This is a genomic window from Actinoplanes sp. NPDC024001 (assembly GCF_040638955.1).
In the GTDB taxonomy this organism is placed as follows: Bacteria; Actinomycetota; Actinomycetes; order Mycobacteriales; family Micromonosporaceae; genus Actinoplanes.
Genome location: NZ_JBEZZB010000003.1, coordinates 1 through 55,918, shown reverse-complemented (window position 1 = coordinate 55,918; position 55,918 = coordinate 1). Strand labels below are relative to the sequence as shown.

The window sequence follows — 55,918 nt, the reverse complement described above, 5'->3', positions numbered from 1 at the left end:
GCATGACCCAGAAGCACTTCACGTGCGGCACGTTGTCGAACATCAGCCGGGAGACGGCGAAGGTCTTCAGCGACTCGGCCGGCGCCGCCATCGTGGTGCGGGCCTGGATCCGGTTCCGGATCTTGCCGTCCTGCGAGTCGACGAAGTCGTGCTGATAGCGCAGCGGGATGAAGACGGCGAAGCCGCCGGTCTCGTCCTGCAGCTCACGCAGGCGCATGACGTGGTCGACCCGGTGCCGCGGCTCCTCGATGTGCCCGTAGAGCATCGTGGCCGGCGTCTTCATGCCTTTCTCATGGGCGAGCCGGTGGATCCGCGACCAGTCTTCCCAGTGGCAGTTGTGGTCGACGATGTGCTGCCGGACCTCCCAGTCGAAGATCTCGGCGCCGCCGCCGGTCAGCGACTCCAGACCGGCGTCCATCAGCTCGTCCAGCACCTCGCTGGCGGGCAGGCCACTGATCTTCTCGAACCACTGGACCTCGGTGGCGGTGAAGCACTTGAGCTTGACGTTGGGCAGCGCCGCTTTCAGCTCGCGCAGAACCTTCGGGTAGTAGCGCCAGGGCAGCGTGGGGTGCAGGCCGTTGACAATGTGCAACTCGGTGAGCTGCTCGTCCTCCATCTCCTTGGCCTTACGGACGGCCTCGTCGATGCGCATCGTGTAGGCGTCCTTCTCCCCCGGCTTGCGCTGGAAGGAGCAGTAGGCACAGCTGGCGGCGCAGACGTTGGTGAGGTTGAGGTGGCGGTTGACGTTGAACATCACCCGGTCACCGTTCATCTCGGTGCGCTTGTGGTGGGCCAGCCGGCCGAGCCACGCCAGGTCGTCCGACTCGTAGAGCGCGATGCCGTCCTCGCGGGTCAGCCGCTCACCGGCATAGACCTTCGCTTCGAGCTCACGCTTCAGCCCGGCGTCCATGTGCGCCCCTTCCCGTCACCTCGCCGTCGAGAGTACGTCCCGGGTCTGACATCGGACACGCGGCGGGCTCCGGGGTAATCCGCGGCACCCGTAAGTCGAAAAATTCTCAGCGTCCTTTCACCTTCATTCGATCGACACCGGTACTCCGCGTGGGGTATGAACCTTTAGGAACGACAAGCGACGGTCCGGACCGACGCGGACGGGGAGCTCATGTCCAAGGCACTGCGGTACGGTTCACCGAACCACACGCCCCGGGCACGAACGTGGCTACGTCCCTTCACGATCTCGACGGCCACGGCGGTGGCGCTTGCTGCCCTGCTCCAGCCCATTCCGGCGATGGCCACGCCGACCGCTCCGCCCGCCGCCGCCCCGCCTTCGGTCCCCGACGCGGGCGCCCGCCCGGTGCAGACCGGCAACCTCGTTCTCCCCGGTGCGCCGGCCAGCCCCACCTCCACCACGACACCCCTGACGACCGCCGGCGCCATCGTGAGCCCGATCGTCCAGCAGGTCGAGCGGGGCCGTGCCGAGATCGCCGCGCTCGGCGACGAGCTGATCCGGATCGGTCAGGAGCGCGATCTCGCCCAGACCCAGTCGACCACCGCCGCTCAGAAGATCACCCAGGCTGAGGAAGCGATCCGGCTGGCGAAAGAAGACGTGGCCGCGGCCGCGGACGCCGCCGTTCGCCAGGCTGCCGCGCTGCCGCCCGGCGCGCTCTCCTCCGACTCCGGCCTCCTCGACCTCGACGCGCTCTCCCGCCTGCAGCGCGGTGACGTCGCGCCGGACGAGGGCGCCGCCCGCCGGTTGAAGGCCGCCGAGGAGAGCCTGCTGCTCGCCCGCGCCGAGCAGGCCACCGCCAGCCAGCAGTACACGACGATGGCCGCCCGCTGGACCCAGCTCAACACCCAGATGGTCCAGAAGCAGGCCGCCCAGCAGAAACTCGAGCAGAAGCACTCGGCTGAGCTGAGCGCCGCGGAGAGCACCGAGACCGCCGCCGACCAGCAGCTCGGCGCGGAATATCTGCAGGGCGAGGCGGGCGGCCGCAGCGCCGACCCGAAGGCCATCCAGGCCCTCGAATTCGCCCTCGCGCAGCGCGGTGACCCCTACGTCTGGTCCGAGGAAGGCCCGGATCAGTACGACTGCTCCGGCCTGATGTACGCGGCTTACCGCTCGGTCGGGTTCCCCCTGGTCCGGGTGTCCCGCGATCAGTACTACCAGACCCGCAACAAGGTGGTGGACCGCTACTCGCTGCTCCCGGGGGACCTGCTGTTCTTCAGCTCCTCCAACAGCTGGACCGGCATTCACCACGTCGCGATGTACGCGGGTAACGGCATGATGGTCGAGGCCCCGCGGACCGGTCTCAACGTCCGGCTCGTGCCCGTGCGCTGGACCCGCCTGTTCCAGTCCACCCGAGTGTTCGGCTCGGTCGAGGGCGAGGGCGAGCTTCCCGACCTCGGCACCCCCGATCCGGAGGAGCCGGGCACCAACCCCAACCCCACGCGTACGACGCCGGCACCGCCGTCACCGACGCCGAGCCGCACCCCGCCCCGGACCAAGCCGCCGACCTCACCGACGTCACCGACCAGCCCGACCAGCCCCAGCGGCCAGCCGTCGTCCTCGTCGTCGTCCTCGCCGACCTCCCCGAGCGCGAGCCCGAGTTCGTCGTCGGCGAGCCCGAAGCCGTCGGCGTCTGCCACGCCGTCCGCGTCGTCGCCGAGCCCGACGCCGGCGCCGCAGGAGACGTCGGACAAGCCGACCACCAACCCGTCCTCCTCGACGACCTCCAAGGCGCCGAGCGGTACCACGTCCTCCGCGAACGCGGTGGAGTCGTCGACCGCCTCCTCGTCCGCGGCGACGAAGTCACCGGCGGCCTCGAAGTCACCGGCAACGTCCAAGTCGCCCTCGGCGTCCGCTTCGCCCGATCCCCAATCGAGTAACGATTAGTCCCGAAATCGGGTAATAAGACGTCGGGAAAAATTAGCCGAAACGGCCACATGCCCCTCAGGCACCGGTAGGTCACCGGCTGAGCCTGGTGCCGGGTGTGTTCACACCGGCTGATGTGGCACCGTTAATGCAGCGCCCGGCGTCCGAACCGTCGGCAGCGGTGGTCGGGAGGACCCACATGGACGAGCAGCAGGCGACGCGGGACGGCGACTCCGGTACGCCGTCCGCCGCGCGGCCGCCCGCCAACGACGGTGACGGTTACACGCCACCTCCACCGCCTGCCCCCGGCACGCTGTGGGCCGCTCCGAGCGTCACCGATCCGGCCACAACCACGAACGGCTCGACCGCGCACTCCGACGAGCCCGCCACCGATGCGGACGCCGACGGGAAGAGCACCGTCAAGGCAGCCTCCGACGGCAACGCCGGCAAGAACAGCCCCAACGGCAACGCCGACACCGCAACCATCGCCAACAGCCCGAACGGCAGCGCCGACACGGCAAGCACCGCAGACGGCAGCGCCGACACCACAAGCACCGCCAGCAGCCCGAACGGCAGCGCCGACCTGGCAACCGCCAAGAACAGCGCAGACGGCAGTGCCGACAGGATCGGCTCGAACGGCAGCGGCGGCACCGCCACGGTGGACGCGGACAAAATCAGCTTCAACGGCAGTGACAAGACCGACAAGCCCGGCCCGAACGACACGGCCGACCCCGACGCAGCCGAGCCCATCGGCAAGGCCAACGCCGTCGATGCCGAGTTGAACGGCAATGCCAGCGCCGTCGATGCCGAGGCCAACGGCAAGCCCGGCGCGGACAAGACCAACTCTGCCGAGAAGATCAACACCGGCACGGCCGGCAGCTCCGACGAGGCCGATGATGCCGCTGCTAACAACGATGCGGCCGGTAACAGCAGCGTGGCCCGTAACAGCAATGCTGCCAGCAACAGCGCCGCCAGTAACAGCAGCGCGGCCGGTAACAGCGATGCCGTCGATAACAGCAGCGCGGCCCGTAACAGCAATGCTGTCGGCGACAACAGCGCCACCGGTGACAGCAAAGCTGTCGGTAGCAGCGATGCCGATGGCAAGTCGGTGAGCGCGAAGGCGACCGCCTCCGCTCCGGTTTCCAGCGCGCCGGCCGTCGTCGCAGGCAAGGCCACGGTCCCCACCTCGGGTAAAGCTTCGGTCCCGGCATCCAGCAAGGCGGCGGTCTCCGGGGAGATCTCACTGTCGAAGGCGTCCGGCACCAACCACGCCGGCTCCGCCCGGCCGGTTTCCGCCGCCCCCGGTTCCGGTGCGGCGCGCGCGGCGGTGCCCGGGGCTCTCCGCCCTGACGGCGGCGAGGTGCACGCCGCCGGCCGGCCCACCGTCTACGGCGCTCCCCACCAGGCCTCCGACCCGCAGCCGGAACCGGAGAAGCCGTCCCCGACCAAGCCCGAACCGGAACCGACTGAGCCGGAGCCCAGCAAGCCGGAACCGGGTAAGCCCGAACCGGGCAAGCCTGAGCCGGGCAAGCCTGAGCCGGGCAAGCCGGAACCCACAGAGCCCGAGCCATCCGAGCCGAAGCCCCACCCGGCGCCACCGCATCCCGCGCCGACCAGGCCGGGTGAGCCCAAGCCCGGTGAGCCGGAGCCGGGTCACCCCGAGCCGATCAAGCCGCCGCCCTTCCCGGAGCCACCGGGCCCGTTCCCGACCCCGGCTCCGGAGCCCGGCCCGTCCCCGGTGCCACCCGGCCCCGGCCCCAGCCCGACCCCACCGGGTCCCGGCCCCAGCCCGGCGCCACCGGGTCCGGGTCCCAGCCCGACCCCACCGGGTCCGGGCCCCAGCCCGGTTCCGCCCGCCCCGGTGCCACCGGGCCCGGTGCCGCCCGGGCCAGGGCCCAGCCCCAACCCGGTCCCGCCGGGCCCGGTGCCGCCCGGCCCCGGCCCGAGCCCTGTTCCGCCTGGTCCGGGCCCTGACCCCGTGCCGCCCGGCCCCGGTCCCAGCCCAGTTCCGCCCGGCCCCGGGCCGAGCCCGGTGCCCGGACCGCCGAGCCCGAGCCCCGTGCCGGGTCCGGTGCCGCCGATCGTTCCGCCGCCCCCGGTCATCGGAAGTGGCCTGCCCGCCTATACGCTGCCGCCAACTGCCGGTCCGGCCGGCCTGCCGCCGACGACGTATGGCAAACCGAATCCGGGCCACTCCTCCCCGCCGGAGAACATCGACATGACGCAGCCGGTTCACCACGGATCTTCCAACCCGCACGGGGCCCCGTCCTGGGGTTCGCCGACCACCCCGGTGGATCCGGTGGCCGGCGGTGTGCCGCAGCAGCGCGGGCAGGGGACCGTCTACAGCACCGGCGGCTACCCGTCGATCGGCGGCACGCCGAGCATGACGGGCAATCCGAGCGACATGACGATGCCGGTTTCCGACCCGCTGGAGAACTCCGGTTCGCTGACCGGCCACATCCTGGCCCAGGGCTGGTATGACGCCCCGGTCGAGCAGCGCCGCAGCAACTTCAAGGTGGTCGTCGCGATGCTGGCCGTGCTCGGTCTGCTGGTCACGGTGAGCTTGGTGTTCGTGTTCACGGCGGGTGACGCCTTCACCGACATGATCAAGAACCTGAGCAACTGACCGCGGAGTCACTCGATTCGGTGACCTGCGAGGTTTGCTGCTTTTCCCAGCAAGACCTAAGCTGGCGAGGTTGTGCTCCGGGGTGAGCCTGCCCACTACCCGACGGGAATGCAGTCGGCGGTGTAGGCGTTGACCCGTACACTGATGGTAGTTATTGACGCGGCGTGCCAACCCGGTGCACGCCACGGGCGTTCTTGCGGGCATTTCAGCGAGCGGCTGCTTTTGACAGCCGCGGCGGGCCATTCGCGAGCATGCGCCCCCGTAGAGAGGTTCTCTTGACCACTTTCGCTGATCCCAGCACGTTCCCGTCCGTACTCGAGACCCCCGCCACCGCTACTCCGGAGCCGGAGACCGCGGCCGCCCCCGCCGCCCCGGTGCGCAGCTTCGCCGACCTCGGCCTTCCCGTCGAGATCGTCCGAGTCCTCAACCGTGAGGGCATCACCACCCCGTTCGAGATCCAGGCCGCGACCGTTCCGGACGCGCTGGCCGGCCGTGACGTGCTGGGCCGTGGCCAGACCGGCTCCGGCAAGACGCTGGCTTTCGGCCTGCCGGTGCTGGCGCGGACCGCGCAGGGCGGCCGGGCTCGCCCGCACCACCCGAAGGCTCTGATCCTGGTGCCGACCCGCGAGCTGGCGATGCAGGTCGCCGACTCGCTGATGCCGATCGGCCGCTCCGTCGGCGTCTTCCTGAAGACCGCCGTCGGCGGTGTTCCGTACGACCGGCAGATGGACGCCCTGCGCCGCGGCGTCGAGGTGATCGTCGCCACTCCGGGCCGGCTCGCCGACCTGATCGAGCGGGGCGCCTGCAAGCTCGACGACGTCGAGGTGACCGTGCTCGACGAGGCCGACCAGATGGCTGACATGGGCTTCCTGCCCGAGGTCACCGATCTGCTGGCCAAGACCCCGGAGAACGCGCAGCGGCTGCTCTTCTCGGCCACTCTGGACGGTGACGTCGACACCCTGGTCAAGCGCTTCATGCACGACCCGGTGACGCACTCCACCGCGCCGGCCGAGGCCAGCGTGTCCACCATGGATCACCACCTGCTGCTGATCCCGCCGTCGGACAAGTTCCCGATCACCTCCTGGATCGCCAACCGGGAGGGCAAGACGATCGTCTTCGCCCGCACCCAGATGGGCGTGGACCGGCTGGTCGAGCAGCTCGCGGCGGTCGGCGTGCGGGCCGGTGCGCTGCACGGCGGCAAGACTCAGCGGGTGCGTACTCGTACGCTCGCCGAGTTCAAGGAAGGCCGGACGAACGTCCTGGTGGCGACCGATGTCGCGGCCCGGGGCATCCACGTCGACGGCATCTCCCTGGTCGTGCACGTGGACCCGCCGAAGGACCCGAAGGACTACCTGCACCGGGCCGGGCGGACCGCTCGGGCCGGCGAGTCCGGCGCGGTCGTCACGCTGGTGCTGCCGAAGCAGCGCCGCACCACGCAGGCGATGATGGCCAAGGCGGGCGTCGCGCCGGCTGAGGTGCGGGTGCGCCTCGGCGACGACAAGCTGGCCGACATCACCGGTGCTCGTGAGCCGAGTGGCGTCCCGGTCGTCGAGGAGCCGGAGCCGCGCCGGGAGCGCGGCGACCGTCCGCGCCGCTTCGGTGACCGCCCGCGCGGTGGCTTCGGTGACCGTCCGCAGCGTTCCTTCCGGGACCGCGACGGCGACCGCAACGAGCGCAACTTCGGTGACCGTCCGCGCCGCCCGTGGGGTGACCGGCCGTCCGGCGACCGCGCCGGCGGCGAGCGCAGCTTCGGCGACCGCACCGGCGGCGACCGCCAGTTCGGTGACCGGCAGTTCTCGGACCGCCCGCGCGGCGAGCGGCACTTCGGTGACCGTCCGGCCCGTAGCGAGCGGACCGGCGGCGAGCGGCACTTCGGTGACCGCCCGGCCCGCACCGGCGACCGGCCGTCCGGCCAGCGCCGTGACGGGCACCGCACCGACCGGCGTGAGGGCCCGTCGGGCCGGTTCGGCACGTCCCGCCCGGCTCGCAGCTACTGATCGACCCGTTCGAAGCCCCGGCACGCGCTGCGTGCCGGGGCTTCGGCGTCCCAAACCCAGGGCCCGACTGTGTGAAATGCCCATCGGCCAGGAGCCGGCGAGCAAGCCCAAGGGTGGGCGACCGCCCAGCAGCCCGCAGCAACTGCACAGCGGAATGGTCGACCGGCCAGCAAGCCCAAGGGCGGGCGACCGTCCAGCGGCCAGGGGCAACTGCGAAGCGGAAACGGCGACCGGACAGCAAGCCCAAGGGCGGGCGACCGCCCAGCAGCCCGCAGCAACTACAGAGCGGAAGCCGGCCGCGAAGAGCGGATCCCAGAGAGCTTAAGCCCGGCGGTCGCGCTACGACCCGGAGTACGTGCCCACCCCGCGCGGCTGGCCCAGAGCCGTAGAGAACGCGTACGTCAAAAAACGGGTAGGTTACGGACATGCCGCTGCCCACCGCGTTGTTCTGGGAGCGCCGCGACGTTGCCGGCGCCGAGCATGCCCTGCTGGAGGCGCGCTCCGGGCTTTACGCGCACGGCACCGCGCTGGCCGCCGCCCCGGTGCCGTACGCGTGCCATTACGAGTTGCAGACCGATCCTGATTGGGTGACCACCCGGCTGGACGTTCGCGCCGAGGGTGCCGGCTGGGCGCGCAGCGTGCGCCTGGAGCTGGCCGCCGGCCGCTGGCGGATCACCGCGACCGAGTCAGGTGATCTTGATGCGGCGCTGGTCGCGGCGGGGCATGCGCGTGCCGGGCTGCCCGGCAGCGAGGATCCCGATCTGCTCTACGGTGCGTTCGACGCGGACCTGGGCGGCTCGCCGCTCACCAACAGCCTGCCGATCCGCCGGCTCGACCTGCTGAAGGCGGAGACCGGTGTGGCCCACCGGCTGAGCGTCGCCTGGGTGCTGGTGCCGAGCCTGGAGGTGGTGCAGGCGGACCAGATCTACACGCCGCTCGGCGACAACCGGGTGCGGTTCGCGAGTGAGACCTTCAGCGCCGATCTGACCTGCGACGATGACGGTTTCGTGGTGGATTACCCCGGATTGGCGGGACGGGTCACACCCGGCTCTTGATCCAGCTCAGGCAGGCCTTGTCGACGGCCGGGAAGGGCTTGCCGAAGACAGCCCGGGACGCCGCGTCCGGTTTTGATCCCTTGCGGAGCACCAGGTCGGCGAACTTCATCAACTTCGGCTCGCCATATTTGCTGGCTATGCAGCCGCTCGCGTAGTGCCCCATCGCGTAGAGGGCGGCGACCGTCAGGTCGTCGGCGTCGCTGGTCAGTGGCGGCGCTGCGATCGTCCTGGGGCTGCCGTGCCTGCTGAAGGCCGCCTCCAGCACGAACTGGCTGTAGGTGTTCTGCGGCTTCTTCGGGTACGAGCCGATGTATTCGGCGATGCCCTCGACCAGCCACTGGTCGTCGTCGGTGTCCCGGGTGCTGAGCCCACCCAGGGTCACCACGTGGGCGAGTTCGTGCTGGACGATGACGCTGAGGTCCTTTTCCTGCAGCACTTTGCGGGTGCGCAGGACGATGTCGGAGCCGGCCGCGTTGAGCGGGATGGCGTAGCCGATGGCCCATTTCATGTCGTTGCCGCCGTACCAGGATTTCCAGGACTTCTCGTCGGCCAGGTAGATCCGGTAGCGGGCGCCCTGCCGGTTGCCGATCTGGCCGGCGAACCGGTCGGTGACGGCGGCGGCCTTCTCGGCGACCTTGAGGATCCGCTTGAGGTGCTTGCGCTGGCTGCTCGGGCCGGCGACGACGACCCGGGCGCCGCGGGCGAAGTGCAGCGTCTGGCTCTCCCAGGGCGGCGACTTCAGGTTCCGGTCCCTCTTCGCCGGGGTCATCCCGGTGAGCACGTAGCGGCCGTCGCGGAGGGCGAAGGTCACCTCCTGTTCCAGCTTGGGCGGGCCGTGGCCGTCGCCGCTGCGCCATTCCGGGCAGACGGCACCTTTGAAGCAGTAACCGAGGCTGGCCAGGACGACGGTCGAGTCCTCCTGCGGGTCCGCGTGGTACTCGACGTGGCCGACGTCGAGGCCCCGCAGGTTGCGGAAGATCGTGCGGTACTTGGCGATCAGCTTCGGCTGTGCCGTGTCGACCGGCGCGAGCCAGCCTTTCTCGTCGCCCTTCTCCAGGGCGGCGGCCTGGGCCTGGAGCACGCCGAGCGCCGCCTCGAACGGGGTGAGCGGGCGGCGGGGCGGCAGGTCCGCGGCGGCCGGCTCCTCGGCCTCCGGCCAGAAGACCACCGCGCCGGCGCCGGCGGCCACGGTGAGGACCACCGCCAGCCCGGCAACGATCGTTTTCCAGGGACGCGCCACGATCGTGGATCTAATCACGGCCCGTCGATGGCTGCTATCCCGTCCAGCTGCCGTCCTGCAGGAACCGCTCGACCACGGCCGCGTGCGGTCGCAGGTCCAGCCCCTGGCCGGCGACCCACTCGTCGGAGTAGTAGGTGTCGGCGTACCGCTCGCCGCCGTCGCAGATCAGCGTGACCACGGACCCGGTCAGCCCGGCCGCGAGCATCTCGGCGATCAGCCCGAACGCGCCCCACAGGTTGGTGCCGGTGGAACCACCGAGCCGCCGGCCCAGCACCGCCGACCCGGCCCGCATCGCGGCCAGCGACGCGGCGTCCGGCACGTGCACCATCCGGTCCACGACGGCCGGCTGGAACGACGCTTCCACGCGGGGCCGGCCGATGCCTTCGATGCGGGAACCCCGGCCGGTCACGACACTCCAGTCGCCGGCGAGATAAGCCTGCCAGAACGCTGACCCCTCGGGGTCGACAACGCAGAGCTTCGTCGGGAACCGGCGGTACCGGGCGTACCGGCCGATGGTCGCGCTGGTGCCGCCGGTGCCGGCGCCGACGACGATCCACGCCGGTACGGGATGCCGCTCCAGCCCCAGCTGGCTGTAGATCGACTCGGCGATGTTGTTGTTGCCCCGCCAGTCGGTGGCCCGCTCGGCGTGCGTGAACTGGTCCATGAAGTGCCCGCCCAGTTCGGCCGTGAGCCGCCGGGCCTCGGCCACCACCTGGGTCGGGTCGGGCACCAGGTGACACTTGCCGCCCTGGAACTCGATCAGCGAGATCTTCTCCGGCGAGGTGGCCGCCGGCATCACCGCGATGAACGGCAGACCGAGCATTCGCGCGAAATACGCCTCACTCACCGCGGTCGATCCGGACGATGCTTCCACGATCGTGGTCCGCGGGCCGATCCAGCCATTGCAGAGGGCGTAGAGGAAAAGCGAACGTGCCAGACGATGCTTGAGTGAACCAGTGGGATGTGACGACTCGTCCTTGAGGTAGAGATCGATCCCCCAGGACTGCGGCAGCGGGAAGGGCAACAGGTGGGTGTCGGCGGACCGGTTGGCGTCCGCCTCGACCAGGGCGATCGCCTCGCGGGCCCAGTCGCGGGCGGCGGTGTCGCAGCGATCGAACGCGGTCATCCGAGACCCGGCTGGGGGCGGTGCTCCCACTTGGTGGAGAGCGCGATCGCGGTCCGCGTCGATGCGACGCCCGGCGTCCGGTTGATCCGGACGATCAGTTGCTCCAGCTCCGCGATCGTGCCGACCCGCACGATGAGCTGGTAAGACTCCACCCCGGCCATGAAATAGCAGCTCTCCACCTCGGGCATGGCCCGCACGGCGGCGAGCACGTCGTCGGTGTCCGCCCCGGAGTCCTCGATGATGCCGATCAGCGCGGTGACGCCGAGCCCGATCGCCTCGTGATCGATGTCGGCCCGGTAGCCGCGGATGGTTCCGGCGGTCTCGAGCTTACCCACTCGCTCGTGCACGGCGGGTGCGGAGAGCCCGACCTTGCGGGCGAGTTCGGCGTACGACGAGCGCGCGTTCTCTCGTAGCAGGTCGATCAGCCGGAGGTCGATGGAGTCCATGGTTCAAACCCTAATCGGGTGGCGCTCCGGCCTTCACGCCCGGTAGCGGCGAATGGGCGGCAGGATAATGACCACTGTCGCAATCGGGGCTTTTTCCGCATTTCACGGACTTGGTTCAGGGGCGGTGCTCTAATGGCTTTACGTCCAGATCGAGCACGCCGACACTCACCGTGACCACCGGCCGCTCCAGATACCAAACCGGAGGAGGGGGTTGTGGACACTGGAGATCGTCTGCTGACACCGGGTGAGGTGGCCGCGTTGTTCCGCGTCGACCCCAAGACGGTAACGCGCTGGGCCGCGGCCGGGCGCATCGGCAGCATCCGCACTCCGGGTGGACACCGCCGATTCCGCGAGTCCGAGGTTCGCGCTCTCCTCGAGGGCGACGGCGTGATCGAGGAAATGCGCGAGGACGACGCTGCCAACAAGCCCCGTAACAGCGGGCCCAGCAATCCCGGCGCGGGTTACGGCCCGCCCAACGGGTTGCGCTGAGCACGTCCCTCACCCAGCTCCCCGGTCCATCTCCGGAAGAGCGTGTGAGGTACGCCCAAGGCGTCCACCACCTTGCCCGCCACGAAATCGATCAGCTGTTGTGCTGTCGCGTCCGCCCCGGACCCGTAGAACCCGGGGCTGGCCGGCAGCACCACCGCCCCGGCATCGTGCAGGGCAATCAGGTGCTCCAGGTGACTGCGCGTGACCGGAGTCTCCCGGGGAACGATGACGGTGCGTCGTCGTTCCTTCAGGGTGACCTCGGCCGCGCGCTGCAACAGATCCTTGGAGAGCCCGATCGCGATCCCGGCACACGCCGCGGTACTCGCCGGCACCACCACCATGCCGCGCGCCGGGTACGAGCCACTGCTCGGCCCGGCCGCCAGGTCCCCGGCCGGCCAGTAGGCCAGGTCGCCGAGGTCGCGGCCGAGCCAGGCCGCCACATCGTCCTTCCAGTGCGCGTCGCGGACGGTCGCACCGGTCTCGTCCAGCAGGGTGAGCCGGGCGGCCCGGGAGACGATCAGGTCGACGGACTCGCCGGCGTCCAGCAGGGCGGTGAGCACCGCTTTGGCATAAGGGGTGCCGGACGCTCCGGAGACGCCGACGATCCAGGGTTCGCGCATGCCTTCCAGTGTGCCGTCAGCGCCGGGGAAGTCGCGCGGACACCGGCACCGCGTCGTCCACCGGGAACCAGGTTCCGCGGTCGTCCAGGTCAGCCGCGGGTGACACCGAGCCCAGCACCTGCCGCAGATCGGCCACGCTGTCACCGTGTGCCTTGAACAGCACCCCGGCACTCTTGTCCCAGCGGTAGCAATCCAGGTCAGCGCATCGGACCTTGCCGTCCGGATACTTCGACTCGCCGGCCCGGGTCAGCGACACGGTGATGCTCTTGCCGGGACGCTCGGTCGCCGACCCGAACACCTGCGCGTCCCGCAGCCGCGCCTCGGCAGCCTGGCTGGTGAGGAAGGTCAGCCGCATCGGCTCTACCCGGCCGATGACCGTGCCCGCCGTGATCAGCCGGTAGTCGCCGGGCAGGTCGTCGACCCGGAACCCGATCAGTGCCGGCTGCGCGGGGGCCGGGACGAAGGCTTCGGCGACCGCCTGGGCCTGGGCCCGGCTCAGTTCCCGTCCCGGCCACACCACGGCGGTGGCCCCGTCGGCGTACTCCCACTGCAGATACTCGGGGCCGTCGTCGCCGCTGGTGGCCCGTACCCACTTCGCCGGACGGCCGTTGATCGTCGCGGTGTCCACGGTCGTGCCGGTGCCCCACGGGAACTTGATGATCTCCGGCCGCAGGATCCAGAGCCGCCCGACCTCCGTCCCGGATCGCCGGATCTCCGCCATCGAGCCGTCCAGGCCGACCGTGTCGGGTCTCTCGATGCGCAGGTCGCCGACGGTGTAAGGCTGCGACAGCGCGGACAACGACAGAAGATCCGGGGTGGCGGCGGTCGGGCTCGGCACGGCCGGCAGGATCGACGGTCGCGTCTGCGGCCGGGCCAGGATCTGCGGCACCCCGATCGAGGCTGCCACCGCGACCACGGCGGCGAGCGCCCATCCGGAGTTGCGGCGACGACGACGGGAGCGCCCGGCCGCAACCACGTCGTCGACGTCGTACCTCAGCGGCGGGCCCTCCACCTTCGCCTCCCGCAGCAGGTCAGACAGTTGCCTCATGGTGCACCTCCCACTCGGTGCCGAGAATCCGGCGGAGCGCGTCGAGCCCGCGGGACGTATACGCCTTGACCGTCCCTTCCGGGCAGCCCAGCGCTGCGGCGGTCTGCTGCACGCTGAGCCCTTCCAGGAACCGCAGCACCAACACGGCCCGCTGCCGGGGCGGCAGGGTGGCCAGCGCAGCGCGGATCTGCAGCCGGTCCTCGACCGCATGCGTGGCGTCCGGCTCGGGGCGGTCCGGCATCGCGTGGCTGTGCGACTTCTCCCGCCGCCACCACGGGCGGCGGGTCTCGTCAATCGCCGCCCGGACCACGGCGCTGCGCGCGTACGCCTCCGGGTTGTCGATCCGGCTCCACTTCACGTAGAGCCGGGACAGCGCCGCCAGCACCGCGTCCTCGGCCACCTGCCAGTCACCGCAGGTGAGGTACGCCAGCCCGCGCAGCGACTCCATCCGCGCGCCGACGAACTCGCGGAACTCGGCCTCTCTATCGCTCACACCGATTAGACGGAGGGCTATGCCTGTCGGGTTACAGCAGGATCAGATCGAGCAGGGCGAAGACGAACAGCGCGATCGCGATGAAGCCGTTCGCCGTGAAGAAAGCCCGGTTGACCTTGGAAAGGTCGTCCGCGGTCACCACGACGTGCTGGTAGACCAGCCCGGCGCCGGTCACCAGCAGGCTCAGCCACCAGAGCCAGCTCAGGCCGGCGAGCTGGCCGAACCAGACGAAGAGCGCGAACGCCACGACGTGCGTGACCGTGGAGATGTGCAGGGCGGTCCGCACACCCCACCGGGCCGGGGTGGAGTGCACGCCGATCCGGCGGTCCACCTCGACGTCCTGGCAGGCGTAGATGATGTCGAAGCCGCCGATCCACAGACCCACCGCGACGCCGAGCACCCAGGCCGGGAACGAGCCGTCGAACGTGCCGGTGATCGCCAGCCAGGCGCCGACCGGGGCGACCGCCTGGGCCAGCGCCAGCACGTAGTGCGGGTAGTTGGTGAACCGCTTCGCGTACGGGTAGATGACCAGCGGGATCACCGCGAGCGGAGACAGCGCCAGGCAGAGCGGGTTGAGCAGGCCGGCCGCGACGATCAGGACCACCAACGACACCAGGGCGCCGGTCCAGGCGGTCCGGACGCTCACCGCGCCGGTGACCAGCTCCCGGTTCTGGGTACGCGGGTTCAGCGCGTCGATCTTGCGATCCAGGATCCGGTTGGCCGCCATGGCGAAGGTCCGCCCGGACACCATGGCGATCGTGACCAGCACGAGGTCGCCCCAGTGCCGTCCGGTCCCGTCCCGGTCGATGGCGACCAGCGCGGAGAGGTAGGCGAACGGCAGGGCGAAGATCGAGTGCTCGATCATGACCAGCCGCAGAAAGGACTTGACCCTTCCGGGCTGTTCCTCGACCGCCGTCATATCCCGTATTCCTTCCACCGCTTGTCGACCAGCGAGACCACCTCGGGCGACATGGTCATCTCTTCCGGCCAGCCCCGGGTGTAACCCTCGGTGGGCAGCTTACGGGTGGCGTCGACACCGGCCTTGCCGCCCCAGAACTGCTGGTAGGACGCGTGGTCCAGGTGGTCCACCGGCCCCTCGGTCAGCAGCAGGTCGCGGGCGTAGTCGACGTTGCCGAAGGCCCGGAACGCGACCTCCTGGTAGTCGTGCACGTCGCAGTCCTCGTCGACGACCACGATCAGCTTGCAGAGCGACAGCAGGTGGGCGCCCCAGATCGCGTTCATCACCTTCTGCGCGTGCTTCGGGTAGCGCTTGCGGATCGACACGATCAGGCAGTTGTGGAAGACGCCGGCGGCCGGCATGTCGTAGTCGACGATGTCCGGGATCAGGATCTTCGCCAGCGGCAGGAAGATCCGCTCGGTGGCCTTGCCGAGGCCGTGGTCCTCCTGCGGCGGCTTCGACGTGATGATCGAGTGGTAGATCGGCTTCTTGCGCATGGTCATGGTCTCGACGTGCAGCACCGGGAACGGCTCGACCGGCGTGTAGTAGCCGGTGTGGTCGCCGAACGGGCCCTCCGGCAGGCGCTCGCCGGGCTCGAGGTAGCCCTCCAGCACGATCTGCGCCTCGGCCGGCACCTGGAGCGGCACGCTCACGCAGTCGACCATCTCGATCCGCTCGCCCTTGAGGAAGCCGGCGAACAGGTACTCGTCGATGTCGCCGGGCAGGGGCGCGCTGGACGCGTACGAAACCACCGGGTCGCAACCGATCGCCACCGCGACCGGAAGTCGCTGGCCGAGTCGCTCGGCCACCGCGTGATGCGCGGTGGAGTCCTTGTGGATCTGCCAGTGCATGCCGAGGGTGTTCTTCGAGTGCTGCTGGAGCCGGTAGAGGCCCAGGTTGCGCTTGCCGGTCTCCGGGTGCTTGGTGTGGGTCAGCCCGAAGTTGTGGAAGATCCCGCCGTCACCGGGCCAGACCTGCAGGCCGGGCAGCAGATCGAGGTCGACGTCGTCGCCCTTGAGCACGACCTCCTGGCAGGGCGCGGTCTTGACCTTCTTCGGCGGCAACGACTTGAGCTGCAGCACCTTGCCGAGCCCTTCGCGGATGCCGGACCAGCCGACCGGTAGCTCCGGCTTGGTCAGCGCCGCGATCCGCTCGCCGACCTCGTCCAGCCGGTCGACGCCGAGGGCCATCGCCATCCGCTTCTCGGTGCCGAACAGGTTGATCACCACCGGCATCTCGCCGCGGGTGGGCCGCTCGAAGAGCAGCGCCGGGCCGTCGGCCCGCACGGTACGCGTGACGATCTCGCTGATCTCCAGGGTCGGATCCACCGGAACTTTGATCCGGCGCAGCTCACCCGCCTTTTCCAGGGCGGCGATGAAGCTCTGCAGATCGGCATAGGGGAATCCACGAGGCGCCATGGCAACCAGTCTGGCACCGGAGTGCGCCCAGGCCCCGGGCAGCCCCGTCACTCGTGATCGGTTACTCGCGTTGAGCGGAGCGTGAAGCTCCGCAACGTAGCCCGGTGGTGTGCCCTGACCGGTCTCGTCGCCGGGCTCGCGATCGCCGCACCGGCGGTCTCGGCCCGGACGGCGCGGCTGCCGGAGTGTGCGCCGGGACCGAAGTCGACCCGGCCGCCGGCCACGGCCGCCGGGCCGAAGACCCCGGGCGCCTGCCGCGCCTCCGGCCGCATTCTGGAGTCCGGGGTACGCCTGAAGCGCCTCGGCAACGGTTTCACCCCGAGTGGCTACCACCACCTGGGGGCGGGCACCAGCGGCGAGTGGAGCGGCGTCTCCGGCCGGTTCTCGATCGTCGACGGTTCGATCCGGCCGCACACCTACGACTTCGTGGCCGGGCGGTTCATGGCGAAACGCGACATGGGCCGGGGCCAGATCCGGTGGCTGGAGGCGGGCTGGGCGGAGACCGGCTGGGCCACCCCGGGCCGCCAGCACATCTACACGTTCAACACCAACACCAACGTCTGGCAGTTCTACGACCAGTACGCGGTGCGCCCCGGCGACCAGATCTGGCTGGACATCAACTCCGACGCGAGCGGCGTCTGGCGGGCCTGGCTCTGGTGGAACAACCGCTGGAACCTGCTGACCACGCAGAAGCTGCCGATCGGCGCCACCGCGCACATGGAGCAGTACGTCGAGGTGCACGTCGACGCCAGCCGCCCGGCCCGGATCGACGTGCCGAAGGTGACCGTCGACAACGTCCGGCTACGCCCGGCCGACCGCGGCCCGGCCCGCTACTGGCGGGAGGACGTGGGCACGCTGACCGGCGCCGAGATCAATCAGCAACAGCGCCGGGGCGGCTTCTGCCTGGACTGGGTCACCCGTTACGACACCTGGACGGCCGGCGGCTGCTGATCAGCCGGCTGATTCTCAGCCGGCGTCGGCGTAGGAGTGCAGGCCCTCGAAGAACAGGTTCACACCGAACAGGTTCATCAGCATCGTCACGAAGCCGAGCAGCGCGATCCAGGTGGCGACCGTCCGCTTCACGCTCGGCGTGGCCCGGGCGTGCAGGTAGGCGGCGTAGACGATCCAGGAGATGAACGCCCAGACCTCCTTGGGGTCCCAGCCCCAGTAGCGGCCCCAGGACGCCTCGGCCCACAGCGGGCCGGCGATCAGCGCGCCGAAGGTGAACAGCGGGAAGGCGAAGGCGTGCAGCCGGAAGGTGAGCCGCTCCAGGCCGGCCGCGTCCGACACGCGCTTGCCCAGCGTGTACGGGAACGTGCGCTTGCCCTCGTCGTACCCGTTCTTGATCAGGAACATGGTGGCCGGCACCGCCCCGATCAGGAAGATGCCGGAGGAGACGATGATCGTCGACACGTGCACGATGAACCAGTACGAGTTCAGCGCCGGGACCAGCGGGCCGACCGGGGTGTAGGCGATCAGGTTGGCCGCGCCGAGGAGCACGACCAGGCTCAGCGAGGCGAACAGCCCGAGGTGCCGGACCGCCGGCTTGCGGATCAGCACACCCGCCCAGACCACGGCGCCGACCAGCGTCGCGGAGAGGATGTACTCGTACATGTTGCCCCAGGGCATCCGCTCGGCGGCGATGCCGCGGGTGGCGGTGGAGCCCAGGTGCAGCGCCAGGCCGAGGAAGGTGAAGGCCACCGCGATGCGGCCGGACCACTCGCCGCGGCTCAGCTTCGCCCTCTCGACCGGCTGCTCGGCGACCGGCGGGACGGGCGCGCCCGCGCCCACCAGCTGCCGGGTCGCCGCTTTGCCGATGTGGCTGCGCTTGCCGAACGCGTACTCACCCGCGTAGCAGATCATGGCGACCAGGTAGGCCAGCACGGTGAACGCCATGAGCTGGTCGGACAGCTCCGCCATCAGGACTTTCCTTCCTTGACAACGTGGTGGGTGAGCGCCGCGAACTCGTCGGCGAACCCGGAATAGTCGGTGCGGGGCAGACCACCGGCCTCGATCACGCTACTCCCCGTGCCGTCGCCGGCCTCGGACACCCGGAACCAGACCCGGCGCCGGTGCACGGCGAGCGAGAGCATCAGGCCGATCAGGCCGAGCACCGAGCCGATCAGCAGCATGAACTGCGTCGGGTCGTAACGGATGGAGAGCGTGGCGAACTGCCGGATGCCGACGAACTCCAGCTTGGTGCCGTCGTCCAGGGTCCAGGTCTCGCCGGGGCGCAGCACGTACGGCCGCTCGCCGCTGACCTTGGTGAGCTTGCCGTTCGCGATCTGCCCGCGGTCGAGCGCGTAGACCGACCCCGGGATGCCCACGTCCAGCCCCAGGTCCCCGCGGTAGGCGGCCAGGTAGAGCACCGGGTTGTTCGCGGCCGGGAACTGCGAGCGGGCGCTGCCGTCGGTCCCGCCGGTCGGCAGGAAGACGCCTTCGAAGCCCATCTGCAGCTTGTCGTCGCGCTCGTTGGTCTTCGGGTCGATGTTGACGTCCGGGAACTGGGCGACACCCTCGCTGGTCAGCATCCCGTCGGTGGGCAGGAACGGCACGATCTTGGTCTGCTGCTCGCCGTACCGGTCGGTGAAGCGCAGCACCGGCGCGTAACCCTGGCCGAGCAGGTAGACGTTCGCCCCGTCGAGGCGCAGCGGGTCGTTCACCGTGAACGACCGGACCTGGTCGGGCCCGCCGTCCTCGCTGACCGCGACCGTCGCCAGGAACGACTTCGGCACGCCGTTCGCCTGGTAGGTGGCGTCGAACTTGTTGAGCTTCATGCAGATGTCCGGCAGCTTCTCGGCGGAGACCCGCGGGCCCAGCGACGAGTCGTCGAACTGCGTAAGCGTGTTGCAGAAGCCCTGGTCCGGGCCGGCCACCAGCAGGCGGTTGGCGTGCCAGCCGTACCAGTGCCCGAAACCGACACCGACCAGCACCGCCAGCATGGCGAAGTGGAAGAGCAGGTTGCCGGTCTCCTTGAGGAAACCCTTCTCCCCCGAGATCGTCCAGGTCCCGTCCGGCAGCTCCCGCAGCCGCGTCCGGAAGCGCCGGCCGCGCAGCATCCGCGCGATGCCTTCGGCAGTCGCGGCGGCCTTCTCCGGGCTCGCGGTGGGCGCCAGATGCTGCGGCAGCCGGTCCATCCGCTTCGGAGCATCCGGGGGTACGGTGCGCAGCGCCCGAACGTGGTCGCGCAGGCGGGGCAGGACGCAGCCGATCAGCGACGTGAACAGCAGCAGGTAGATCGCCGCGAACCAGGGCGAGGAGTAGACGTCGAAGGCGAAGAACCGGTCGATGACCGGGGCCAGCTTCGGGTGCTCGGCGAAGTACTCCTGCACGTTCTCCCGGTTCACCGTCCGCTGCGGGAAGATCGAACCGGGTACCGCCGCCACCGCCAGCAGGAAGAGCAGGATCAGCGCCGTACGCATGCTGGTCAGCTGGCGCCAGGAGTTGCGCAGCAGCGCCCACAGCGGGTTGACGCGCCGCGGCGGCGGCGCCTCGGCCGCGGCGGGGCGGTCCTCGACCACGGTCACAGGTACAGCTCCCCGCCGAAGTTCAGGGTGGTCATCAGCCAGGCCAGGAAGTAGTTCCACTGGCCGCTGATCAGCGTCACCCCGATGACCAGCAGCAGCACGCCGCCGACCCGGGTCACCCACCGGCTGTGCCGGCGAACCGCGGTGAAGACGCCGAGCAGCCGGCGGAAGAAGAGCCCGAACAGGATGAACGGGACACCCAGACCGAGGCTGAAGGCGAGCGCGAGAATCACCGCACGGTCGGTCTGCCCGCTGGTGGCCGCCAGTGCGCCCACCGCGGCCAGCGTCGGGCCGATGCAGGGAATCCAGGAGACCGCGAAGATCGCCCCGAAGACCGGCGCGCCGAGCAGCCCCGCGGCCGGCAGTCGGTTGATCCGGGCCTCCCGCTGGAAGCCGGGGATCCAGCCCAGGTAGCCCAGGCCGAGCACGATGACCAGCCCGCCGAGGATGACGTTCAGGGTGTCCCGGTGCGTGATCAGTGTGGCGCCGATATTCGCCACCATGGTCATGAGCAGCGTGAACACGACGGCGAAGCCGAGCACGAAGAGGCTGCTGCCGAGCAGGACCCGGCTCTTGAGCGCCATCGTCCGGGTTCGGGTCACGGTCGCCACGGCGCCCTTGTCGCCGGTGCCGATCGCGGCGTCCAGGTCGGAGCCGGCCAGGCCGGTGACATACGACAGATAGCCCGGCACCAGGGGCAGAACACACGGGGAGAGGATGCTGACCAGGCCGGCGATGAGGGCAGCGCCGATCGCCAGGAGCAGCGGGCCGCTCATGGCCGTGTTCTGGAACGCGTCTCCCATCAGGGATTGCCTTCAGTCCGTTTTTGGGTGGCGGGTGGGGCGGTTGGATGGTCCTCCGCCGCCACCCGTTCCACCAAGGGCTGGAGTTCACCGGCCGTGGTCGCCTTGCGCAGCGCGACCGCGATCCGGCCCTGCCGGTCCAGAATCAGTGTCGCCGGTGTGCTCGTCTGGGTCACGTCGAACTTCAGCGCGACCTTCGCGTCGAAGTCGTAGATGCTCGGGTAGGTCACCCGGCCACGCTCGAACGCGATCGCCGCGTCCCGGTCGTCACGCGAGTTGATGCCGATGAACGAGACGCCCTTGTCCTTGGTGGCCTGGTAGGTGCTCTCCAGGTCGTCCGCCTCGGCCCGGCACGGCGCGCACCACGAACCCCAGAAGTTGACCACGACGACCTTGCCGCGATCCGCCTCGATGTCGTAGGTACCGCCGTCGAGCAGCTCACCGGTGACCCCGGAAACCTGCGGCCGGTTTGCCACGGCGCACTCGGTCACCAGGTTCTTGCCGGTCTCGCACTTCTGCGCCCAGTTCTCCTCGCCGCCACAGCCGGCCAGGACACCGGCGGCGGCGACCGCAGCGACCGTGACGGCGACGAGGCGGCGCATGATCACGCCCCCTTGGCGGTCTTGGCCGTCGCGGAGAGGGCGACGAGATGGGCGGCGGGCTCCGAGTAGTCGATACCGACCACCTTGGAGCCCTCGAACCGGAACGAGGTGAGACTGGCCAGCCCGCACTCCCGGCGGCGCGGGTCGTGCCAGAGACGCTTGCCCTCCACGTAACGGCGCAGCGTCCAGATCGGAAGCTGATGCGAGACGCAGACCGCCTCGTGCCCCTCGGCGGCGACCCGGGCCGCCTGCACCGCGGCGAACATCCGCTGAGCGATGACCAGGTAGGCCTCGCCCCAGGACGGGGTGATCGGGTCGCGCAGCACCCACCAGTGCCGGGGGTTGCTGAACGCGCCGTCGCCGACCGAGACCTTCTTGCCCTCGAAGTAGTTCGCGCTCTCGATCAGCCGGACGTCGGTCGCCGTCTCCAGCTTGAACTCGGCGGAGATCGGCGCCGCCGTCTCCTGGGCGCGCTCCAGCGGGCTCGCGACCACGTAGGTGATGTCCCGGCCGGCCAGCGTCTCGGCGGCGGCCTTGGCCATCTGGTGCCCCAGCTCGGACAGGTGGAAGTCGGGCAACCGGCCGTAGAGAATCTTGTCCGGGTTGTAGACCTCACCGTGCCGGAACACGTGCACCGTGGTCTTGGTCGGCTCTGACATCAAACCCCCGCTGCCGCTCGCGCCGCGTGCGGCACCGCAGCGGCGATCTGCTCCAGAGCCGCGTCGTCGATCGCGGTGGAGACGAACCAGGACTCGAAGGCGCTCGGCGGCAGGTAGACGCCGTGCGACAGCATCGAGTGGAAGAAGGCCTTGAACGCCGCGGCGTTCTGGGTCTTCGCGGAGTCGTAGTCGACGACCTCCGCGTCGGTGAAGAAGATCGAGAACATGTTGCCCGCGTAGGACAGCCGGTGCGTGACGCCCGCCGCGCTCAGCGCCTCGGAGCAGAGCGAGCCGATCGTGCTCGCCAGGTCGTCGAGCCGCTTGTAGACCGCGTCGTCGGCGAGCCGCAGCGAGGCCAGGCCGGCCGCGCAGGCCAGCGGGTTCCCGGAGAGCGTGCCGGCCTGGTAGACCGGGCCGGCCGGGGCGAGCCGCGACATGATCTCGCGGCGGCCGCCGAACGCCGCGGCGGGCAGGCCACCGCCCATCACCTTGCCGAAGGTGAACAGGTCCGCGTCGACCGGGTGCAACCCGGCCCAGCCGCCGGCCGAGATCCGGAAGCCGGTCATCACCTCGTCGACGATGAGCAGCGCGCCGTGCCGGTGCGCGATCTCGGCGAGCTTGCCGTTGAAGTCGTCACGCGGGGCGACCACGCCCATATTGCCGGGCGCCGCCTCGGTGATGATCGCGGCGATCTCGCCGCCGTCCGCCGCGAAAGCGGCCTCGACCGCCGCGACGTCGTTGTACGGCAGCACGATGGTCTCGCTGGCCGCCGCGCCGGTGACGCCGGGTGAATCGGGCAGGCCGAGCGTGGCCACGCCGGAGCCGGCCGCGGCCAGCAGCGCGTCCACGTGGCCGTGGTAGCAGCCGGCGAACTTCACCACCTTCGACCGGCCGGTGTAGCCGCGGGCCAGCCGGATCGCGGTCATGGTCGCCTCGGTGCCGGAGTTGACCAGCCGCACCTCGTCGATCGAGGTCCGCCGGACGATCTCCTCGGCCAGGTCCACCTCACCCGCGGTGGGGGTGCCGAAGCTGGTGCCGAGCGCGGCCGCCCGCTGCACCGCCTCCACGATCTCCGGGTGGGCGTGCCCGTGGATCAGCGGGCCCCAGGAGCAGACCAGGTCGACGTAACGCCGCCCGTCCGCGTCGGTCAGCCAGGCGCCGCTGCCGGAAGCCATGAACCGGGGCGTGCCGCCGACCGCCCGGAACGCACGCACAGGTGAATTGACCCCACCCGGCACGATGGCCTGGGCGCGGTCGAACAGGGCCTGGGAGACCGGGGCATCCTCCGGGTACGGAAGCTCCGCGGTGGGATATGTCGTGGTCACAGCGATTCCCATTCTGTCAGCGGCGTACTTCGAGTATTCCTAGAGGGTTGTTCACATCACCGGATGATGTCCGGAAGGACCTGGTCCGACCGCGCCCAACAGGCCGTTTCGCCCTGAAGAGGATAGGCTGAGCCGCGTGGAGCGACCCGAACTGTCGATCGCGGTTCAGCGCGCCCCCGACGAGGTGGTGATCCAACTCGCCGGGGAGATCGACGTGCTCACGGTCACCGAGCTGTCCATGGTCGTCAACGAACTGCTGCCCGAGCCGCCCGCGCGGATCGTGCTCGACATGGCCGGTGTGACGTTCTGCGACTCGCAGGGGCTGGGCACGCTCGTCGTGCTCAGCCGCAAGGCACAGCACGCTCAGTCCGTGCTCTCCCTGACCAATGTCGGCGAGTTCCTGATGCGGGTGCTGGACATCACCGGGCTGCGCAGCGCGCTGATGATCAGCAGCACCGCCTGAACGACCTGGCATACCGCGATGCTTGCACACCGCGGGTGAGCGCTTCCTGTGGGCGGCGTCGCCAGTGGAGTGAGGCTCAGTCGCAGGGTTGATCAAACGTAGGGTTTGATCAACTGAAGTCGCCGGAGGCGGTGGCCGCAGGGCGGGAACCGCTCGCGGCGGCCACGGCGTAGGTGTCCTGGCCGGCATCGCGGCCGCCCTCGGCGTGGGTGTACCGCGCGAAGAAGGTGTAGGTCCCGGGCGCCATCGTGTCCCCGGACGACAGCACGAACCGGTAGACCAGCGCGTCCGCTTCCTCGGTGACCGTGCTGGTGACGCTCGCGCCGGGCACCTGCTGGCTGCCGCCGCGGGAGACCAGCTCCGGGGTACGCGCCACCCGGATCGTCACCTCCAGCGCGGTGAGCTGCTCGGTCGTCGTGACCGTCACGACGCTGCTGCCCTGCGAGTCGCCACCGGGGTCGACCGATCCGTCCGCCCGCAGCGGGGAGCCCGCCACCGCCGGCGCCGACTTCGAGGTGCGCTGGGGCCGGACCGACCGGGAACTGGCCGGGCTCGACGAGGGTGGCGCGGAGGGGGTGGCCGACGGTGCCGGTGCGCTCGGTGACGGGGTCACCGGCACGCTGATCGTCGGTGTCGGCATCGGCGCCGGGCCGGGCTCGCCGTCGCCGGCGAGCGCCCACTGGGCGAAGCCGCCACCGCCGAGCAGGGCGGCCACCGCGACGGCCGCGCCGGTGATCCGGACCCGCGACGCCGGCTCGGTGCGGGCCCGGTGGCTGCGCATCGCGGTGCGGGTGATCCGGTCGAGCATGACCTCCCGGTCGGGCCGGTGCGCCGCCGCCTCGGCGCGCAGTGCCGCGCGCAGCTCTGATTCGATGAGCGTCATCGCGCCGCCTCCCAACCGTTGTTCCGTGCCGTGGCCGCCGGGGTCCCGCCCGGCGGCCACGGGGCGATCACTTGAAGGTGATGTCGGACGCGCTGTACCTGCAGTGCGTGCCGTCCGGGCCGGTGCCGATCTTGGTCGGCTCCTTGCCGCTGCTGTTGCCGGTGAACTTGACGCAGATGTCCAGGCTCTTCTTGCCGACCACGGTGATCTTGGACAGCGTGGCGGTGTCGCCGTAGTTCTGGTTGATGCCGACCAGGCTGCCGGCCGGGGCGGTGGCGGTCACGTTCTGCACCACGACCGCGCGCTTGTGCTGGGTGGAGCAGTTGCCGCAGGACCGGTAGAGCTTGCCGAAGTCGGAGACCTGGAAGTTCTTGATGGTCAGCGTGCCACCGCCGTTGTGCTGGAACACCTTGTCGTCCGCACCCTTGGCGCCGCCGCCGTCGACGGTGTAGGTCGCCGAGGCGCCGCCCTTGAAGGTGGCCGCGTCCTCGCCGACGTTCTCCCACCACACGTTGATCAGCGTGCAGGAGCCGGAGCAGTGGATGCCGTCCGCGGCCGGGGCGCCGAGGATGACGTTCTTCAGCACCGCGCCGTCGTTCAGCTTGAACAGCGGGTCCTGGCCCTCGTCCTGCCCGTCGCCGCCCAGCTCACCGCTGCCGAAGTAGCGGGCGTTGCCGCCGTCGAGCGTGCCGGAGACGGTGATGGTCGCGGTGACCGGCTTGCTGCCGATCGCGGTCGGCCAGGCCGCCGAGGTCGCCGTCGGCACAGCGGTCGCCGTCGGGGAGGCCGTCGCGGTCTTGCTCGGCGTCGGCGAGGCGGTCGCGGTCTTGGTGGCCGTCGCGGTCTTGCTCGGCGTCGGCGAGGCGGTCGCGGTCTTGGTGGCCGTCGCGGTCTTGGTGGCCGTCGGGGAGGCGGTCGCGGTCTTGGTGGCCGTCGGGGAGGCGGTCGCGGTCGGGGCCGCGCCGACCGGGTTCACCGAGACATCGTCGAACGAGGCCGACGCGTAGCTGGTGACCAGGCCGATCCGGCCGGTGCCGGCCAGGGTGCCGGTGCCCGAGGCCACCCGCGCACCGTCGACGAAGCCGGTCACGGTGCTGCCGGACGCGTCGATGCGCAGCGTGTGCCACGAGGTGAGGTTGCTGATCGCCGCCGAGCCCAGGGTGGTCACCACGCTGCCCTTGACCGCCTGCAGCTCCGCCTTGCCCGCGCCGGTCAGCGCCAGGCGGTACATGGTCGACGAGCCGCTGGCCCGGGCCGCGATGCCGGCCAGGCCGGAGCCGAGCTTGACCGGCTTGACCCTGGCCTGCACCGAGTAGTCGGTCCAGGACGTCTCGCCGGCGAACACCCGCGCCAGCTCGCTCTCCGCCTTGGACTGCTGGTAGACCTTCGAGCCGTCGGAGACCACCGCCCAGGTGCCGCCGGACTTGGACCAGCCGCTCGCGCCGCTCTCGAAGCTGTCGTCGAAGAGGGTGGCCGCGGAGGCCGAGGGGACGAGGACGGCGACCAGCGCGGTGACGGCGCCGGCCGCGCCCGCCGCACCGAGGCCGGCCACCAGGCGACGGCGCCGCCGGCTCGGGGCTGCGCTAGGCATTGCGTGCCGCATGTTGCTCCTACTCAGGGGACGAAGATCGCATGATCAAGCGATCACGTCCCGGTAGTGGCACGGCTGCCCAGCAAGGTTGTTCGGCGTGACCCAGGTCACACCTGCGGTCAGTTGCCCCAGCGGGCCTTCTCCAGCAGGTCCAGCGCCTCGGTGGCGGCGTCGTCCCCACCACCGCGCAGCACCCGCGCGGCCTCGTCCACCGTCTCGGTGAGCCGCTGCCACTGCGCCTCGCGCTCCCGGGACGCCTCGGCCTGCGCCTTGAGCTGCTGATTCTTCGTCCACAACTCGACGAAGATGGAGACCTTGGCGCGCAGCACCCACGGGTCGAACGGCTTGGTGAGGTAGTCGACGGCGCCCACCGCGTACCCCCGCAGGGCCAGCTGGGCGTCCCGGTCGGCCGCGGTGAGGAACAGGATCGGCACGTGCCGGGTCCGCTCCCGCCGCTTGATGTGGCTGGCCGTCTCGAAGCCGTCCATGTTGGGCATGTGGGCGTCCAGCAGGATCACCGCGAAGTCGTCGGTGAGCAGCTGCTTGAGGGCCGCCTCGCCGCTCTCCACGGCCACCGGTGTGACCGGCAGGCCCTGGAGGATCGCCTCCAGGGCCAGCAGGTTGTCCCGCCGGTCGTCGACCAGTAGCGCCTTGGCGCGCTCACCCACGCGTGCTCACCTCACCCTTCAGCCGCGTTCCGGCTCGGTCCTGTCGTCCGCGTTCACCCAGCGCGCCATCAGCTCGATCAGTTCGTCCAGGTCGACCGGCTTGGTGATGTAGTCACTGGCACCGGCAGCGAGCGCCGATTCCCGGTCGCCCGGCATCGCCTTCGCCGTCAGGAAGACTACCGGGAGGTCACGGAAACGCTGATTTCGCCGAATTCCCCGGGTGGTCTCGTAGCCGTCCTGATCCGGCATCATCGCGTCCATCAGCACGATGTCCACCTCGGGATGCTCGGCCAGGATCCGCACGCCGTCCACCCCGTTGTCGGAGTAGAGGACGTTCAGGCCGTGCATCTCCAGGGCGCTGGTCAGCGCGAAGACGTTCCGGACGTCGTCGTCGATGATCAGCACGGTGGCGCCGTCCAGCTGCCGGCCGGCCGGGACCACGGCGGTCTCCTCCGGCCGCGGAGTGACCAGCGGTGACATCTCCATCAGCGGCATGTCCAGCGAGGCGGTCGGGCGCACCGACACCGCCTTGGCCGGGACCGCCGGCAGCGCGGGCATCGGAATCGCGTCCGGCACCAGGGCTTCCGGCATGTAGAGGGTGAACGTCGACCCACCGCCCGGCACCGACGAGACGGTGATCGTTCCGCCGAGCAGCGCGGCGAACTCCCGGCTGATCGACAGGCCCAGGCCGGTGCCGCCGTACTTGCGGGTGGTGGTGCCGTCGGCCTGCTGGAACGGCTCGAAGATGATCGCCAGCTTCTCGTCCGAGATGCCGATGCCGGTGTCGGTGACCGCGAACCCGATCACCTGGCGGCCGGTGACCACCGAGGGCATGTCCAGGTCCGGGTCCGGGGTGGCCGGGAAGATGCTGAGCGTCACCGAACCGCTGTCGGTGAACTTGACCGCGTTCGACAGCAGGTTGCGCAGGATCTGCTGCAGGCGCTGCGGGTCGGTGACGATCGAGTCGGGCAGCTCGGGCGCCACGTCCACCCGGAACGCCAGGCCCTTGTCCTCGGCCTGCGGCACGAACGCCTGCTCGACGTAACTGCGGATGCCGTCGAAGTCGACCACGTCCGGTTCGACGTCCATCCGGCCCGCCTCGATCTTCGACAGGTCGAGGATGTCGTCGATCAGCGAGAGCAGGTCGGAGCCGGCGCTGTGGATCGTCCGGGCGAACTCGATCTGCTTGCTGGTGAGGTTCTGCTCGGTGTTGTCGGCGAGCAGCCGGGCCAGCAGCAGCAGCGAGTTCAGCGGGGTCCGCAGCTCGTGGCTCATGTTCGCCAGGAACTCGGACTTGTACGTGTTGGCCCGCGACAGCTGCTGGGCCTTCTCCTCCAGGCCGAGCCGGGCGAGCTCGATCTCCCGGTTCTTCAGCTCGATGTTGGCCTTCTGCTCGCTGAGCAGCTTGGCCTTGTCCTCCAGCTCGGCGTTGGTGCGCTGCAGCTCGGCCGACTGGTCCTGCATCTCCCGGGCCAGGCGCTGCGACTGGGCCAGCAGCTCCTCGGTACGCCGGTTCGCCTGAATCGTGTTGAGCGCGACCCCGATCGTGGCGACCAGCCGCTCCAGGAAGGTGAGGTGGAGTCCGGAGAAGGCCGCCACCGACGCGAACTCGATCACGCCGAGCATCTCGCCCTCGAACAGCACCGGCAGCACCACCAGGTCGTTCGGCGCCATGGTGAGCAGCCCCGAGCGCATGGTCAGGATGCCGTCGTGGGTGGCCCGGACCCGGATCGTGCGGCGCGACACCGCGGCCTGGCCGACCAGCCCCTCACCCGGCCCGAAGGTCACCTCGTGGTCCCGGGCGACGTAGCCGTACGCCGCGGCCAGCCGCAGGCGCATCACCGCTTCCTCGTTGTCCACCAGGAAGAACGCGCCGAGCTGGGCGTCGACCAGCGGCGTCACCTCGGTCATGATCATGCGGCAGACCTCGCCGACGTCCCGCTGACCCTGCAGCAGGCCACCGATGCGGGCCAGGTTGGAGTCGAGCCAGCCCTGCTCCGCGTTGGTCTTGGTGGTGTCGCGGAGCGTGACGATCATCTGGTTGATGTTGTCCTTGAGCTCGGCCACCTCGCCCTGCGCCTCGACCGCGACGCTCTGGGTCAGGTCACCGCGGGTCACGGCGGTGGACACCTCGGCGATGGCACGCAGCTGGATGGTCAGCGTGGAGGCCAGCTGGTTCACGTTGTCGGTGAGGTCGCGCCACGTACCGGAAACGCCCTTGACCTGGGCCTGACCGCCCAGCTTGCCCTCCGAGCCGACCTCACGCGCAACGCGCGTGACCTCGTCGGCGAAGGACGAGAGCTGGTCCACCATGGTGTTGACGGTGTTCTTCAGCTCCAGGATCTCGCCCCGGGCGTCGACCGTGATCTTCTGGCCGAGGTCGCCCTTGGCGACCGCGGTGGTCACCGAGGCGATGTTCCGCACCTGGGCGGTCAGGTTCGACGCCATGTAGTTCACGTTGTCGGTCAGGTCGCGCCAGGTGCCGGCGACGCCCCGCACCTGGGCCTGACCGCCGAGCTTGCCTTCCGAACCCACCTCGCGGGCCACTCGGGTGACCTCGTCGGCGAACGACGACAGCTGGTCCACCATGGTGTTCACGGTGTTCTTCAGCTCCAGGATCTCGCCCTGCGCATCGACGGTGATCTTCTGCGACAGGTCGCCCTTCGCCACCGCGGTGGAGACCTGGGCGATGTTCCGCACCTGGCTGGTCAGGTTCGACGCCATCGAGTTGACGTTGTCGGTGAGGTCGCGCCAGGTGCCGGCCACGCCCCGCACCTGCGCCTGACCACCCAGCTTGCCTTCGGTGCCCACTTCGCGGGCCACCCGGGTCACCTCGTCGGCGAACGACGACAGCTGATCGACCATGGTGTTGACGGTGGACTTGAGCTCCAGGATCTCGCCCCGGGCGTCGACCGTGATCTTCTGGCCCAGGTCACCCTTCGCCACCGCGGTGGTCACCGAGGCGATGTTCCGCACCTGGCTGGTCAGGTTCGACGCCATGTAGTTCACGTTGTCGGTGAGGTCGCGCCACGTACCAGAAACGCCCTTGACCTGAGCCTGACCGCCCAGCTTGCCCTCCGAGCCGACCTCACGCGCAACGCGCGTGACCTCGTCGGCGAACGACGAGAGCTGGTCCACCATCGTGTTGACGGTGTTCTTCAGCTCCAGGATCTCGCCCCGCGCGTCGACGGTGATCTTCTGCGACAGGTCGCCCTTGGCGACCGCGGTGGAGACCTGGGAGATGTTCCGGACCTGCGCGGTCAGGTTCGCGGCGAGCTGGTTCACGTTCTCGGTGAGGTCGCGCCAGGTGCCGGAGACGCCGCGGACCTGGGCCTGACCGCCCAGCCGGCCCTCGGTGCCGACCTCGCGCGCCACACGCGTGACCTCGTCGGCGAACGACGACAGCTGGTCCACCATGGTGTTCACGGTGTCCTTGAGCTCCAGGATCTCGCCCTGCGCGGCCACCGTGATCTTCTGCGACAGGTCGCCCTTCGCCACCGCGGTGGAGACCTGAGCGATGTTCCGCACCTGGCTGGTCAGGTTCGACGCCATCGAGTTCACCGAGTCGGTGAGGTCCTTCCAGGTGCCGGCCACGTTCGGCACCTCGGCCTGACCGCCCAGCTTGCCCTCGGTGCCCACCTCGCGCGCCACCCGGGTCACCTGCTCGGCGAAGAGCCGCAGGGTGTCGGTCAGGCCGTTCATCGTGTCGGCCAGCTCGGCGACCTCGCCACGCGCCGACACGGTGATCTTCTGGGACAGGTCGCCGCGGGCCATCGCGGTCGCCACCTGCGAGATCGAGCGGACCTGGTGGGTCAGGTTCGACGCCATCGTGTTCACCGAGTCGGTGAGGTCCTTCCAGGTGCCGGCGACGCCGCGGACGTCGGCCTGACCGCCCAGCTCACCCTCGGTGCCCACCTCGCGAGCCACCCGGGTCACCTCGTCGGCGAACGACGACAGCTGGTCGACCATGGTGTTCACCGTGCGGCCGATCCGGAGGAACTCACCGCGCAGCGGCCGCCCGTCCATCTCCAGCGCCATGTGCTGCGAGAGGTCACCCTCGGCGACCGCCACGATGACCCGGGAGATCTCCGTGGTGGGCCGGGCCAGGTCGTCGATCAGCGAGTTCACCGAGCGGACACTGTCCGCCCAGGCGCCGTCGAGACCCTCCTCGTCGAGGCGCTCGGTCAGCCGGCCGTCCCGCCCGACGATGCGGCTGATCCGCCGCAGGTCCAGGTTCTGCCGCTCCTGCAGGGAGATGACCTCGTTGAACGCCTCCGCCACCGCCCCGGCCATACCGCCCCGGCGGGGCAGCCGGACCTTGAGGTCGCCGCGGCGCACGCGGCGCAGGGCCTCGGCGAGCTCTTCGAGCAGAACGGTCTCGTCGGGCACGCCGACGCTGGCTTCTTTCGCCGCTGTCATGCTGTCCTCACTCGCTGTCCAACTGAGGCCTGTTCCGCACCGTGGATCTCCACGGTCCTGAACAAGCCTCACCGCCGGGGGGTTCCCTATCCTCTCTCGCCCAACCGGGTCAATGCGAGAGACGACTTTGTGCATACACCCATCCCCGGGAGAGGATGCATGGGTGCCAGCCGAGGTCGGAACCAGGACGAGCATCCCATCAGGGGCCCCGTCCGAGGCCCTGGTGCGCCGGACCAGGTTGCCCAACGACCGGCGGACTCCCGCGGCAGCCCGTGCGCTGGTCCGCTCGGTGCTCGAGGAGACCGGCATGGTCGGCCTGCTCAACGAGGCGCTGCTGCTCACCACCGAGCTGTCCACCAACGCCGTGGTGCACGCCAACACCGAGCTGGACATCGAGGTCACGGCCGATCCGAGCGGGCTGACCGTGACCGTCACCGACTTCGCGCCCGGCCCGGTCGAGCAGCTCGCCGTCGGGCCCCGCAACGAGACCGCCGACATCGGCGAGGTCGCCGAGCGCGGCCGCGGCCTGCTGCTGGTCGACCACTTCGCCAGCCGCTGGGGCACCGTGCACGAGGGCGACGGCAAGGGCGTGTGGTTCCGCCTCGACCAGCGTGCGGACGGCGCCGCGGGATCACCGGTGCGGGTTCCGGCCCAGTCCGAGATGCCCAGCCTCGGCGCGCTCACCGGCCTGCTGCGCAGCGGCTCCGACCGGCAGTCCGAGGAGGGCCTCGCCGACCTCGCCACCGATCTGCTCTCCCGGCTCGCCCGGCTGACCGGCGCGGCCGGCGGCGTGGTGCGGCTGGACCGCGGCGACGGGATGGGCCGCCAGCTGCTGGCCCGGTACGGCCGGGCACCCCGCGACAACGCCGACATCATCCGGGTGCCGCTGACCACCCACCGGCCGTACTCGGGGGAGCTGGAACTCGACGCCTCCCCGGTCGGTTACGCCCAGGCGCTGGCCGGGATGGTCGCCGAGCGGTTCTCCCTGCACCTGGAGAACGACCGGCTACGCCGCGCCGACATCCGCCGGCAGACCTGGATCACCTTCCTCGCCGAGGCCAGCGAGCTGCTCGCCCAGTCCCTCGACGTCAACCTGACGATGGCGCTGATCCCGCAGCTGGTGGTGCCGCGGCTGGGCCAGTGGTGCGCGGTGCACACCACCGACGCGTGGGGCCGGCTGCAGCTCGCGGCCGCCACCCACGCCGAGGAGGCCGCGCTGGCCCAGCTGCACGGGTCGCTCGCCGAGTCCGGTCCGGAGTCGATCCTGGCCCGGCTGGAGGAGGCGTCCCGGCTCGGCACCCAGGTGATGTTCGGCGCGCCGCTGGAGGGCTATGCGGTGCCGCTGGTGGCCCGGGGCGCCCGGCTCGGCACGCTCGCCGTCGGCCGGCACCCCAAGCACCGGCACGACGCCGACGAGGTGGCCGTCCTGGAGGACGTGGCCCGGCGTGCGGCGCTCGCCATCGACAACGCGCGGATCCACGACGAGCGGCGTACGGTCGCGCGCACCCTGCAGGCCTCGCTGCTCCCGCCCGCGCTGCCGCACGTCGAGGGCATCGGCTTCGCCGCGGAATACGTGCCGACCGGCTCCGAGGTGGGCGGCGACTTCTACGACGTCGTCCCGTTCGGCGAGCAACAGTGGCTGGTCGTGGTCGGCGACGTCTCCGGCAAAGGCGTCCAGGCGGCCACCGTGACCGGCCTGGTCCGCGACGTGATCCGGATCCTGGTCGACGACGGCAAGACGCTCAGCGAGATCCTCTGGCGGGTCAACCGCACGCTCGTGCAGCGCGGCGGCGGCCGGTACTGCACGCTCGCGATGGCCTCGGTCACCCGCAAGGGTGACGATCAACTGGGCGTCTGCCTGCACCTGGCCGGCCACGACCGCGCCGTCCTGGTCCGCTCGGACGGCAAGACGGGCTTCGTCGGCGAGGGCGGCACCGCCCTCGGCCTGCTGGAGACGATCACCAGCCCGGACGTCGCGATCACCCTCGGCCCGGGCGACTCGCTGATCTTCTACACCGACGGCGTGACCGAGCGCCGCCGCGGCCGGGAGCTCTTCGGGTCGAGCCGGCTGCGCGAGGCCGCCGCCCCACTGGCCGGCTATCCCGCCGACGTGATGGCCGCCCGCCTGCGCTCCACCACCATCAATTTCTCCGTCGAGGAACCTCGCGACGACATCGCCATCCTGGTCCTGCGCAACGACGCCTGAGGTGACCGGTATGAAGACGCAGTACTACACCGCAACCACGATCGACGGCTTCATCGCCGACGAGCACAACTCGCTGGACTGGCTCTTCGAGGTCGATCAGGGCGGGGTGGACCCGTTCTCCGGCTTCTTCTCCGGCGTGGGCGCGATGGCCATGGGTTCCACCACCTACGAGTGGATCCTCGGCCACGAGAAGGCGCTCGATCATCCGGAGGCGTGGCTGGAGCCGTACGGCGACACTCCCGCCTGGATCTTCACGCACCGCGACCTGCCGGTCATCCCGGGCGCCAACCTGCACTTCGTGCGAGGCGACGTGGCGCCGGTGCACCGCGAGATGGCCGAGGCCGCCGGGGAGCGCAACATCTGGATCATCGGCGGTGGCGATCTGGCCGGCCAGTTCGCCGATCAGGGGCTGCTCGACGAGCTGATCCTGGGCGTGACACCGGTGACCCTGGGCGGCGGCTCCCCGGTTCTGCCGCGGCGGCTCACGTCCGCTCGCCTGACCCTGACCGATGCCCGCCCGCTCGGCCAGTTCGCCTATCTGACGTACTCCTTGAAAGCTCCGTCGCCATGATCTATCGCATGGCATGGTGTTGGCATGGCGAAGACGCAGTACTACACCGCCACCAGCATCGACGGCTTCACCGCCGACACGAGGAACTCGCTGGACTGGCTCTTCGAGGTTGACGAAGGCACCGAGAACCCGTTCGGCGAGTTCTTCGAGGGTGTCGGCGCGTTCGCCATGGGCGCGAGGACCTACGAGTGGGTCCTGGAGAACGACAATCTCCTCGAGGAACCGCAGAACTGGCACGACATGTACGGCGACGTCCCCTGCTGGGTCTTCACCCACCGGGACCTGCCTCCGGTGGAGGACGCCAACATCTTCATGATCAGTGGCGACGTCCGGCGGGTGCACGAGGCGATGCTGGTCGCCGCCCAGGGCAAGAACGTGTGGCTGGCCGGCGGCGGCGATCTGGTCAGCCAGTTCGTGGCCGAGGGCCTGCTCGACGAGATCATCCTCGGCATCGCGCCGGTCATCCTCGGCGAGGGCATCCCGCTGCTGCGCCGCCGGGTGCCGGTCGACGACCTGATCCTCACCGGCGTGCACGAGGTCGGCCAGTTCGCCTATCTCACCTACGCCGTCGGCGACGTCGCCCGCCTGGGCCGCCACCTGGCCGCCGAGGTGGTCACCAGGATCCCGTCGCTGCGCTGACCCGCGCTCTCAGAACCACTCGTGCGGCCCGGCCATCGGCAGCTCCGCGGCCATCGCCGGCGGCGCCGCGATGATCGCCAGCTTGCCGCGGCGGGCCAGGAGCACCTGCTCCATGGCGTCGGCGATCTCGGTGACCCGGGCCGCGGTGAGCCCGCGCGGCAGCACGGCGTGCACCGTGCCGATCCCGGCCGATCCGCGCAGCGGCACCGCTGAGCCGGCGCTGTCGCGCAACGCGTAGGCCACCGCCTGGAGGTCGCGGGGGCGCGCCGCGATGCGCAGCACCACGTCGCCGGCGCCGAACGGGTAGCGCCCCCACCACGGTGGCGCGACCGGGGCGATCACCGTCTCGCCGCCCCAGCCCTGCACGATCTCGTCGGCCACCTGGTTGACCGAGCCGGCCGAGCCCTCCAGCAGCAGCGCGAGCATGCCGCCGTCGCGGCCGGGCAGGTCCACCTCGACCGCGCTCGGCTCCAGCTCGCGGGCCACCACCTGGGCGACCAGCTCGCTGACCTCGGCCGGCGTGGACACCGCCCGCCCGACCCAGCGGCGCGCCTCGGGAATCGGCTCGAGCCGCAGCACGGCTGACGTGATCACACCGTCGATCTCGGCGATGCCGGGCCGCCCGTCCTCCCCGTCGGACTCGGCCTCGACGCCGGTGGCGTCCACATATGCCACCCGCAGGGTCTGCGTGGCCGGGCTGCCGAAGCGGTGCCGCAGCGGGCCGGACTCGTTGACCGCGAGCATGCCGCCGATGGTCGCCGTCGGCGACGGCGGGTCGAGCGCGAGACGCTGCCCGCGCAGTGCGAGAGCCGCCTGCACCGCGGGGAACGGGGTGCCGGCGGCGATGACCGCGGTGGCCCCGTCGTGGTCCCACATCCCGTTGAGCCGCCCGCTGTCGACGACCAGCTCGACGGACTCGCGCGGCGGACCCCAGTTGATCTTGCTGCCGGAACCGCGTGGCAGGAAGCCCATCGACCGGTCGGCGGCGAGGCGCAGGATCTCGGCGACCGACCGGGCGGTGGCCGGCACCGCCACCAGACCGGCTCGCCGGCCGGACACCTGGTCGGTGGAGCGCGCCGGGCGCGCGAATCCGGGGCCGCAGATGTCCTCGAGCGCGTCGAGAAGGGAATCACCCACGTCCGAAGCCTCCCCACCTGATCATCGAAGATCGTCCACTCTGGCATATCGTACACATGTTCGAATCGGGGAGGTCGACGTGTGTAAGAAACTCATCGCGGACCAATCGGCCGGTAACGTGTCTCCGGTGACGATTGAAGGCCCACCCACCGCTCGTCAGGTCCCCTCCACGCGCGCCTTCCACGGCGACACGGTCACCGACGAGTTCGCCTGGTTGACGAAGAAAGACGATCCGGCGACCATCGCCCATCTCGAGGCGGAGAACGCCTGGACCGAGCAGGCGACCGCGCACCTGAGCGGGTTGCGCGAGACGGCCTTCCAGGAGATCAGGCGCCGGACCCAGGAGACCGACCTGTCGGTGCCCAGCCGCAAGGGCGGGTATTGGTATTACACGCGCACCGTCGAGGGCAAGCAGTACGGGATTCATTGCCGCGTCCCGGTCCGCCCGGGCGAGACCGCCCCGCCGATGGACGAGGAGAAACCCGGCGAGCAGATCCTGCTGGACGGCAACGAGCTGGCCGCGGGCAAGGAGTTCTTCGCGCTCGGCACGTTCGACGTCAGCCCGGACGGCGACTGGCTGGCCTACTCGACCGACTTCGCCGGCGACGAGCGCTTCACGCTGCGGGTGAAGAACCTGCGCACCGGCGAGGTGCTCGCCGACGAGGTGCCGGGCACGTTCTACGGCAGCGCCTGGTCCGCCGACGCGAGCACGCTGTTCTACATCACCGTCGACGAGGCCTGGCGGCCCTACCGGGTGTGGCGGCACACCATCGGCGCCACCGAGGACGTGCTGATCTACGAGGAGCCGGACGAGCGGTTCTGGGTCGGCGTCGACCTGAGCCGCAGCGAGAAGTTCATCGTGATCGACGCGCAGAGCAAGATTACGTCCGAGGTCCGGGTGATCCCAGCCGACCAGCCCGCCGCCGAGCCGTTCGTGATCGCCGAGCGCCGCCAGGGCGTGGAATATTCGGTGGAGCATCACGGCCACCGCTTCCTGATCCTGCACAACCTCGACGCCGAGGACTTCGCTCTGGCCTGCACCTCGGTGGACAACCCGGGCGAGTGGGTGGAGCTGATCGCGCACGAGCCGGGCACCCGGCTGGAGTCGGTCGACGCGTTCGCCCGGCACGTCGTGGTGTCGCTGCGCCGCGACGGCCTGACCGGCCTGCGGGTGATGACCGACGGCAGCACCGACACCTACGACATGACCTTCCCGGAGCCGCTCTACAGCGTGCACCTGGCCGGCAACCCGGAATACGACACCGCCTCGGTGCGGATCAGCTACACCTCGCTGGTCACCCCCGAGTCGGTGTTCGACGTCGACCTGGTCACCCGGGCCATGACCCTGCGCAAGCAGAAGCCGGTGCTCGGCGGTTACGACCCGGCCGACTACGAGCAGTTCCGCGAGTGGGCGACCGCTCCCGACGGGGTCCGGGTGCCGATCTCGATCGTGGCGCGCAAGGGCACTCCGCGGGACGGTTCGGCGCCCGCGGTGCTCTACGGATACGGGTCCTATGAGCACTCCGTCGACCCGTACTTCTCGATCGCCCGGCTGAGCCTGCTCGACCGCGGCGTGGTCTTCGCGATCGCGCACGTGCGCGGCGGCGGCGAGATGGGCCGCCGGTGGTATGAGACCGGCAAGATGCTGGCCAAGAAGAACACCTTCACCGACTTCGTCGCCTGCGCGCAGGCGCTGGTCCGCAACCGGTGGACCTCGGCGTCGCGGCTGGTGGCCCGCGGCGGCTCGGCCGGCGGCATGCTGATGGGCGCGGTCGCCAACCTGGCGCCGGAAGCGTTCGCCGGCATCCTCGCCGAGGTCCCGTTCGTGGACCCGCTCACCTCGATCCTCGACCCGAGCCTGCCGCTCACGATCACCGAGTGGGAGGAGTGGGGCAACCCGCTCGAGTCCGCCGAGGTGTACTCCTACATGAAGTCCTACAGCCCCTATGAGAACGTGACGAAACAGGCGTACCCCCGAATCCTCGCGGTGACCAGCCTGAACGACACGCGCGTGCTCTATCACGAGCCGACCAAGTGGATCGCTCGCCTGCGCTCCGTCGCGCCCGGCGGCGACTACCTGCTCAAGACCGAGATGGGCGCCGGCCACGGCGGCCCGAGCGGCCGCTACGACGCCTGGCGGGAAGAGGCCTTCAACATCGCCTGGATCCTGGACGTGCTCAAGGCCGCATAAAGATCAAAACCGGTCTCGGTACGACAAGGCGGCGGCCTCCGCGCGACCCGAGGCCCCAGCGCCCGCATCCGGGCTGATGCGGGCGCTGGGCCTCACCCCACTCGCAGCTCCTCCAGGTCGGTACTGGAACGCAGAGTCAGCATGCCGACGCCGGCCACGAGCGCCATGACGACGACGGCCCCCGCGCCGAGCACGACGAGTTCAGCGAACGGAATCGGCACGTCCAGGGTGACGCTCGCGTTGCGCCAGCTCGCGGAGGCCTCGTCGGCGCATTCCGCACCGCTGCAGACGCCGCCCCGGGCGGTGACCGTGGAGTTGACTGTCCGAACCAGTCCGGTGCCGACGATCAGCGCCACGGTCGTCGCCGGAATCAGCGGTGCGAACGTCTGCCAGGCGATCGCCTCACCGAGCGTCCGGCGCGGCACCCCGGTCGCCACCAGCGCGGAATAGGTGCGGCGGCGGGTCACGATGCCCTCCGCCAGCGCAATCATGATGCCGGCAGCGGCGAGCACCAGACCGACACCGACCGCGACGTTGATGAGGTTGATCGCGTTGAAGTAGAAGGCGGTGTCCTGCTCGTACGTGCCGTCGAGCTGCTGCCAGACCTGCTCGTCCGCGACGAACTGGGTGGCCAGCCCACTGCGGTAGGCCTGCACACCGGCACCGATCACGACTGCGGCGAGCAGCGCGGCCAGCAGGCGGCTGCCGCTCCAGGGATCAGCCATCAGCTGCCTGCCGGCGAGCAGGGCACCGGGCCTGCGCCCGTACCGGTGCAGCACCCGGCCCGCGGTGTAGGTGACCCAGCCGGTGCCGAGGACGACTCCGAAGATCGCCGTGAGCACGATCAGGGCAATGCCCGCCATGACCCAGTCGGCGGAGACGGTGTACCCGGAGGACCGCTCGAGGATCCACTCACCGACCGGCCGGATCACCAGCGGGATGAAGACGCCCAGGAGGATCAGCACACCCGGCAGGGCCGACGGCCGCCGGTCGCGGTTACGCCCGGAGCACACCGAGCGGTGTGATGACCACGTGGCGCAGGAGAAAAGCGGCGGAGAGCGCAGCCAGCACCGGCACGGCAAGCAGAGTCAGCGCGATCATCCAGGCCGGCGGGATCACGTCGGTGGGCAACGGCAGGCGGCCGTCCGGCGCGGGCCGGTGCAGGGTCTCGCGCAGCAGAAGGTGCACGCCGAAGCCCAGGACCGAGCCGACCAGCGCGGCGAGCCCGGTTTCGGTCACTGCGATCAGCACGACCTGCCGGCGCGTGCCACCGGCCAGGCGCACGGCGGCCAGCCGCCGGTCCCGCGACGGCGAGCCGAACCGGACGCTGTGCCCGGTCAGCACCAGGACCGGCACGGCCAGGAGCAGCAGCGTCAGAACCACGCCCGGACGCAGCCCGGGCTCGGCGAGCAGGCTGCTGGTGTAGTGGTTCCAGCCATCGGATCCGTCGCGCGACGTGCCGAGCTCCGGAACGGCCACCACGGTCGCCGCGGCGAGCAGCACCAGCGCGGCCAGTGCCGAGCTCACCACGGTGAACACCAGGCGCAAACGGTCGGTGCGGCTGCCGGCCAGCGCGAGACGCGCCACCGTTGCTGGTTTCACCGGTCCACCCCGATGCCCAGACCGGTCAGATCCACCACACCGTCGCGCAGGACGACCTCGCGATCCGCGTAGGCCGCCACCCGCGCCTCGTGGGTCACCAGCACCACCGCGGTGTTCTGCTCCCGCGAGGCCCGGACGATCTGGTCGAGAACCTGCTCGCCGGCGAGCTGGTCGAGCGCGCCGGTCGGCTCGTCGGCGAAGAGCACCCGGGGCTCGGTCACCAGGGCCCGGGCCACGGCGCAGCGCTGCTGCTGGCCGCCGGACATCGCACCGGGCCGGTTGTCGGCCAGGTCCGCGACGTCGAACCGGTCAAGCCAGGTGAGCGCCGCCTCCCGCGCTTCTCGCCGCCCCGAACCGGCGAGCAGCAACGGGAGGGCGACGTTCTCGGCCGCTGTCAGTTCGGGCACCAGCTGCCCGAACTGGAACAGCACGCCGAACTCCGTGCGGCGCAGCCGCGACCGCGCGGAGTCGGACCAGAGCCCCAGGTCCTGCTCGCGGTACTCGACCTGGCCCTGGTCGGCGCGAAGGATGCCGGCGAGGCAGTGCAGCAGCGTGGATTTGCCGCAGCCGCTGGGACCCGTGACGGCGACGATCTCGCCTTCGCCGACCGCGATGTCCACGCCGCGCAAGGCCGGCGTCGGGCCGTAGCTCTTCGCGATTCCGGTGCCGCTCAGCAGTGGGGTGCTCACGCTGTCACTTCCTTCTGTAGGTCGGCGACCCTCGTGAGGGTCGTCCGCAACCAGCGCAGATCCGCATCGAGATGCCCGAGGGCGTAGTCGGCGGCCACGACGTCACCGACCGTCGCGTCCACGGCCGACTTGGCTGCGGTCAACTCCCGCATCCGGGACATGTGCGCGTCGCGCTGGGCGATCAGGTAGTCACGGGCCCGGTCGACGCCGGCAGCGAGCAGGGCGACCACCACCTTGTTGAACAACGTGCTGGTCACATAGGGCGCGGGCGGCTCGGTGCTGGCGAGCCACTCGTCGAGCTTCTCCCGGCCGAGGTCGGTCAGCTCATACGACCGGCGCTCGGGACCGCCGTCCTGATCCTGCCCGGACTCGATGACGAGGCCGTCCCGCTCCAGCCGGCCGAGAGTGGCATAGACCTGCCCGAACGCGAGCGGTTTCGCCTGTGGCAGGCGTTCGTCGTGCTCCCGTTTCAAGTCGTAGCCGTGTCGTGGGCCGGCAGCGAGCAGCCCGAGCAGAACATGCGCCGTGGACATGCCCGCTACTATTCACTGAGTGAATAGCTGCCGTCAAGGAGGCCCGGCGATGAGGGAGGAAGGTTCAGGCCGTGCGGCGCAGCGCGACGACCGCGATGTCGTCCGCCTGCTCGCCGGCCCCGGCGAGCTGGGTGAGCAGCCGGCGGCAGAAGGCGTCCAGGTCCGCCTCCACCTCGCCGGCACAGGCGGCCAGCGCGGCCAGCCCCACGTCGATGTCGGCGTCGCGGCGCTCGATCAGCCCGTCGGTGTAGAGCACGAGGGTGCCACCCGGCGGCAGGATCAGCTCCAGTTCGTCACGGCGCGGCGCGTCGAGACCGAGCAGCGGCCCGCGCGGCTGGAGGAACTGAACCTTGCCGTCGACGTGCATCAGCGGCGGCAGGTGCCCGGCGCCGGCCATCCGCACCCGTCCGGTGGCCGGGTCGAGGGTGAGCAGGCAGAGCGTCGCCGAGTCGGACGGCAGCACGGTCCGCATGAACCGGTTGACCAGCTCCAGGACCGCGCCCGGCGGATGGCCCTCGACGGCGTAGGCGCGAACCGCGTGCCGCAGCTCGGCCATCACGGTGGCCGCGTGCAGCGAGTGCCCGGCCACGTCCCCGATCGCCACGAGCAGCTGATCGTTCAGCACGGTGAGCTCGTAGAAGTCGCCGCCCACCTCGGTCTGCGCGCCGGCCGGCTCGTAAAGGACGGCCCGCTCCACCCCGGGGACGTCGGGCAGCCGGGACTGCAGCAGGCTGCGCTGCAGCGTCACCGCGATCCGGTGCTCCTCGTCGAACGAGCGCTGCGCCTCCACCGCTGCCGCGACCGCCTGGGAGAGCTGCCGCAGCACCGGGAATCCGGGGGTTTGCGAGCTGCTCGGCGCCACCACGTAGACCGGGGGCCGGTCCACCCGCAACCGGGCCGCCGCCACCACGACCTTCTCACCCTCCGGCCACCGGGCCACGTCCCAGTCCGCCGCCTCGTCGGTGCGCACCAGCGAGCCCACCGCCACCCGATCCCCGGGGACCGTCCACGGGCGTACGATCGCGGGTTTGCCGACCGCCGCCAGGCTCTCGCCGTCGGAAGCCTCCGCAACCACCGCGACCTGCCCGCCGAAGATGTCGCAGGCGCCCTCGGCGGCCGCCGCGAGCAGGGCGGTCAGGGTGGACGCCGAGTTGATCGCCAGGGTGGTCTCGGCCAGCCGGACCATCCGCTCGGCGAGCAGCTCGGCCCGCTGCCGGGCCCGGTAATAGCGGAGCACGGCCTGCACGGTCGCGATCAGCTCGTCCGGCTCGATCGGCTCGACCAGATAGGCGTCCGCTCCCCGGTTCAGCCCCTGGGCGCGGTCACCCACGTCCACGGCGTGGGCGGAGACGTGGATGACGGGCAGCACGCCGTACCGTTGGTCGGTTTTGATCCGCTCGCAGACCTCGAAGCCGCTCATGTCGGGCAGCTTCACGTCCAGCACGACCAGATCCGCGTCCGAGTCGAGCAGCTTGTTCAGGGCCTCGCCGCCGGTCTCCGCCTCCAGCACCGTGAAGCCGGCCCGGGTCAGCCAGCTGACCAGCAGGTACCGCTTGGTGGCGCTGTCGTCCACAACCAGGACGGTGGCGGGATTTCTCATGACGCGACCGGGAGGCGAAGTGTGAACGTGCTGCCCTCGCCCGGCGTGGAGTCGACCCGCAGGCCCCCGCCGAGGACGCCGGCCAGGCGCCGGGCATAGGGCAGGCCCAGGCCGGTGCCCTTGCCGCTCACCGGCCTGCTGCCGGGCACCTGGTAGAACTCCTCGAAGATCCGTTCGTGCAGCTCCGGCGGGATGCCCGTGCCGGTGTCGGCCACCACGAACTCGACGTCGTCGCCGACCGGGTGCGCGCTCAGCCGCACCGAGCCGGACTCGGTGAACTTGATGGCGTTGGTGAGCAGATTGCGCAGCACCTGGGCGAGCAGCACCTCGTCGGAACGCATGGTCGTCACCGTCGGCTCCTCGACCACGAACTCCACCCCGGGCCGGGTCGCCAGCGGACGCAGCGTGCCGCGCAACTGCCCGAACATCGCCTTCAGGTCCACGTCGGACCAGTTCGGCTCGATCCGGCCGGCCTCCGCCTTGGCCAGGTCGAGCAGGCCGTTCACCAGGGTCAGCAGGTCGCTCGCCGAGGTACGGATCAGCTCCACCTGACGGCTCTGCTCGTCGGTGAGCTCGTCCGAGGCGGAGTCGGTCAGCAGACGCCCCAACCCGATGATCGCGGTGACCGGCGCGCGCAGCTCGTGGCTGACGTTCGCCAGGAACCGGCTCTTCGCCTCGCTCGCCGCCCGCAACTGCACCGACTTCTCGTCCAGTTCGGCGTAGAGCGCGACCACCCCGCGATTCGTCTCCTCCAGCTCCTCGGAGAGCTGGTGGTAGAGGGCCATCACCCCGCGGTTGGTCTCCTCCAGCTCGGCGTTGAGCCGCGCCAAGTCATCGCGCTGTGCCCGTACCTCGTCCAGCGCGGCGATGAGCTGCTGGTTCTGCACAGCCAGCTCGTCCAGCGGGCTGCCGGGCACGTGCCGGGCCAGCCCTGCACGGATCTCCTCCATGCGACCGGGGGTCAGCCCGGGTGCACCCGGCGGCAACCGCCGAGCCATCCGGACAACCGTTCCGGTACCACCATCGTCGTCGACCTCCATCGTGTCGACCAGGCGGCCGACCTGCTGCAGCTGCTCAGCCAGCCGGACTGCCTCGCCGGGCGCCGGGTGCGCCAAAGACACCTGCAGTGTTGGTACCCCGTGCGGCTCAAGGGTGAACGCCACGTCGGTGTCGCGCCCCGCGGCCAGCAGCACCCGGCCCACCTCGCTGAGTGCGGTGGCCATCCTGGTCTGGTCCTGTGACTCCAGTCCTACCGCGCGAGCGACCTCCCGGCCCAGCTGCCGCACCACGAAGATGTCCTGCGCCACCCGTAGGCGCATGCTCATCAACGGCAGAGCGGTCATGAGGCTCGGGCCACCAGGACGCCGGCGTCGTCGCGGCGGATGCCGGCGTCGCGCAGCACGGTCGCGGCGATCACCTCGGGCGAGCGGGCGAACAGGCCCGGGTAATCAGCCGGGTTCCAGCGGTCCACCACACCGTCGGAGTGCATCAACACGACCGCTCCGGGGGCGAGCGGGTAGTCGTACTCGCGGATCTGACGCCGTTGATGCCCGGCGATGCCGGGCATCGAAACCATGCCGCGCCGGCCGCCGTCCGGGCCGAACACCGTGCCGGAGATGTTGCCCAGGCCCGCATAGCGGACCAGGCCGGCCGCAAGGTCCAGCTCGGCGACCGCGAGCGCGGCGCCACGCGTGTGCCCGAGGGTACGGTGCAGCGCCTCCACCATCATGGCGGGCGGGACAGCGGCTTCCTTCCGGAACACCCGCACCGCCTCGTGCGCGGCGGCCGCGGCCAGGCCACCGTGCCCCAGCCCGTCACAGACCAGGACCTGCCGGCGGCCGTCGACCTCACGGATCGCGTACGCGTCGCCGCTGACCGTCTCGCCGGTCAACGGCCGGGTGAGCCCGGCGGCCCACGGGTTCTCCGGTGCGCCGAGCGGCCAGACCTGCACGACCAGCACGGTGCCCTTGCCCGGCACCGAGTGCAGATCCCACCAGCTGGCCTGCCGCAGGATCGCGCCGAGCCCGATCCCGAGGGTGCCCGCGGTGGAGTGCCCGTCGCCGAGCGCGCGCGGGACGTCGGCCATCCCCGGCCCGCTGTCGATCACGACCAGCTCGACGCCGGCCTGTTCCTCGGTCCGCACCGAACGGACCAGGATGGCGCCCTGATCGGCGTGCTTGACCAGGTTGCCGGCCGCCTCCGCGGCGACGATCGAGAGGTCCGCCACCCGTCGTTCCGGCATGGCCAGCTCAGCGGCGAGGCGCTCGGCCGCACGGCGGACAGCGGAAGCCGTCCCGGCGGCTTCCACCCGGAACCAGACTCCTCCGTCCAGGAGTCCTTCGGGCAGCGACGCCACCGTGCCTCCGCTCATCGGCACCACTTGACAACGGTAATGGTCGTGCCCTTACCCGGTTCGGTGTCGATGTCGAACTCGTCCACCAGCCGGCGCGCGCCACTGAGGCCCAGGCCGAGCCCGCCTCCGGTGGTGTAGCCGTCGGTCAGTGCGAGGTCCAGATCGGCGATCCCGGGGCCCTGGTCGGCGAAGACGATCCGGATGCCACCCCGGCGCTCGTTCTGGATCCGGCTCACCTCCACCGTGCCGCCCCCGCCGTAGACCAGCGTGTTGCGGGCGAGCTCACTCGCGGCGGTGACCAGCTTGGTCTGATCCACCAGGGACAGTTTCACGGCGACCGCCACCGTACGCACCAGCTGCCGTACCCGGACGACGTCCTGGTCGGTCGCAACCGGAAGCCGCTGGCTCTCCTCGTTCACGGCGTGGTTACCGCTGCCGGGTCGTCCTCGTCCTCGTCGTCCTCCAGATTCTCGTCCTCGCGGTTGCGGGCGAGCATCTCGATGCCCAACTCGACGTTGAGCGCCGTCCGGATGCCGGGCAGCGAGAGCCCCAGCTCAACCAGGGTGATCGCCACCGCCGGGCGCATGCCGACCACGACGGTCTCGGCATCCAGCACCCGGGAGACCGAGGCGATGGTGGCCAGGGTGCGGCCGACGAAGGAGTCGACGATGTCGAGCGCGCTGATGTCGATGATCACACCGTGGCAACCGGTCGCCACGATCCGCTCGGCCAGGTCCTCCTGCAGCTGGAGCGCGACCTGGTCCTCCATGTCGATCTGGATCGAGACCAGGAGGATGTCACCGATCTTCAGGACCGGTACACGCTCCACCTCAGCGCTCCGAACGCTTCGGCGCGACGGCCTTGGCGCCGTTCTTGGCGAGCACGAACCGCAGCGCGTCGGCGAGCGAGGACTTGGTCGCGATGTCGCCGAACTCGATGCCGAGCGCCACGATGGTCTGCGCGATCTGTGGCCGGATGCCGGAGATGATGCAGTCGGCGCCCATCAGCCGGGCGGCCACCACGGTCTTCAGGATGTGCTGCGCCACCTGGGTGTCGACGGCCGGCACACCGGTGATGTCGATGATCGCGTAGGGCGAGCCGGTGTCCACCAGGGTCTGCAGCAGCCGCTCCATCACCACCTGTGCGCGCGCCGAGTCGAGCGTGCCGACCAGCGGCACCGCCACCACGCCCTCCCACAGCTTCACCACCGGGGTGGAGAGCTCCAGCAGCTGCTCGGCCTGGTCGGCGATGAGCGTCTCGCGGATCCGCACATAGGCGTCGAAGGTGAAGAGGGCGGCCCGGTCCACGAAAGTGGAGAAGGCCACGTAGTCCCGGAGGGTGGCGGCGTCGTTCTGATCACCGAGGACCTCGAGCGCGGCTTCCTTCAGCGCATACACACTGACCGCGGTCTCGGTGGCACTGAACCCCTGCCGGGCCCGAGTGTTGGACAGCTCGGTGAGCTGAGCGCGCAGCTCGGCCGCCGCCTCGTCGGTCAAATCCACCGCCCCGGCGGCCAAGGCCTGCTGAAATGCCTTCTGCAGGTCGCCGGTCTGCCGTTCGAGCTCGGCACCACTCAGCCGACCCCGTAGGCTCGTGGCGACCAGTTCCGTCCAGCGGGCCGCAAGCGGCTCCGCGTGACCCTTCAGTAGGTCTGCGAAGCGACTTGCCTCGTCCGGACTCAGCGGCATCGCTGCCTCCCCACCACGCGATCCGTGCGCAACGGCCGGACTTTACCATCAGGACGTTCGTTACTTGCTGTAGACCAACTAATGGACACGGTCAAGCTTCGTTCCTGTTCTGCGCATCCCCCGGTACTTGGAGTACCGTTCAGCAATAACTGGAGGTCGGCGAATGTCCCTGACGGTACAAACGGAACAGCGCGGCGACATGGTGGTCGTGTCGGTCGCCGGCGAGCTCGACATGGCCACCGCCCCCCAGCTTCAGGATCAGATCAGCGATCTCCTGGAGAAGGGGCGGACGCGGCTGATCTTCGACCTCGCCGAGGTGTCGTTCTGCGACTCCACCGGGCTGTCGGTCTTCGTCCGGGCGAAGAACAGCACCGACGACGCCGGCGGGACCGTCCGGCTGGCCGCACCGCAGCGCGGGGTGCTCCGCATCCTCGAGGTGAGCGGTCTGGTCGAGGTGCTGCACACCTACCCCACGGTGGACGAGGCGGTCACCGCCGAGGAGCCCGCACTCGACTGAGGTTTCGTGAGCCGCCCGGTCGGCGTAGTTTGTCGCCGACCGGCGGCGGGCACCCCCGTTGCCGGATTGACTTTCGGCCCCCGGGGAGAGTGCCCGTGAACAAGATGTTCCAAGGCTTCAAAGACTTCATCATGCGCGGCAACGTCGTCGACCTGGCGGTCGGCGTCGTGATCGGCACCGCCTTCACCGCGGTCGTCTCGAGCTTCACCAAGTCGTTCCTCGAGCCGCTGATCAAGTGGATGTCCGGTGGCCAGGGCGAGCTCAAGGGCTCGTTCTCGCCCGCCAAGGGTGTCGACTTCACCTACGCCGCCTTCATCAACTCCCTCATCACCTTCCTGCTGACCGCCGCGGTCCTCTACTTCCTGGTGGTCCTCCCGCTGAACAAGCTGGCCGAGCGCCGCCGCCGCGGCGAGGAGCCGCCGCCGAAGGCGCCCAGCGAGGAGGTCAAGCTGCTCACCGAGATCCGCGACGCGCTGCTGCGCGGTCAGGGCCACCAGGTCGCCAACAGCGCCCTCGACGAGGTGCTGGGGCGCCGCCCGGAGCCCCCGCGCTGACAACTTCCGTCACTCGCGCCCACTTCTTCCGCCCTCCCGGCACCTCTCGAACAAATGTTCGATACAGTGCCGGGATGGAGCAGCGTAAGCACTGGTGGAACGGCAAGTGGGGACGCCTCGTCCGCAAGGACGTGTACCTGCGGACCAACGGCGACCAGTGGTATGTCGAGCAGCGGGCGGGCGGCTCCGACGGCGTCTCGCACTTCTTCGAGTACGACAGTGAGGACGCCGCCCTCGACATGGTCCGTGCCCTGCTGGCCGGCCCGGAGGAGTGGCGCGAGCTGTCGGTCCGGCCGCCGCGCTGATCAGGCCGCGCGGCGGTCCTCGTGCGCGGCGGTCAGCGGGCCCGGCGAGGGCGGCAGCAACCGCAGGCCCGGGCGCGGAGCCTCGTCGGCGACCTCGGCCGCCGCGTCGAAACGTGCCCGCCAGCCGGCGCCGACCCGCGAGCCGGGCGGCTGTTCCGTCCCGCCGACACCCCGGGACAACGCCACCACCAGCAGATATCCCAGGATCACGAAGCCGTGGCCGACCAGCCGGGTGACGTCCACCCGGCCGCCGGTGAGGTCGTTGACCGAGAGCAGCAGGAGCATCGCGACGAAAGCGGTCAGCATCGGCACCAGACCGGTGGGCCGGGTCCGGCGCAACGCGATGAAGAGGTAACCGGCGCCCACCGCGACGTTCCAGGCGGCCGACTCGTGCCACAGGTGCCCCGGCGTCGCGCTCAGCCCGATGTGCGCGTGCGCGGCGCTCGCCCCGCCGCCCACCTGCGTCAGGCCCAGGATGAGCTGCACCGTTCCGACCAGCGCCAACGCCACGTAAAGGACGGCCGCGACCGGCAGCCGCCGGATCCGGGCGAACCTGCGGCGGCGCGGCTGCTCGGCGGGGAGCGCGGCCAGGATCGCCGCGCTGAGGTCCGGCACCGCGGCCACCGGCCCCGTGCGGGTCAGCCGGTTGACCGCCGCCGCCCGGTCCAGCCACTCCCGGCAGCCGGCGCATCCGGCCAGGTGCTCGTCGACCAGCGGCCGCAGGGCCGGGTCGTCCTCGCCGTCCAACTGCGCGGACAGCATCTCGCGCCACCGCTCACATGCCATGTCCCCATAGTCGTCCAGGGAGGCCCGCGAGTTCCCGGCGGATCAGTGCTGTTCCGGTGCTGGGACCAGACCGATCGGCTGGCTGCCGGAGTGCCCCGAAAGCCGGCGCCGCTCCCGGAAAGCCCGCAGGTTGGCCGTGTTACCGCAGGTGCTGACGTCGTGCCAGACCCCGCTGTTGTTCCGTGAGGTGTCGAAGAATGCAGCCCGGCAGGTCGCGTTGTGGCAGAGCTTGAGCCGCAGCCAGAGGCCGGCCTGCTGCGCCAGCAGCGCCTCGGCCCACAACGCCGAGGCCAGCCAGCGGATCCCCCGGCCGGTCGGCACCACCCGCACCCAGCCGTTCACATCCGGCGCCAGGCTGACCTGCACGTCGGCGGGCGGCAGCGCACCGGCCGGCCCGGCGTTGGCGGCGGCCAGCACGACGTTCTCGAAAGCCGTCCGCAGCCGGCGCAGCGAGCGCAGATCGGTGGCGGAGAGCAGCAGCGTCGGCGCCGGCAGGCCGGACACCCGCGACCAGGTCCCCAGCGCCTCGGTCACCCACCACTGGGCGTCGTCGGTCACGGTCAGCAGATCCGGACTGTACGACATCACGGCGCGCGTGTTCAGCAACTCCTGAACGAGCGCGAATCCGCCGGGCGCCTCCCGCACGCCGTGCCGGGCGCTGGCCTTCCAGGACATAGCCAAAGGGTACTCGGCTCTTTTTGCCACCGTTTTTCACGTCCACCGGCCGGGTGGTCGATCGCCAATCAGCCGTGGACCGTTGTGAATGGGTCCCTACAATGACCCGACCACCAGCGAGGGGGGATTCGTGCGGAGAATCCTGGCGATCACGATCGCCGCAGCGACGGCGTTGACTCTCGCCGCCGGTTGTGACACGGCCGATCCGGTCGCCGACGGGCCGGCGACGCCTTCGCCCAGCGTCTCAGCGGCGGAGTCTTCCGCGCCCGCCGCCTCGCCCTCGGTGTCGCCTTCGGTGTCGCCCACCCCCACCCTGCCGGCGAAGCCGAAGAAGCTGAAGTCCGGTGCCAAGGGCCCCGAGGTGCTGGCCCTGCAGAACCGGCTCACCGAGCTCGGCTACTGGAACGGCAAGGCCGACGGCAAGTTCGGCGGGACCACCCAGCAGGCGGTGTTCGCCCTGCAGAAGGCGGCCGGCCTGGGCCGCGACGGCACGGTCGGGCCGAAGACCTGGAAGGCCCTGGAGGACGGCGTCCGCCCGGAGGCGAAATCCACCAGCGGCAAGGTCGTCGAGATCAATCTGAAGCGCCAGCTGCTGATGCTCGTCGACGACGGCCGGATCACGCAGATCTTCAACACGTCGACCGGCTCGATGGAGTACTACGAGCAGGAAGGCCAGACCTATCTGGCGGACACACCGCGCGGCAAGTTCCGGGTGAGCCGGCAGATCGACGGCTGGCGCAACGCCCCGCTCGGCCTGCTGTGGCGTCCGAAATACTTCAACGGCGGCATCGCGGTGCATGGCGCCCCGAGCGTCCCGCCGTACCCGGCGTCGCACGGCTGCGCGCGTGTCTCGATCTCCGCGATGAACTGGATGTGGAAGAACGACGCGCTGCCGATCAAGACGCGCGTCTGGGTCTACTGAGCCAGTTCCAGCCGGCGGCTCTGCTGCCGCGGCGCCGGGATCACCGGGGCGTAACCCGGCGGCCAGGCCGCACCGTAAAGCTCGGCGCAGAGCACCACACCCAGCCACGGCACCCACGGCCCGCGGATCTCGACCGGCCCGCGCCCCCGCACGTCCAGCGTCAGCGCCCACTCGTCCGGCTGCGGCCGCAGACCCGCCACCGACCGCAACGAGAACTCCTCGCCGCCCAGGATCAGCCGGCAACTGGTGATCACCGCGAGCCGTCGCCCCGCTCCCGTGACGTCCACCGGAAACCAACCGAACTGCTTCTCACCGGCCCGCAGCGGAATCGTCGGGCTCACCGACGCCGGCCGCCCGCCCCGCGCCACCAGACCGGCCAACATGCTCATCGACCGGAAGCCGGCCTCGAGCTGCTCAGGGTCATAAGCGGACAACACACTCTCCGATCTAGACGGCCGCCCCGTCGCGGCTCACCCAGACCCTGGCATGCCGAAGCCGCCACGACCAGCGAATACACACCCCAGCATGAGGTTTTACCGGTTCGCCGCCGGCAAGCCACCCGCCGTCTGCCGAAGTCCGACGTTCCCGGCTAACCCATCAGAGTGCACAAACCACCCAGGCGTGATCTCACCGACTTGGGTCGCTCCCCGGTGAAGACAGCCAGGCACTCGAACCCACAGCCCGCGCCCACGCCGGCCTATTCCTCGGCGGCCGGCCGGCCGGTGTCTCCCAGCGTGTCCAGAAGACGTTCACGAGCGGCGTCCAAGCGCGTGGCGTAGTCAGGCATGAAGATCTCGACGAGAGACGTGTCCAGCGCTCCGGAGATCGCGTATATCGGCGACCACACGGAGCGTTCCCTGTTCACGAGCTCGTTGAACTCGGCGCTGTCCATCATCATGCGGTGGAGCCAGTCCGACAGGACGAACGCCTGATCTCTGCTGAGCTTGATCGTGAATTCGTCGTCGGCCACGCGCTCAGGCTACCGACGCACAACCGCAACTGGTCAGCGCTAGAACCCCAGCGCTGACCAGTTGCGGTTGTGGGCCGCCAGGGACTCGAACCCTGAACCTATGGATTAAAAGTCCACAGCTCTGCCATTGAGCTAGCAGCCCGCGCAAGCCAGGGTACCCACCCCGGTTCACCTGTTAATCATCGCATCCGCCGTGCCCCGCCCGCCTCTCAGATACCCCTCACAGACCGGCCAGCAGATATTCGCGCACCCGCCCCCGTGCCTGGTGGATCCGCGACTTCACGGTGCCTTCCGGAATGCCCAGGTGGCCGGCGATCTCCTGGTAGTCCAGCTGGCAGATGTCCCGCAGCACCATCGGCGCCACCAGCTCGGGTCGGTTCGCTTCCAGGCGTTCCAGCGCGTCCAGCAGGTCGAGCCGCGAGCCGGCGATGACGCTCGTCGTACGCGCGTCCACCACCTCGACCGGCATCTCCGCATACCCCTGTTCCGCCGCCCGCCGCTTCAACCCCCGGTACGTCTGCCGCGCCCCGTTAGCCACAATCACGTACAGCCAGGTGCTGAACCGGGACCGCCCCTCGAACCCGCCGATGTTCCGCGCCACCTGCAGCAGCACGTCCTGGCAGGCCTCTTCCGCGTCCTGATAGCAGGGCAGGAACCGCGCACACCGGCGCAACACCCCGGGCCTGATCGCGGCCAGCAGCGCCTCCAGTGCCGCCTGGTCGCCACGGGCCGCCCGCCGCGCCAGTTCCTCCTGGTCGTCGTCCCGCACACCTGCTCCTGTCCCCGTTTCGATGGCGCTCATAATACGAACGTGTCAGTGCCCATCAAGATCGGCCGATACCGGGTGCTCAGGCGCCTGGGCTCGGGTGCGTTCGCCACCGTGTGGCTCGCCGAGGACGACGTGCTGGAGTCCTCGGTCGCGATCAAGGTGCTGGCCGAGAACTGGGCGCACCACCCGGACGTTCGGGCCCGCTTCGAGCAGGAGGCTCAGGTGCTGCGCCGGGCCGATTCGGAGCGGCTGGTCCGGGTGCACGACTTCGGCGAGCTGCCCGACGGCCGCCCCTACCAGGTGATGACGTACGCGGCCGGCGGCACCCTGGCCGACCGCCTGGAGCAGGGCCCGATGCCGGTCCGTACCGCGCTGCGCACCGCGACCGACATCGCCCACGCCGTGACCGTGCTGCACGAGTCCGGGGTGCTGCACCGGGATCTGAAGCCGTCGAACATCCTTTTCGAAACGGTCCGCGGCACCGAGCGGGTCCTGGTCGCCGATCTGGGTCTGGCGAAGGCGATCGCGCACGCGTCGGGTTTCACCGTGGTCGCCGGCACGCCCGGTTACATGGCGCCGGAGCAGAGCCGGCCCGGCGGCGGCTTGGACGTCCGCGCTGACGTGCACGCCATCGGCGCAATGACCTATCAGATGCTCACCGGCCACACCCCGAGACCGGGTCGTTCGGCGCCGTCGAAGCTGCGGTCGGGTGTGCCGAGGCAGCTCGACCGGGTGGTGATGCGGGCTCTCGACGCCGACCGGAGCCGGCGCTGGGCTTCCCCGGCCGCGTTCGCCTCCGCGCTGAACGCCACCACCGCCTCCAGCCAGGTGAAACGAAAAGTACTGCGCACTGCCGGTTCCGCGGTGGCGCTGGCCGCGCTGGCCCTGACCGCCGGGGCGACCGTTCCGAGCGGCACCCCGCACGGCTGGGTCCGGGTAGCCGATCGCACCGGCGCCCTCTCGCTCGCAGTGCCGCCCGGTTGGGCACAGCAGCTGCGGGATTCCGGGTGGGATGCCGCTTCGCTCGGGTTTCCGGCAGGCAATGAGCCGGGCCTGCAGGTCGGCGCGGCGCTCGCCGATCCGGGGTCGCCGAGCCTGTTCGCCGGTGTCAGCCGCTGGCTCGTCCCGGGTGCGCGGGCCACCTGGCCCACGCACGACGGCTGCACCCGCCGGCCGGATCGCCGCGGGTCGTTCGCCGGCCTGAGCGGTGAGGTGCGCACCTGGACGAATTGCGGCGGCGCCCCGATCGCGTACACCGACGCCCTTCTCACCGACGGCGGCCGCCGGCCCGGCGTCTATCTGCAGCTCAAGCAGGTGGACGGGGTGGATCGCACGGACGAGGTTCTCCGCACCGTCCGTCTGGCCCACTCCTAGTGGTCAACAACTATCCATCAAACTGTCAGCTACATACGGCATCCTCTGTGTTCATGCAACGGACCTCCGGTATCGCCGCTCTCGTCGCTCTGACCACGCTCGCCGCCGGCGCCCCGGCGTACGCGACCGAGCGCCCGCCCCGCGAGATCACCGCCACCGTCGAGACGCCGGCGCTCTTCGACGACGAGGCGGGCGGCGACGCGGACGCGGACGACCCCGCGATCTGGATCAACTCGGCGGACCGGGCCCGCAGCCTGGTCATCGGCACCGCGAAAAACGGCGGCCTGCGCGTCTACGACCTGGCCGGGCGCCAGATCCAGTCGATCGCCACGCCGGAGGGCGGCCGGTTCAACAACGTCGACATCATGACCGGTTTCCGGCTCGGCAAGCGCAAGGTCGACGTCGCCGTGGTCACCGACCGTGGCCTGGACAAGCTGCGCATCTACCGGATCGAGGCGTCCGGCCTCACCGACATCACCGCGGCCGACGTCCCGCTGCTGTTCTCCAAGGACGAGGCCGAGGTCGAGGAGCAGGCCACCGGTTACGGTGTCGCCGTCTACGACCGCTATGCCGTGGTGAGCCGCCGGCACAGCACCCGCCTGGGCATCTTCCGCCTGGAGGAGAAGAACGGGAAGGTCACCTACCGCACCTCCGACCTGCTCGACCTGCCCCGCGAGTTCCGCCTGCCGAACGGCGACACCTGGTCGCCGTGCGCCGAGCCCGGCGAGGACCCGCAGGTGGAGGGCATGGTCGTCGACGCGGAGGCGGGCGTGCTCTACGCCGCCCAGGAGGACGTGGCCCTCTGGCGCATCAACCTGAAGGGCGGCGCGTTCAGCAGCATCCCGCGGGTCGTCGAGCGGGTGGCCGAATACGGCATCCCCGCCACCTACGACCCCGAGTCGGAGGAGTGCGTCGTCGACTACCCGAACGACCCCGGTTTCGGCGGCCGCATCCACGCCGATGTCGAGGGCGCCACGATCTACCCGACCGGCCGGCGCGACGGCTACCTGATCGTCTCCAGCCAGGGCGACAGCCGCTTCTTCGTCTATGACCGCCGCACCAACAAGCCGCTCACCATCTTCACCGTCACCGACGGCAACCGGACCGACGGCGTCCAGCACTCCGACGGCGCCGCCGTCACCGCGGTCGCCCTGCCCGGCTACCCGAAGGGCCTGCTGGTGCTCCACGACGGCGAGAACGTCCCCAACGACGGCCGGACCAGCACCAACTTCAAATTCGTCGACTGGCGCAAGCTGGGCTTGCGCTCCTGAACCCCGCACAACGCGGGCCCGGCAGGATCTCTCCCGCCGGGCCCGTTCTCTTTCTCGTACGTCCTAACAGCCCCGCCGAACTACCCCTCACCGGCTGCGCCGCGACCGGCGGATCCATGCCTACCCGGCTTCGCCGCGACCGCCGAGCTCCCGTGTCCGCCCCCGTGACGGCACGACACCCGTGGCGTCAGCGTCCGGGCGCGTCACTCGTAGCAGTTCTGGGTCTTCAGCTGCAGGTTCATGTGGACGACCTGGTCGTCCTGGATAGTGATGTTGTAGACCGCGTCCTGGTTGCCCGGCACCGCAACGTGGCCGCGCCCGTCCTCACCGGGCCCGGTCAGCACGTCCCAGTCCCGGTACGCCTTCTTGACCGCCGCGAGACTGCTACCCAGTTTGATCTCCTGCGGCGTGGCCAGTCCCGGGTACGCCGTGAACGAGACCAGCCCCTGCTCGCCGTCGAAGAACACCGGAGCGTCGGCGGGCCCGGCTGACTTCGGCTGGTAGTCCGAGTTGCAGCCCGCGCCGCTCTCGTCACGCACCTGGTCGAGCAGGCCGGTCTTGACCGCCCTGCTCCGGCTCATGCCGAGCTTGAGTTCGCCCACCCCGTCCGGCCCGAGCAACAGCCGCACCGACGGCTTCGACGGCGGCCGAGTCGTCTCCTTGGTCGTCGCCTCCGCAGTTGTCGCCGTCGGCGAGGACTGCGGAGTCGTGGTCGTCTCCGTCACCGAGGGCGTGCCGGCCGGGGTGACCCCGCCGACCGGTGCCGCGGTGCCGGCCACCGGTTCCGGCGAGCTCTCGCATCCGGTCACCAACGCCAGGCCGACAACCGCCGCCAGAACCGCAACCGTACGTCGCATCGTTGTGCCTCTTCCCATCCCCGTAGGTAGCTGTCACATCATGCGATGCGCCCGCCACCGCCCCGGTTCTGAATACGAGGTAACGACTGGATAACGGCGTCAAGCCAAAAAGAAAGGCCCACCCCGTGTGGGGTGGGCCTTTCTATCACGTTGAGTCCGGCGGCGTCCTACTCTCCCACACCCTCCCGAGTGCAGTACCATCGGCGCTGGCGGGCTTAGCTACCGGGTTCGGAATGTAACCGGGCGTTTCCCCACCGCTATGACCACCGAAACAGCATTCAGCACCACAAACATCCAGCAACCCAGCCGGCGTGACCGCCGATCGGGGTGGTTGTTCGTTTGCTGTGAATCACACAGTGGACGCAAGCGCAATGTATAAGGTGGTTAAGCCCTCGGCCTATTAGTACCGGTCAACTCAACACG

The 55,918-nt window shown here is 70.3% G+C and carries 53 protein-coding genes, 1 tRNA gene and 1 rRNA gene (1 of these 55 cut by a window edge); 17 read left to right on the top strand and 38 right to left on the bottom strand.

Annotation, left to right across the window (positions count from 1 at the left end; translation table 11 throughout):
* Positions 1-910, bottom strand: the 5' portion of a protein-coding gene (mqnE, locus tag AB0F81_RS02445) for an aminofutalosine synthase MqnE (protein WP_360189664.1). 260 nt of this gene lie to the left of the window's left edge; only the first 910 of its 1,170 coding nucleotides appear in the window; it begins with the start codon at positions 908-910; the stop codon falls past the left edge of the window.
* Between the two features lie 210 nt (positions 911-1,120).
* Between mqnE and AB0F81_RS02440 the strand changes: the two genes are divergently transcribed.
* The 4 genes from AB0F81_RS02440 to AB0F81_RS02425 all read left to right on the top strand — a co-directional run bounded on the left by AB0F81_RS02440 (position 1,121) and on the right by AB0F81_RS02425 (position 8,508).
* Positions 1,121-2,851: a C40 family peptidase gene (locus tag AB0F81_RS02440; RefSeq protein WP_360189661.1), complete on the top strand. Its 1,731-nt coding sequence runs from the start codon at positions 1,121-1,123 to the stop codon at positions 2,849-2,851.
* Positions 2,852-2,948: 97 nt separating this feature from the next.
* A complete protein-coding gene (locus AB0F81_RS02435; protein ID WP_360189659.1) occupies positions 2,949-5,456 on the top strand; it encodes a hypothetical protein in 2,508 nt (835 codons plus the stop codon).
* Positions 5,457-5,731: 275 nt separating this feature from the next.
* A complete protein-coding gene (locus AB0F81_RS02430) occupies positions 5,732-7,453 on the top strand; it encodes a DEAD/DEAH box helicase (RefSeq protein ID WP_360189656.1) in 1,722 nt (573 codons plus the stop codon).
* Between the two features lie 425 nt (positions 7,454-7,878).
* The gene (locus AB0F81_RS02425) at positions 7,879-8,508 is read left to right on the top strand and encodes a putative glycolipid-binding domain-containing protein (protein WP_360189653.1); all 630 of its coding nucleotides are present in this window, start codon (positions 7,879-7,881) and stop codon (positions 8,506-8,508) included.
* Here AB0F81_RS02425 and AB0F81_RS02420 read toward each other — a convergent pair.
* From AB0F81_RS02420 to AB0F81_RS02410, 3 genes are read right to left on the bottom strand one after another with little or no spacing between them, the layout of a single operon-like run.
* The gene (locus AB0F81_RS02420) at positions 8,492-9,766 is read right to left on the bottom strand and encodes a hypothetical protein (protein WP_360189650.1); all 1,275 of its coding nucleotides are present in this window, start codon (positions 9,764-9,766) and stop codon (positions 8,492-8,494) included. The two genes, AB0F81_RS02425 and AB0F81_RS02420, sit on opposite strands and share 17 nt — an antisense overlap.
* Positions 9,767-9,782: 16 nt before the next feature.
* On the bottom strand, positions 9,783-10,874 hold the full coding sequence (locus AB0F81_RS02415) for a PLP-dependent cysteine synthase family protein (RefSeq protein ID WP_360189647.1): 1,092 nt from the start codon (positions 10,872-10,874) through the stop codon (positions 9,783-9,785).
* The gene (locus AB0F81_RS02410; RefSeq protein ID WP_196417080.1) at positions 10,871-11,320 is read right to left on the bottom strand and encodes an Lrp/AsnC family transcriptional regulator; all 450 of its coding nucleotides are present in this window, start codon (positions 11,318-11,320) and stop codon (positions 10,871-10,873) included. The genes AB0F81_RS02415 and AB0F81_RS02410 overlap by 4 nt, the downstream gene beginning before the upstream one ends.
* Before the next feature lie 213 nt (positions 11,321-11,533).
* Between AB0F81_RS02410 and AB0F81_RS02405 the strand changes: the two genes are divergently transcribed.
* Positions 11,534-11,809, top strand: a complete 276-nt coding sequence (locus tag AB0F81_RS02405; RefSeq protein WP_360189644.1) for a BldC family transcriptional regulator — start codon at positions 11,534-11,536, stop codon at positions 11,807-11,809.
* Here AB0F81_RS02405 and AB0F81_RS02400 read toward each other — a convergent pair.
* From AB0F81_RS02400 to AB0F81_RS02380, 5 genes are read right to left on the bottom strand one after another with little or no spacing between them, the layout of a single operon-like run.
* Positions 11,782-12,429 (bottom strand): UbiX family flavin prenyltransferase, encoded by a 648-nt coding sequence (locus tag AB0F81_RS02400; protein ID WP_360189641.1) that lies wholly within the window; start codon positions 12,427-12,429, stop codon positions 11,782-11,784. The two genes, AB0F81_RS02405 and AB0F81_RS02400, sit on opposite strands and share 28 nt — an antisense overlap.
* A gap of 16 nt (positions 12,430-12,445) precedes the next feature.
* Positions 12,446-13,477, bottom strand: coding sequence for a hypothetical protein (locus AB0F81_RS02395; protein ID WP_360189638.1), 1,032 nt, complete (start codon positions 13,475-13,477; stop codon positions 12,446-12,448).
* A complete protein-coding gene (locus AB0F81_RS02390) occupies positions 13,461-13,970 on the bottom strand; it encodes a SigE family RNA polymerase sigma factor (protein WP_360189636.1) in 510 nt (169 codons plus the stop codon). The genes AB0F81_RS02395 and AB0F81_RS02390 overlap by 17 nt, the downstream gene beginning before the upstream one ends.
* 31 nt (positions 13,971-14,001) lie before the next feature.
* Positions 14,002-14,889 (bottom strand): menaquinone biosynthesis prenyltransferase MqnP, encoded by an 888-nt coding sequence (gene mqnP, locus AB0F81_RS02385; RefSeq protein WP_360189633.1) that lies wholly within the window; start codon positions 14,887-14,889, stop codon positions 14,002-14,004.
* Positions 14,886-16,346, bottom strand: coding sequence for a menaquinone biosynthesis decarboxylase (locus AB0F81_RS02380; protein WP_360189630.1), 1,461 nt, complete (start codon positions 16,344-16,346; stop codon positions 14,886-14,888). The genes mqnP and AB0F81_RS02380 overlap by 4 nt, the downstream gene beginning before the upstream one ends.
* Before the next feature lie 81 nt (positions 16,347-16,427).
* On the opposite strand from AB0F81_RS02380, the gene AB0F81_RS02375 reads away from it, so the two are divergent.
* Positions 16,428-17,297 carry a hypothetical protein gene (locus tag AB0F81_RS02375; RefSeq protein WP_360189627.1) on the top strand — a complete coding sequence of 290 codons (870 nt, stop codon included), beginning with the start codon at positions 16,428-16,430 and terminating at the stop codon, positions 17,295-17,297.
* 15 nt (positions 17,298-17,312) lie between these two features.
* On the opposite strand, the gene ccsB is transcribed toward AB0F81_RS02375, so the two are convergent.
* From ccsB to hemL, 6 genes are read right to left on the bottom strand one after another with little or no spacing between them, the layout of a single operon-like run.
* The gene (ccsB, locus tag AB0F81_RS02370; RefSeq protein ID WP_360189625.1) at positions 17,313-18,266 is read right to left on the bottom strand and encodes a c-type cytochrome biogenesis protein CcsB; all 954 of its coding nucleotides are present in this window, start codon (positions 18,264-18,266) and stop codon (positions 17,313-17,315) included.
* Positions 18,266-19,873 (bottom strand): cytochrome c biogenesis protein ResB, encoded by a 1,608-nt coding sequence (locus AB0F81_RS02365; RefSeq protein ID WP_360189623.1) that lies wholly within the window; start codon positions 19,871-19,873, stop codon positions 18,266-18,268. The genes ccsB and AB0F81_RS02365 overlap by 1 nt, the downstream gene beginning before the upstream one ends.
* Positions 19,870-20,676, bottom strand: a complete 807-nt coding sequence (locus AB0F81_RS02360; RefSeq protein WP_360189620.1) for a cytochrome c biogenesis protein CcdA — start codon at positions 20,674-20,676, stop codon at positions 19,870-19,872. The genes AB0F81_RS02365 and AB0F81_RS02360 overlap by 4 nt, the downstream gene beginning before the upstream one ends.
* Complete coding sequence (locus tag AB0F81_RS02355; protein WP_360189617.1) at positions 20,676-21,278, bottom strand: TlpA disulfide reductase family protein; 603 nt, start codon at positions 21,276-21,278, stop codon at positions 20,676-20,678. The genes AB0F81_RS02360 and AB0F81_RS02355 overlap by 1 nt, the downstream gene beginning before the upstream one ends.
* A 2-nt stretch (positions 21,279-21,280) precedes the next feature.
* Complete coding sequence (locus AB0F81_RS02350) at positions 21,281-21,937, bottom strand: histidine phosphatase family protein (protein ID WP_360189614.1); 657 nt, start codon at positions 21,935-21,937, stop codon at positions 21,281-21,283.
* On the bottom strand, positions 21,937-23,274 hold the full coding sequence (gene hemL / locus AB0F81_RS02345; protein ID WP_360189611.1) for a glutamate-1-semialdehyde 2,1-aminomutase: 1,338 nt from the start codon (positions 23,272-23,274) through the stop codon (positions 21,937-21,939). Before hemL ends, AB0F81_RS02350 begins: the two co-directional genes overlap by 1 nt.
* A 124-nt stretch (positions 23,275-23,398) precedes the next feature.
* Here hemL and AB0F81_RS02340 point away from each other — a divergent pair, with 124 nt between their 5' ends.
* Positions 23,399-23,725, top strand: coding sequence for an STAS domain-containing protein (locus AB0F81_RS02340; protein ID WP_360189608.1), 327 nt, complete (start codon positions 23,399-23,401; stop codon positions 23,723-23,725).
* 109 nt (positions 23,726-23,834) lie between these two features.
* Here the strand turns inward: AB0F81_RS02340 and AB0F81_RS02335 are convergent, their stop codons facing one another.
* The 4 genes from AB0F81_RS02335 to AB0F81_RS02320 all read right to left on the bottom strand — a co-directional run bounded on the left by AB0F81_RS02335 (position 23,835) and on the right by AB0F81_RS02320 (position 31,286).
* A complete protein-coding gene (locus AB0F81_RS02335) occupies positions 23,835-24,608 on the bottom strand; it encodes a hypothetical protein (RefSeq protein ID WP_360189605.1) in 774 nt (257 codons plus the stop codon).
* A gap of 67 nt (positions 24,609-24,675) precedes the next feature.
* Positions 24,676-26,199 (bottom strand): pectate lyase, encoded by a 1,524-nt coding sequence (locus AB0F81_RS02330; protein ID WP_360189603.1) that lies wholly within the window; start codon positions 26,197-26,199, stop codon positions 24,676-24,678.
* A 119-nt stretch (positions 26,200-26,318) separates the two neighbouring features.
* On the bottom strand, positions 26,319-26,867 hold the full coding sequence (locus tag AB0F81_RS02325) for a response regulator (RefSeq protein ID WP_360189600.1): 549 nt from the start codon (positions 26,865-26,867) through the stop codon (positions 26,319-26,321).
* Between the two features lie 18 nt (positions 26,868-26,885).
* Complete coding sequence (locus AB0F81_RS02320; RefSeq protein ID WP_360189597.1) at positions 26,886-31,286, bottom strand: HAMP domain-containing protein; 4,401 nt, start codon at positions 31,284-31,286, stop codon at positions 26,886-26,888.
* 163 nt (positions 31,287-31,449) lie between these two features.
* Between AB0F81_RS02320 and AB0F81_RS02315 the strand changes: the two genes are divergently transcribed.
* Genes AB0F81_RS02315 through AB0F81_RS02305 form a run of 3 tightly spaced genes read left to right on the top strand, consistent with a single transcriptional unit; the run spans position 31,450 to position 34,702 of the window.
* Complete coding sequence (locus tag AB0F81_RS02315; protein ID WP_360189594.1) at positions 31,450-33,492, top strand: SpoIIE family protein phosphatase; 2,043 nt, start codon at positions 31,450-31,452, stop codon at positions 33,490-33,492.
* Between the two features lie 10 nt (positions 33,493-33,502).
* Entirely contained in the window at positions 33,503-34,063 is a 561-nt protein-coding gene (locus tag AB0F81_RS02310; RefSeq protein WP_360189591.1) for a dihydrofolate reductase family protein, read from the top strand.
* Positions 34,064-34,087: 24 nt separating this feature from the next.
* Positions 34,088-34,702 (top strand): dihydrofolate reductase family protein, encoded by a 615-nt coding sequence (locus AB0F81_RS02305; RefSeq protein ID WP_360189588.1) that lies wholly within the window; start codon positions 34,088-34,090, stop codon positions 34,700-34,702.
* Positions 34,703-34,711: 9 nt separating this feature from the next.
* Here AB0F81_RS02305 and AB0F81_RS02300 read toward each other — a convergent pair whose 3' ends face one another.
* On the bottom strand, positions 34,712-35,839 hold the full coding sequence (locus tag AB0F81_RS02300) for an FAD-binding oxidoreductase (RefSeq protein ID WP_360189586.1): 1,128 nt from the start codon (positions 35,837-35,839) through the stop codon (positions 34,712-34,714).
* A 127-nt stretch (positions 35,840-35,966) separates the two neighbouring features.
* On the opposite strand from AB0F81_RS02300, the gene AB0F81_RS02295 reads away from it, so the two are divergent.
* Entirely contained in the window at positions 35,967-38,030 is a 2,064-nt protein-coding gene (locus AB0F81_RS02295; protein WP_360189583.1) for a S9 family peptidase, read from the top strand.
* A 92-nt stretch (positions 38,031-38,122) separates the two neighbouring features.
* On the opposite strand, the gene AB0F81_RS02290 is transcribed toward AB0F81_RS02295, so the two are convergent.
* The 10 genes from AB0F81_RS02290 to AB0F81_RS02245 form a co-directional block, all read right to left on the bottom strand.
* On the bottom strand, positions 38,123-38,995 hold the full coding sequence (locus AB0F81_RS02290) for an FtsX-like permease family protein (protein ID WP_360189580.1): 873 nt from the start codon (positions 38,993-38,995) through the stop codon (positions 38,123-38,125).
* Positions 38,996-39,026: 31 nt separating this feature from the next.
* Positions 39,027-39,632, bottom strand: a complete 606-nt coding sequence (locus AB0F81_RS02285; RefSeq protein WP_360189578.1) for an ABC transporter permease — start codon at positions 39,630-39,632, stop codon at positions 39,027-39,029.
* Positions 39,629-40,321 carry an ABC transporter ATP-binding protein gene (locus tag AB0F81_RS02280; RefSeq protein ID WP_360189575.1) on the bottom strand — a complete coding sequence of 231 codons (693 nt, stop codon included), beginning with the start codon at positions 40,319-40,321 and terminating at the stop codon, positions 39,629-39,631. The genes AB0F81_RS02285 and AB0F81_RS02280 overlap by 4 nt, the downstream gene beginning before the upstream one ends.
* On the bottom strand, positions 40,318-40,854 hold the full coding sequence (locus AB0F81_RS02275; RefSeq protein ID WP_360189573.1) for a PadR family transcriptional regulator: 537 nt from the start codon (positions 40,852-40,854) through the stop codon (positions 40,318-40,320). Before AB0F81_RS02275 ends, AB0F81_RS02280 begins: the two co-directional genes overlap by 4 nt.
* 64 nt (positions 40,855-40,918) lie before the next feature.
* Entirely contained in the window at positions 40,919-42,454 is a 1,536-nt protein-coding gene (locus AB0F81_RS02270; protein ID WP_360189571.1) for a SpoIIE family protein phosphatase, read from the bottom strand.
* Positions 42,451-43,797, bottom strand: coding sequence for a sensor histidine kinase (locus AB0F81_RS02265; protein WP_360189568.1), 1,347 nt, complete (start codon positions 43,795-43,797; stop codon positions 42,451-42,453). The genes AB0F81_RS02270 and AB0F81_RS02265 overlap by 4 nt, the downstream gene beginning before the upstream one ends.
* Entirely contained in the window at positions 43,794-44,825 is a 1,032-nt protein-coding gene (locus AB0F81_RS02260) for a SpoIIE family protein phosphatase (RefSeq protein WP_360189565.1), read from the bottom strand. Before AB0F81_RS02260 ends, AB0F81_RS02265 begins: the two co-directional genes overlap by 4 nt.
* The gene (locus AB0F81_RS02255) at positions 44,822-45,226 is read right to left on the bottom strand and encodes an ATP-binding protein (protein ID WP_360189562.1); all 405 of its coding nucleotides are present in this window, start codon (positions 45,224-45,226) and stop codon (positions 44,822-44,824) included. The genes AB0F81_RS02260 and AB0F81_RS02255 overlap by 4 nt, the downstream gene beginning before the upstream one ends.
* A complete protein-coding gene (locus AB0F81_RS02250; RefSeq protein ID WP_360189559.1) occupies positions 45,223-45,636 on the bottom strand; it encodes an STAS domain-containing protein in 414 nt (137 codons plus the stop codon). Before AB0F81_RS02250 ends, AB0F81_RS02255 begins: the two co-directional genes overlap by 4 nt.
* Before the next feature lies 1 nt (position 45,637).
* A complete protein-coding gene (locus tag AB0F81_RS02245) occupies positions 45,638-46,495 on the bottom strand; it encodes an STAS domain-containing protein (protein ID WP_360189556.1) in 858 nt (285 codons plus the stop codon).
* Positions 46,496-46,658: 163 nt separating this feature from the next.
* Between AB0F81_RS02245 and AB0F81_RS02240 the strand changes: the two genes are divergently transcribed.
* The 3 genes from AB0F81_RS02240 to AB0F81_RS02230 all read left to right on the top strand — a co-directional run bounded on the left by AB0F81_RS02240 (position 46,659) and on the right by AB0F81_RS02230 (position 47,871).
* Positions 46,659-47,012, top strand: a complete 354-nt coding sequence (locus AB0F81_RS02240; RefSeq protein WP_014440286.1) for an STAS domain-containing protein — start codon at positions 46,659-46,661, stop codon at positions 47,010-47,012.
* 104 nt (positions 47,013-47,116) lie between these two features.
* Positions 47,117-47,566, top strand: a complete 450-nt coding sequence (gene mscL / locus AB0F81_RS02235) for a large conductance mechanosensitive channel protein MscL (RefSeq protein WP_360189982.1) — start codon at positions 47,117-47,119, stop codon at positions 47,564-47,566.
* Positions 47,567-47,640: 74 nt separating this feature from the next.
* Positions 47,641-47,871: a hypothetical protein gene (locus AB0F81_RS02230; RefSeq protein WP_360189552.1), complete on the top strand. Its 231-nt coding sequence runs from the start codon at positions 47,641-47,643 to the stop codon at positions 47,869-47,871.
* On the opposite strand, the gene AB0F81_RS02225 is transcribed toward AB0F81_RS02230, so the two are convergent.
* Both AB0F81_RS02225 and AB0F81_RS02220 read right to left on the bottom strand, forming a co-directional pair.
* Positions 47,872-48,657, bottom strand: coding sequence for a zf-HC2 domain-containing protein (locus AB0F81_RS02225; protein ID WP_360189549.1), 786 nt, complete (start codon positions 48,655-48,657; stop codon positions 47,872-47,874).
* 42 nt (positions 48,658-48,699) lie between these two features.
* Complete coding sequence (locus tag AB0F81_RS02220; RefSeq protein ID WP_360189546.1) at positions 48,700-49,332, bottom strand: CGNR zinc finger domain-containing protein; 633 nt, start codon at positions 49,330-49,332, stop codon at positions 48,700-48,702.
* A 130-nt stretch (positions 49,333-49,462) separates the two neighbouring features.
* Between AB0F81_RS02220 and AB0F81_RS02215 the strand changes: the two genes are divergently transcribed.
* Positions 49,463-50,254: a L,D-transpeptidase family protein gene (locus tag AB0F81_RS02215; protein WP_360189543.1), complete on the top strand. Its 792-nt coding sequence runs from the start codon at positions 49,463-49,465 to the stop codon at positions 50,252-50,254.
* Here the strand turns inward: AB0F81_RS02215 and AB0F81_RS02210 are convergent.
* The 4 genes from AB0F81_RS02210 to AB0F81_RS02195 form a co-directional block, all read right to left on the bottom strand.
* Positions 50,248-50,688, bottom strand: coding sequence for a hypothetical protein (locus AB0F81_RS02210; protein ID WP_360189540.1), 441 nt, complete (start codon positions 50,686-50,688; stop codon positions 50,248-50,250). The two genes, AB0F81_RS02215 and AB0F81_RS02210, sit on opposite strands and share 7 nt — an antisense overlap.
* Positions 50,689-50,951: 263 nt before the next feature.
* The gene (locus AB0F81_RS02205) at positions 50,952-51,224 is read right to left on the bottom strand and encodes a hypothetical protein (RefSeq protein ID WP_360189537.1); all 273 of its coding nucleotides are present in this window, start codon (positions 51,222-51,224) and stop codon (positions 50,952-50,954) included.
* A gap of 70 nt (positions 51,225-51,294) precedes the next feature.
* Positions 51,295-51,366: transfer RNA gene (locus tag AB0F81_RS02200), tRNA-Lys, on the bottom strand.
* A 78-nt stretch (positions 51,367-51,444) separates the two neighbouring features.
* The gene (locus AB0F81_RS02195; protein ID WP_360189535.1) at positions 51,445-51,993 is read right to left on the bottom strand and encodes an RNA polymerase sigma factor; all 549 of its coding nucleotides are present in this window, start codon (positions 51,991-51,993) and stop codon (positions 51,445-51,447) included.
* Positions 51,994-52,035: 42 nt separating this feature from the next.
* On the opposite strand from AB0F81_RS02195, the gene AB0F81_RS02190 reads away from it, so the two are divergent.
* The gene (locus AB0F81_RS02190; RefSeq protein ID WP_360189533.1) at positions 52,036-53,367 is read left to right on the top strand and encodes a serine/threonine-protein kinase; all 1,332 of its coding nucleotides are present in this window, start codon (positions 52,036-52,038) and stop codon (positions 53,365-53,367) included.
* 53 nt (positions 53,368-53,420) lie between these two features.
* Positions 53,421-54,638 carry a phytase gene (locus tag AB0F81_RS02185; protein WP_360189530.1) on the top strand — a complete coding sequence of 406 codons (1,218 nt, stop codon included), beginning with the start codon at positions 53,421-53,423 and terminating at the stop codon, positions 54,636-54,638.
* Positions 54,639-54,841: 203 nt separating this feature from the next.
* On the opposite strand, the gene AB0F81_RS02180 is transcribed toward AB0F81_RS02185, so the two are convergent.
* Together AB0F81_RS02180 and rrf are read right to left on the bottom strand one after the other, a co-directional pair.
* Positions 54,842-55,495 (bottom strand): hypothetical protein, encoded by a 654-nt coding sequence (locus AB0F81_RS02180; protein WP_360189527.1) that lies wholly within the window; start codon positions 55,493-55,495, stop codon positions 54,842-54,844.
* A 154-nt stretch (positions 55,496-55,649) separates the two neighbouring features.
* Positions 55,650-55,766 (bottom strand): 5S ribosomal RNA (rrf, locus tag AB0F81_RS02175).
* Positions 55,767-55,918 lie beyond the last annotated feature (152 nt).

Bases quoted from the DNA above. Each gene is read 5' to 3' on its own strand.
- AB0F81_RS02245 (WP_360189556.1), bottom strand. From the start codon at position 46,495: ATGCCGCTGAGTCCGGACGAGGCAAGTCGCTTCGCAGACCTACTGAAG.
- AB0F81_RS02265 (WP_360189568.1), bottom strand. From the start codon at position 43,797: ATGACCGCTCTGCCGTTGATGAGCATGCGCCTACGGGTGGCGCAGGAC.
- AB0F81_RS02355 (WP_360189617.1), bottom strand. From the start codon at position 21,278: ATGCGCCGCCTCGTCGCCGTCACGGTCGCTGCGGTCGCCGCCGCCGGT.
- AB0F81_RS02425 (WP_360189653.1), top strand. From the start codon at position 7,879: ATGCCGCTGCCCACCGCGTTGTTCTGGGAGCGCCGCGACGTTGCCGGC.
- AB0F81_RS02410 (WP_196417080.1), bottom strand. From the start codon at position 11,320: ATGGACTCCATCGACCTCCGGCTGATCGACCTGCTACGAGAGAACGCG.
- mqnP (WP_360189633.1), bottom strand. From the start codon at position 14,889: ATGACGGCGGTCGAGGAACAGCCCGGAAGGGTCAAGTCCTTTCTGCGG.
- AB0F81_RS02225 (WP_360189549.1), bottom strand. From the start codon at position 48,657: ATGGCATGTGAGCGGTGGCGCGAGATGCTGTCCGCGCAGTTGGACGGC.
- AB0F81_RS02220 (WP_360189546.1), bottom strand. From the start codon at position 49,332: ATGTCCTGGAAGGCCAGCGCCCGGCACGGCGTGCGGGAGGCGCCCGGC.
- hemL (WP_360189611.1), bottom strand. From the start codon at position 23,274: ATGGGAATCGCTGTGACCACGACATATCCCACCGCGGAGCTTCCGTAC.
- AB0F81_RS02230 (WP_360189552.1), top strand. From the start codon at position 47,641: ATGGAGCAGCGTAAGCACTGGTGGAACGGCAAGTGGGGACGCCTCGTC.
- AB0F81_RS02440 (WP_360189661.1), top strand. From the start codon at position 1,121: ATGTCCAAGGCACTGCGGTACGGTTCACCGAACCACACGCCCCGGGCA.
- AB0F81_RS02260 (WP_360189565.1), bottom strand. From the start codon at position 44,825: ATGAGCGGAGGCACGGTGGCGTCGCTGCCCGAAGGACTCCTGGACGGA.
- AB0F81_RS02305 (WP_360189588.1), top strand. From the start codon at position 34,088: ATGGCGAAGACGCAGTACTACACCGCCACCAGCATCGACGGCTTCACC.
- AB0F81_RS02415 (WP_360189647.1), bottom strand. From the start codon at position 10,874: ATGACCGCGTTCGATCGCTGCGACACCGCCGCCCGCGACTGGGCCCGC.
- mscL (WP_360189982.1), top strand. From the start codon at position 47,117: ATGTTCCAAGGCTTCAAAGACTTCATCATGCGCGGCAACGTCGTCGAC.
- AB0F81_RS02185 (WP_360189530.1), top strand. From the start codon at position 53,421: ATGCAACGGACCTCCGGTATCGCCGCTCTCGTCGCTCTGACCACGCTC.
- AB0F81_RS02330 (WP_360189603.1), bottom strand. From the start codon at position 26,199: ATGCCTAGCGCAGCCCCGAGCCGGCGGCGCCGTCGCCTGGTGGCCGGC.
- AB0F81_RS02275 (WP_360189573.1), bottom strand. From the start codon at position 40,854: ATGTCCACGGCGCATGTTCTGCTCGGGCTGCTCGCTGCCGGCCCACGA.
- AB0F81_RS02240 (WP_014440286.1), top strand. From the start codon at position 46,659: ATGTCCCTGACGGTACAAACGGAACAGCGCGGCGACATGGTGGTCGTG.
- AB0F81_RS02350 (WP_360189614.1), bottom strand. From the start codon at position 21,937: ATGTCAGAGCCGACCAAGACCACGGTGCACGTGTTCCGGCACGGTGAG.
- AB0F81_RS02270 (WP_360189571.1), bottom strand. From the start codon at position 42,454: ATGAGAAATCCCGCCACCGTCCTGGTTGTGGACGACAGCGCCACCAAG.
- AB0F81_RS02320 (WP_360189597.1), bottom strand. From the start codon at position 31,286: ATGACAGCGGCGAAAGAAGCCAGCGTCGGCGTGCCCGACGAGACCGTT.
- AB0F81_RS02380 (WP_360189630.1), bottom strand. From the start codon at position 16,346: ATGGCGCCTCGTGGATTCCCCTATGCCGATCTGCAGAGCTTCATCGCC.
- AB0F81_RS02180 (WP_360189527.1), bottom strand. From the start codon at position 55,495: ATGCGACGTACGGTTGCGGTTCTGGCGGCGGTTGTCGGCCTGGCGTTG.
- AB0F81_RS02310 (WP_360189591.1), top strand. From the start codon at position 33,503: ATGAAGACGCAGTACTACACCGCAACCACGATCGACGGCTTCATCGCC.
- AB0F81_RS02360 (WP_360189620.1), bottom strand. From the start codon at position 20,676: ATGGGAGACGCGTTCCAGAACACGGCCATGAGCGGCCCGCTGCTCCTG.
- AB0F81_RS02400 (WP_360189641.1), bottom strand. From the start codon at position 12,429: ATGCGCGAACCCTGGATCGTCGGCGTCTCCGGAGCGTCCGGCACCCCT.
- AB0F81_RS02335 (WP_360189605.1), bottom strand. From the start codon at position 24,608: ATGACGCTCATCGAATCAGAGCTGCGCGCGGCACTGCGCGCCGAGGCG.
- AB0F81_RS02395 (WP_360189638.1), bottom strand. From the start codon at position 13,477: ATGAGGCAACTGTCTGACCTGCTGCGGGAGGCGAAGGTGGAGGGCCCG.
- ccsB (WP_360189625.1), bottom strand. From the start codon at position 18,266: ATGGCGGAGCTGTCCGACCAGCTCATGGCGTTCACCGTGCTGGCCTAC.